The sequence below is a fragment of the Nocardioides sp. genome, from assembly GCF_036405735.1.
GTDB lineage: Bacteria > Actinomycetota > Actinomycetes > Propionibacteriales > Nocardioidaceae > Nocardioides.
Genome location: NZ_DASWXC010000057.1, coordinates 1 through 54,534, shown reverse-complemented (window position 1 = coordinate 54,534; position 54,534 = coordinate 1). Strand labels below are relative to the sequence as shown.

The 54,534-nt window shown below is 72.4% G+C and carries 60 protein-coding genes and 1 riboswitch (1 of these 61 only partly in view); of the genes, 46 read left to right on the top strand and 14 right to left on the bottom strand.

Translation table 11 applies throughout. The annotated features are described in order from the left end of the window. On the bottom strand, positions 1-991 hold the start of the coding sequence (locus VGE38_RS08875; protein ID WP_331142175.1) for a carbon starvation CstA family protein. Its footprint begins 1,193 nt before the window's first position; 991 of the gene's 2,184 nt are visible here — the first part of the coding sequence; its start codon is at positions 989-991; the stop codon falls past the left edge of the window. A gap of 456 nt (positions 992-1,447) precedes the next feature. Between VGE38_RS08875 and ileS the strand changes: the two genes are divergently transcribed. The 10 genes from ileS to VGE38_RS08825 all read left to right on the top strand — a co-directional run bounded on the left by ileS (position 1,448) and on the right by VGE38_RS08825 (position 11,009). Then, positions 1,448-4,690, top strand: a complete 3,243-nt coding sequence (ileS, locus tag VGE38_RS08870) for an isoleucine--tRNA ligase (protein ID WP_331142174.1) — start codon at positions 1,448-1,450, stop codon at positions 4,688-4,690. A 6-nt stretch (positions 4,691-4,696) separates the two neighbouring features. Then, positions 4,697-5,410, top strand: a complete 714-nt coding sequence (locus VGE38_RS08865) for an AzlC family ABC transporter permease (RefSeq protein ID WP_331142173.1) — start codon at positions 4,697-4,699, stop codon at positions 5,408-5,410. After that, positions 5,407-5,706: an AzlD domain-containing protein gene (locus VGE38_RS08860; RefSeq protein WP_331142172.1), complete on the top strand. Its 300-nt coding sequence runs from the start codon at positions 5,407-5,409 to the stop codon at positions 5,704-5,706. The genes VGE38_RS08865 and VGE38_RS08860 overlap by 4 nt, the downstream gene beginning before the upstream one ends. A 23-nt stretch (positions 5,707-5,729) precedes the next feature. Next, positions 5,730-6,827, top strand: coding sequence for a succinyl-diaminopimelate desuccinylase (gene dapE / locus VGE38_RS08855; RefSeq protein WP_331142171.1), 1,098 nt, complete (start codon positions 5,730-5,732; stop codon positions 6,825-6,827). Next, the gene (locus VGE38_RS08850; protein ID WP_331142170.1) at positions 6,824-7,549 is read left to right on the top strand and encodes an LOG family protein; all 726 of its coding nucleotides are present in this window, start codon (positions 6,824-6,826) and stop codon (positions 7,547-7,549) included. Before dapE ends, VGE38_RS08850 begins: the two co-directional genes overlap by 4 nt. 10 nt (positions 7,550-7,559) lie before the next feature. Further along, positions 7,560-7,901, top strand: coding sequence for a DivIVA domain-containing protein (locus tag VGE38_RS08845; protein ID WP_331142169.1), 342 nt, complete (start codon positions 7,560-7,562; stop codon positions 7,899-7,901). Positions 7,902-7,915: 14 nt separating this feature from the next. After that, on the top strand, positions 7,916-8,350 hold the full coding sequence (locus tag VGE38_RS08840; protein ID WP_331142168.1) for a hypothetical protein: 435 nt from the start codon (positions 7,916-7,918) through the stop codon (positions 8,348-8,350). Between the two features lie 2 nt (positions 8,351-8,352). Beyond that, complete coding sequence (locus VGE38_RS08835; protein ID WP_331142167.1) at positions 8,353-9,132, top strand: M14 family zinc carboxypeptidase; 780 nt, start codon at positions 8,353-8,355, stop codon at positions 9,130-9,132. Between the two features lie 127 nt (positions 9,133-9,259). Beyond that, positions 9,260-9,427 carry a DUF3117 domain-containing protein gene (locus tag VGE38_RS08830; protein ID WP_082574674.1) on the top strand — a complete coding sequence of 56 codons (168 nt, stop codon included), beginning with the start codon at positions 9,260-9,262 and terminating at the stop codon, positions 9,425-9,427. Then, the gene (locus tag VGE38_RS08825) at positions 9,420-11,009 is read left to right on the top strand and encodes a leucyl aminopeptidase family protein (protein ID WP_331142166.1); all 1,590 of its coding nucleotides are present in this window, start codon (positions 9,420-9,422) and stop codon (positions 11,007-11,009) included. The genes VGE38_RS08830 and VGE38_RS08825 overlap by 8 nt, the downstream gene beginning before the upstream one ends. On the opposite strand, the gene VGE38_RS08820 is transcribed toward VGE38_RS08825, so the two are convergent. Further along, entirely contained in the window at positions 11,006-11,659 is a 654-nt protein-coding gene (locus tag VGE38_RS08820) for an O-methyltransferase (RefSeq protein WP_331142165.1), read from the bottom strand. The two genes, VGE38_RS08825 and VGE38_RS08820, sit on opposite strands and share 4 nt — an antisense overlap. A 131-nt stretch (positions 11,660-11,790) precedes the next feature. Between VGE38_RS08820 and sigE the strand changes: the two genes are divergently transcribed. From sigE to VGE38_RS08805, 3 genes are all read left to right on the top strand, one after another. Beyond that, positions 11,791-12,396, top strand: a complete 606-nt coding sequence (sigE, locus tag VGE38_RS08815) for an RNA polymerase sigma factor SigE (RefSeq protein ID WP_414690914.1) — start codon at positions 11,791-11,793, stop codon at positions 12,394-12,396. Continuing rightward, positions 12,393-12,872 (top strand): hypothetical protein, encoded by a 480-nt coding sequence (locus tag VGE38_RS08810; protein WP_331142163.1) that lies wholly within the window; start codon positions 12,393-12,395, stop codon positions 12,870-12,872. Before sigE ends, VGE38_RS08810 begins: the two co-directional genes overlap by 4 nt. An 80-nt stretch (positions 12,873-12,952) precedes the next feature. Beyond that, positions 12,953-14,203 carry a S1C family serine protease gene (locus tag VGE38_RS08805; protein ID WP_331142162.1) on the top strand — a complete coding sequence of 417 codons (1,251 nt, stop codon included), beginning with the start codon at positions 12,953-12,955 and terminating at the stop codon, positions 14,201-14,203. Here VGE38_RS08805 and VGE38_RS08800 read toward each other — a convergent pair. Next, positions 14,191-14,445 (bottom strand): helix-turn-helix domain-containing protein, encoded by a 255-nt coding sequence (locus tag VGE38_RS08800; protein WP_331142161.1) that lies wholly within the window; start codon positions 14,443-14,445, stop codon positions 14,191-14,193. The genes VGE38_RS08805 and VGE38_RS08800 overlap by 13 nt on opposite strands. A gap of 100 nt (positions 14,446-14,545) precedes the next feature. Here VGE38_RS08800 and VGE38_RS08795 point away from each other — a divergent pair, with 100 nt between their 5' ends. Together VGE38_RS08795 and VGE38_RS08790 are read left to right on the top strand one after the other, a co-directional pair. Further along, positions 14,546-15,235: a hypothetical protein gene (locus tag VGE38_RS08795; RefSeq protein ID WP_331142160.1), complete on the top strand. Its 690-nt coding sequence runs from the start codon at positions 14,546-14,548 to the stop codon at positions 15,233-15,235. 7 nt (positions 15,236-15,242) lie between these two features. After that, complete coding sequence (locus tag VGE38_RS08790; protein ID WP_331142159.1) at positions 15,243-16,547, top strand: CpaE/TadZ family protein; 1,305 nt, start codon at positions 15,243-15,245, stop codon at positions 16,545-16,547. Here the strand turns inward: VGE38_RS08790 and VGE38_RS08785 are convergent. Together VGE38_RS08785 and VGE38_RS08780 are read right to left on the bottom strand one after the other, a co-directional pair. Beyond that, positions 16,510-17,853: a hypothetical protein gene (locus tag VGE38_RS08785; protein ID WP_331142158.1), complete on the bottom strand. Its 1,344-nt coding sequence runs from the start codon at positions 17,851-17,853 to the stop codon at positions 16,510-16,512. The genes VGE38_RS08790 and VGE38_RS08785 overlap by 38 nt on opposite strands. Positions 17,854-17,860: 7 nt before the next feature. Continuing rightward, positions 17,861-18,232, bottom strand: coding sequence for a hypothetical protein (locus tag VGE38_RS08780; RefSeq protein ID WP_331142157.1), 372 nt, complete (start codon positions 18,230-18,232; stop codon positions 17,861-17,863). Between the two features lie 133 nt (positions 18,233-18,365). On the opposite strand from VGE38_RS08780, the gene VGE38_RS08775 reads away from it, so the two are divergent. The 3 genes from VGE38_RS08775 to VGE38_RS08765 are packed head-to-tail and all read left to right on the top strand — an operon-like array spanning position 18,366 to position 20,448. Further along, positions 18,366-19,841: a WS/DGAT/MGAT family O-acyltransferase gene (locus VGE38_RS08775; RefSeq protein WP_331142156.1), complete on the top strand. Its 1,476-nt coding sequence runs from the start codon at positions 18,366-18,368 to the stop codon at positions 19,839-19,841. Continuing rightward, positions 19,838-20,194 (top strand): DUF6912 family protein, encoded by a 357-nt coding sequence (locus tag VGE38_RS08770; RefSeq protein WP_331142155.1) that lies wholly within the window; start codon positions 19,838-19,840, stop codon positions 20,192-20,194. Before VGE38_RS08775 ends, VGE38_RS08770 begins: the two co-directional genes overlap by 4 nt. A gap of 35 nt (positions 20,195-20,229) precedes the next feature. Then, positions 20,230-20,448: a hypothetical protein gene (locus tag VGE38_RS08765; protein WP_331142154.1), complete on the top strand. Its 219-nt coding sequence runs from the start codon at positions 20,230-20,232 to the stop codon at positions 20,446-20,448. On the opposite strand, the gene VGE38_RS08760 is transcribed toward VGE38_RS08765, so the two are convergent. Both VGE38_RS08760 and VGE38_RS08755 read right to left on the bottom strand, forming a co-directional pair. Next, positions 20,438-20,908, bottom strand: coding sequence for a DUF2505 domain-containing protein (locus VGE38_RS08760; protein WP_331142153.1), 471 nt, complete (start codon positions 20,906-20,908; stop codon positions 20,438-20,440). The two genes, VGE38_RS08765 and VGE38_RS08760, sit on opposite strands and share 11 nt — an antisense overlap. A 33-nt stretch (positions 20,909-20,941) precedes the next feature. Beyond that, on the bottom strand, positions 20,942-22,693 hold the full coding sequence (locus tag VGE38_RS08755; RefSeq protein WP_331142152.1) for an EAL domain-containing protein: 1,752 nt from the start codon (positions 22,691-22,693) through the stop codon (positions 20,942-20,944). Between the two features lie 123 nt (positions 22,694-22,816). Here VGE38_RS08755 and VGE38_RS08750 point away from each other — a divergent pair, with 123 nt between their 5' ends. After that, on the top strand, positions 22,817-27,637 hold the full coding sequence (locus VGE38_RS08750; protein WP_331142151.1) for an NAD-glutamate dehydrogenase: 4,821 nt from the start codon (positions 22,817-22,819) through the stop codon (positions 27,635-27,637). 31 nt (positions 27,638-27,668) lie between these two features. Further along, positions 27,669-28,520 carry an SDR family NAD(P)-dependent oxidoreductase gene (locus VGE38_RS08745; protein ID WP_331142150.1) on the top strand — a complete coding sequence of 284 codons (852 nt, stop codon included), beginning with the start codon at positions 27,669-27,671 and terminating at the stop codon, positions 28,518-28,520. Between the two features lies 1 nt (position 28,521). On the opposite strand, the gene kynA is transcribed toward VGE38_RS08745, so the two are convergent. The 3 genes from kynA to kynB are packed head-to-tail and all read right to left on the bottom strand — an operon-like array spanning position 28,522 to position 31,219. After that, positions 28,522-29,313: a tryptophan 2,3-dioxygenase gene (gene kynA / locus VGE38_RS08740; RefSeq protein ID WP_331142149.1), complete on the bottom strand. Its 792-nt coding sequence runs from the start codon at positions 29,311-29,313 to the stop codon at positions 28,522-28,524. After that, positions 29,313-30,584, bottom strand: coding sequence for a kynureninase (gene kynU / locus VGE38_RS08735; RefSeq protein WP_331142148.1), 1,272 nt, complete (start codon positions 30,582-30,584; stop codon positions 29,313-29,315). The genes kynA and kynU overlap by 1 nt, the downstream gene beginning before the upstream one ends. Continuing rightward, positions 30,581-31,219 (bottom strand): arylformamidase, encoded by a 639-nt coding sequence (kynB, locus tag VGE38_RS08730; protein WP_331142147.1) that lies wholly within the window; start codon positions 31,217-31,219, stop codon positions 30,581-30,583. The genes kynU and kynB overlap by 4 nt, the downstream gene beginning before the upstream one ends. 124 nt (positions 31,220-31,343) lie before the next feature. Here kynB and ku point away from each other — a divergent pair, with 124 nt between their 5' ends. The 9 genes from ku to VGE38_RS08685 all read left to right on the top strand — a co-directional run bounded on the left by ku (position 31,344) and on the right by VGE38_RS08685 (position 39,370). Next, positions 31,344-32,294 (top strand): non-homologous end joining protein Ku, encoded by a 951-nt coding sequence (gene ku, locus VGE38_RS08725; protein ID WP_331142146.1) that lies wholly within the window; start codon positions 31,344-31,346, stop codon positions 32,292-32,294. A 55-nt stretch (positions 32,295-32,349) separates the two neighbouring features. Further along, positions 32,350-33,276, top strand: a complete 927-nt coding sequence (gene ligD, locus VGE38_RS08720; protein WP_331142145.1) for a non-homologous end-joining DNA ligase — start codon at positions 32,350-32,352, stop codon at positions 33,274-33,276. Next, positions 33,276-33,977 (top strand): L,D-transpeptidase family protein, encoded by a 702-nt coding sequence (locus tag VGE38_RS08715; protein WP_331142144.1) that lies wholly within the window; start codon positions 33,276-33,278, stop codon positions 33,975-33,977. The genes ligD (VGE38_RS08720) and VGE38_RS08715 overlap by 1 nt, the downstream gene beginning before the upstream one ends. A 4-nt stretch (positions 33,978-33,981) precedes the next feature. Then, entirely contained in the window at positions 33,982-34,908 is a 927-nt protein-coding gene (gene ligD, locus VGE38_RS08710; RefSeq protein WP_331142143.1) for a non-homologous end-joining DNA ligase, read from the top strand. A gap of 101 nt (positions 34,909-35,009) precedes the next feature. Beyond that, on the top strand, positions 35,010-35,633 hold the full coding sequence (locus VGE38_RS08705; protein ID WP_331142142.1) for a S24/S26 family peptidase: 624 nt from the start codon (positions 35,010-35,012) through the stop codon (positions 35,631-35,633). Positions 35,634-35,692: 59 nt separating this feature from the next. Further along, positions 35,693-36,388 carry a response regulator transcription factor gene (locus tag VGE38_RS08700; RefSeq protein WP_331142141.1) on the top strand — a complete coding sequence of 232 codons (696 nt, stop codon included), beginning with the start codon at positions 35,693-35,695 and terminating at the stop codon, positions 36,386-36,388. Continuing rightward, positions 36,381-37,604, top strand: coding sequence for a HAMP domain-containing protein (locus VGE38_RS08695; protein ID WP_331142140.1), 1,224 nt, complete (start codon positions 36,381-36,383; stop codon positions 37,602-37,604). Before VGE38_RS08700 ends, VGE38_RS08695 begins: the two co-directional genes overlap by 8 nt. A gap of 43 nt (positions 37,605-37,647) precedes the next feature. Then, complete coding sequence (locus VGE38_RS08690) at positions 37,648-38,436, top strand: HAD-IIA family hydrolase (RefSeq protein WP_331142139.1); 789 nt, start codon at positions 37,648-37,650, stop codon at positions 38,434-38,436. Positions 38,437-38,610: 174 nt separating this feature from the next. Beyond that, a riboswitch (cyclic di-AMP (ydaO/yuaA leader) is annotated at positions 38,611-38,764 on the top strand. Positions 38,765-38,767: 3 nt separating this feature from the next. Then, positions 38,768-39,370, top strand: coding sequence for a C40 family peptidase (locus VGE38_RS08685; protein WP_331142138.1), 603 nt, complete (start codon positions 38,768-38,770; stop codon positions 39,368-39,370). A gap of 14 nt (positions 39,371-39,384) precedes the next feature. Here VGE38_RS08685 and VGE38_RS08680 read toward each other — a convergent pair whose 3' ends face one another. Beyond that, positions 39,385-40,038, bottom strand: a complete 654-nt coding sequence (locus VGE38_RS08680; RefSeq protein ID WP_331142137.1) for a PilZ domain-containing protein — start codon at positions 40,036-40,038, stop codon at positions 39,385-39,387. Positions 40,039-40,155: 117 nt separating this feature from the next. Continuing rightward, on the bottom strand, positions 40,156-40,368 hold the full coding sequence (locus VGE38_RS08675; RefSeq protein WP_331142136.1) for a hypothetical protein: 213 nt from the start codon (positions 40,366-40,368) through the stop codon (positions 40,156-40,158). Between the two features lie 140 nt (positions 40,369-40,508). Between VGE38_RS08675 and VGE38_RS08670 the strand changes: the two genes are divergently transcribed. Further along, positions 40,509-41,051 carry a hypothetical protein gene (locus VGE38_RS08670; protein WP_331142135.1) on the top strand — a complete coding sequence of 181 codons (543 nt, stop codon included), beginning with the start codon at positions 40,509-40,511 and terminating at the stop codon, positions 41,049-41,051. A 15-nt stretch (positions 41,052-41,066) separates the two neighbouring features. On the opposite strand, the gene VGE38_RS08665 is transcribed toward VGE38_RS08670, so the two are convergent. Next, a complete protein-coding gene (locus VGE38_RS08665; RefSeq protein WP_331142134.1) occupies positions 41,067-42,161 on the bottom strand; it encodes a tyrosine-type recombinase/integrase in 1,095 nt (364 codons plus the stop codon). Further along, positions 42,136-42,630, bottom strand: a complete 495-nt coding sequence (locus VGE38_RS08660) for a helix-turn-helix domain-containing protein (protein WP_331142133.1) — start codon at positions 42,628-42,630, stop codon at positions 42,136-42,138. The genes VGE38_RS08665 and VGE38_RS08660 overlap by 26 nt, the downstream gene beginning before the upstream one ends. 98 nt (positions 42,631-42,728) lie before the next feature. Here VGE38_RS08660 and VGE38_RS08655 point away from each other — a divergent pair, with 98 nt between their 5' ends. The 16 genes from VGE38_RS08655 (at position 42,729) to VGE38_RS08580 (ending at position 54,247) form a co-directional block, all read left to right on the top strand. Next, positions 42,729-42,926 carry a helix-turn-helix transcriptional regulator gene (locus VGE38_RS08655; protein WP_331142132.1) on the top strand — a complete coding sequence of 66 codons (198 nt, stop codon included), beginning with the start codon at positions 42,729-42,731 and terminating at the stop codon, positions 42,924-42,926. Next, a complete protein-coding gene (locus tag VGE38_RS08650; protein WP_331142131.1) occupies positions 42,923-43,216 on the top strand; it encodes a hypothetical protein in 294 nt (97 codons plus the stop codon). The genes VGE38_RS08655 and VGE38_RS08650 overlap by 4 nt, the downstream gene beginning before the upstream one ends. After that, positions 43,213-44,181 carry a hypothetical protein gene (locus VGE38_RS08645; protein WP_331142130.1) on the top strand — a complete coding sequence of 323 codons (969 nt, stop codon included), beginning with the start codon at positions 43,213-43,215 and terminating at the stop codon, positions 44,179-44,181. Before VGE38_RS08650 ends, VGE38_RS08645 begins: the two co-directional genes overlap by 4 nt. Then, positions 44,178-44,441, top strand: a complete 264-nt coding sequence (locus tag VGE38_RS08640) for a hypothetical protein (protein WP_331142129.1) — start codon at positions 44,178-44,180, stop codon at positions 44,439-44,441. Before VGE38_RS08645 ends, VGE38_RS08640 begins: the two co-directional genes overlap by 4 nt. Next, a complete protein-coding gene (locus VGE38_RS08635) occupies positions 44,438-46,309 on the top strand; it encodes an HNH endonuclease (protein ID WP_331142128.1) in 1,872 nt (623 codons plus the stop codon). Before VGE38_RS08640 ends, VGE38_RS08635 begins: the two co-directional genes overlap by 4 nt. Positions 46,310-46,346: 37 nt before the next feature. After that, positions 46,347-47,588, top strand: coding sequence for a phage portal protein (locus VGE38_RS08630; protein WP_331142127.1), 1,242 nt, complete (start codon positions 46,347-46,349; stop codon positions 47,586-47,588). Then, positions 47,581-49,212: an HK97 family phage prohead protease gene (locus tag VGE38_RS08625; RefSeq protein WP_331142126.1), complete on the top strand. Its 1,632-nt coding sequence runs from the start codon at positions 47,581-47,583 to the stop codon at positions 49,210-49,212. The genes VGE38_RS08630 and VGE38_RS08625 overlap by 8 nt, the downstream gene beginning before the upstream one ends. Next, positions 49,212-49,520 (top strand): hypothetical protein, encoded by a 309-nt coding sequence (locus VGE38_RS08620; RefSeq protein WP_331142125.1) that lies wholly within the window; start codon positions 49,212-49,214, stop codon positions 49,518-49,520. The genes VGE38_RS08625 and VGE38_RS08620 overlap by 1 nt, the downstream gene beginning before the upstream one ends. A gap of 3 nt (positions 49,521-49,523) precedes the next feature. After that, a complete protein-coding gene (locus tag VGE38_RS08615) occupies positions 49,524-49,883 on the top strand; it encodes a hypothetical protein (RefSeq protein WP_331142124.1) in 360 nt (119 codons plus the stop codon). Next, complete coding sequence (locus tag VGE38_RS08610) at positions 49,880-50,227, top strand: hypothetical protein (RefSeq protein ID WP_331142123.1); 348 nt, start codon at positions 49,880-49,882, stop codon at positions 50,225-50,227. Before VGE38_RS08615 ends, VGE38_RS08610 begins: the two co-directional genes overlap by 4 nt. A gap of 12 nt (positions 50,228-50,239) precedes the next feature. Further along, positions 50,240-50,659: a hypothetical protein gene (locus tag VGE38_RS08605; RefSeq protein ID WP_331142122.1), complete on the top strand. Its 420-nt coding sequence runs from the start codon at positions 50,240-50,242 to the stop codon at positions 50,657-50,659. 15 nt (positions 50,660-50,674) lie between these two features. Next, complete coding sequence (locus VGE38_RS08600) at positions 50,675-51,115, top strand: hypothetical protein (protein ID WP_331142121.1); 441 nt, start codon at positions 50,675-50,677, stop codon at positions 51,113-51,115. A 5-nt stretch (positions 51,116-51,120) separates the two neighbouring features. Then, the gene (locus tag VGE38_RS08595) at positions 51,121-51,492 is read left to right on the top strand and encodes a hypothetical protein (protein ID WP_331142120.1); all 372 of its coding nucleotides are present in this window, start codon (positions 51,121-51,123) and stop codon (positions 51,490-51,492) included. Next, positions 51,492-51,821 carry a hypothetical protein gene (locus VGE38_RS08590; protein WP_331142119.1) on the top strand — a complete coding sequence of 110 codons (330 nt, stop codon included), beginning with the start codon at positions 51,492-51,494 and terminating at the stop codon, positions 51,819-51,821. The genes VGE38_RS08595 and VGE38_RS08590 overlap by 1 nt, the downstream gene beginning before the upstream one ends. 99 nt (positions 51,822-51,920) lie before the next feature. After that, a complete protein-coding gene (locus tag VGE38_RS08585) occupies positions 51,921-53,564 on the top strand; it encodes a phage tail tape measure protein (RefSeq protein WP_331142118.1) in 1,644 nt (547 codons plus the stop codon). A gap of 44 nt (positions 53,565-53,608) precedes the next feature. After that, on the top strand, positions 53,609-54,247 hold the full coding sequence (locus VGE38_RS08580) for a hypothetical protein (protein ID WP_331142117.1): 639 nt from the start codon (positions 53,609-53,611) through the stop codon (positions 54,245-54,247). Positions 54,248-54,534: the final 287 nt, after the last annotated feature.

Genomic DNA, 54,534 nt, shown 5'->3' with positions numbered 1-54,534 from the left:
CGAACACCGGACCGTCGCCCGCCGTCGCGAAGCTGCTGACCGCCTCGTGCTGCAGCGCCGGTGCCGCGAGGACGAGGCCCACCGCCAGCAGCACGATCACGCCGATCTTCATGAAGGTCGAGAGGTAGTCGCGCGGCGTCAGCAGCATCCACACCGGCAGCACCGACGCGACGAAGCCGTAGACGACCAGGCAGATCGTCAGGGTCTCCTTCGACAGCGTCAGGCCGTCGGCCAGGCCCATCTCCTCGACGTAGCCGCCGCCGATGATCGCCAGCAGCAGCAGGGCCACGCCGATCCCGGTGACCTCGAGGACCTGGCCGGGCCGCAGGTAGCGCAGGTAGAAGCCCATGAAGAGCGCGATCGGGATCGTGAGCCCGATCGAGAACACGCCCCACGGCGACTCCGCGAGCGCGTTGACGACGACCAGGGCGAGCACCGCGAGGATGATGATCATGATCGCGAAGACGGCGATCAGGGCCGCGACACCGGCGACGGCGCCGATCTCCTCGCGCACCATCTGGCCCAGGCTTTTCCCGTCGCGCCGCATCGAGAAGAACAGCACCATCATGTCCTGCACGGCGCCGGCCAGGATGACGCCGACGATGATCCAGATCGTCCCGGGCAGGTAGCCCATCTGGGCGGCCAGCACCGGCCCGACCAGCGGCCCGGCCCCGGCGATGGCGGCGAAGTGGTGGCCGAACAGCACGCGCCGGTCGGTGAGGTCGAAGTCGCGGCCGTTCTGCAGTCGCTCGGCCGGTGTCGCTCGCGTGTCGTCGACCTCGAGCACCCGCCGCGCGATGAAGCGGGAGTAGAAGCGGTAGGCGATGGCGTACGACGCCAGCGCGGCGAAGAGGACCCACAGCGCCGAGACGTCCTCGCCGCGCGAGAGCGCGAGCACGGCCCAGCAGGTGGCTCCGACCAGGGCGACGATCGTCCAGACGGCGATGCCGCGGGCGGAGAGGGAAGGGCGTGAGGGTGTCGTGACTGACATGCGAGCTCCCGAGGCGCAGATGTTCAGCTGTGAGGTCACCGGCGGAGCCGGTATCTCGATGCTACTGCGAAGTGATCTAGACCACCCCCGTCGCCGTGCCGGCAAGTGGAGCCTTTCGCCACCGATCCGCCTGCGCCTGTGGCAGAAGGCTCCACTCTTCGTCACCGCATGCTGGTCTGTGCGCTGCGAACCGGATCTGGTTCGCGCGACTCACCTACGACGGCCTACGCTGTATGCCACAGGCGCTCGAGCCGTCATCAGCGGCGAGCCCCGGGAAGAACGGCCTGACTCTTAATCAGCGGGTTAAGGGTCCGGCCTACTAGAACCCGGCGGGTCCGGCCCGTCACAGCCGTCAACGAGTGGTCGGCCGCTCCCCGTGGGCGTCGGCAAGCCAGGTGGTACCGCGGCGCGAGTCGTCCTGGCGGCCCGATGAGACCGACCGCAGGAGATGCCTCGATGACCTACCCCAAGGTCACCACCGACCCGACCCACGCCGTCCCGGCCTCCCCGCGGTTCCCCGCGATCGAGGAGCGGGTGCTGGCCTACTGGGACGAGGACGGCACGTTCCAGGCCAGTGTCGAGCAGCGCGAGGCGGGGGAGAACGGCAGCAACGAGTTCGTCTTCTACGACGGTCCGCCGTTCGCCAACGGGCTGCCGCACTACGGCCACCTGCTCACCGGCTACGTCAAGGACATCGTCCCGCGCTACCAGACCATGCGCGGCAAGCGTGTCGAGCGCCGCTTCGGCTGGGACACCCACGGCCTGCCCGCCGAGCTCGAGGCGATGCGCCAGGGCGGCATCAAGACCACCGACGAGATCGTCGAGATGGGCATCGACAAGTTCAACGACGCCTGCCGTGCCTCGGTGCTGAAGTACACCGGCGAGTGGCGCGACTACGTCACCCGCCAGGCGCGCTGGGTGGACTTCGACAACGACTACAAGACCATGAACCCCGAGTTCATGGAGTCGGTCATGTGGGCCTTCAAGAGCCTGTTCGACAAGGGCCTGGTCTACGAGGGCTTCCGCGTCCTGCCCTACTGCTGGAACGACGAGACGCCGCTGTCCAACCACGAGCTGCGGATGGACGACGACGTCTACCAGATGCGGCAGGACCCGGCCGTCACCGTCGGCTTCGACGTCACGACCCCGGGCGAGCTGCACGGCGCGAAGCTGCTGATCTGGACCACGACGCCGTGGACGCTGCCGAGCAACCTGGCGGTCATGGTCGGCTCCGAGATCGACTACGTCGGCGTCGAGCGGGACGGCACCACGTTCCTGCTCGCCGAGGCCCGCGTGCCGGCGTACCAGAAGGAGCTCTTCCCGGACGCCGAGGCAGCGACGATCACCTGGCGCGGCACCGGCGCCGACCTGGTCGGGCTGACCTACGCGCCGCCGTTCCGCTACTTCGCCGACCACGCGAACGCGTTCCGCGTCGTGGCCGCCGACGAGGCGGTCACCACCACCGACGGCTCCGGCCTCGTCCACTCCGCCGGCGCCTTCGGCGAGGTCGACAAGGAGGTCACCGACCGCGAGAACATCGCCCCCGTCATGCCGGTGGGCAAGGACGGGCGCTTCACGCACCCCGTCGAGGAGTACGCCGGCATGCTGGTCTTCGATGCCAACAGCTTCATCATCGACGACCTCAAGGCCGCGACGAAGGGGGAGCCCGCGGGCTCGGTCACGCCGGGAACGGTCCTGCTGCGCCGCGAGTCCTACGACCACTCCTACCCGCACTGCTGGCGCTGCCGTGAGCCACTGATCTACAAGGGCGTGAGCTCCTGGTTCGTCGAGGTCACCAAGTTCAAGGACCGGATGCTGGAGCTCAACCAGCAGATCCGCTGGACCCCCGACCACATCCAGGACGGCCAGTTCGGCAAGTGGCTGGAGAACGCCCGCGACTGGTCGATCACCCGCAACCGGTTCTGGGGCAGCCCGGTGCCGGTGTGGAAGAGCGACGACCCGGCGTACCCGCGCATCGACGTCTACGGCTCCTTCGAGGAGATGGAGCGCGACTTCGGCCGGTTGCCGCGCAACGCCGCCGGGGAGCCGGACCTGCACCGGCCGTGGGTCGACGACCTGACCCGCCCGAACCCGGACGACCCGCGTCCTGAGGGGGTCAAGAGCACGATGCGCCGCGTCGCCGACGTGCTCGACGTGTGGTTCGACTCCGGCTCGATGTCGTTCGCCCAGAGCCACGTGCCGTTCGAGAACGAGGAGTGGTTCGAGCACCACTTCCCGGCCGACTTCATCGTCGAGTACATCGGCCAGACGCGAGGCTGGTTCTACACGCTGCACATCCTCGCCACGGCGCTCTTCGACCGTCCGGCGTTCCAGAGCTGCATCAGCCACGGCATCGTGCTCGGCAGCGACGGCAACAAGATGTCCAAGAGCCTGCGCAACTACCCCGACGTCTCCGAGGTCTTCGACCGCGACGGCGCCGACGCGATGCGCTGGTTCCTGATGTCCTCGCCGATCCTGCGCGGCGGCAACCTGGTCGTCACCGAGCAGGGCATCCGCGACTCGGTGCGGCAGGTGATGATCCCGCTGTGGAACAGCTGGTACTTCTTCCAGCTCTACGCCAACGCGGCCGGCATCGAGGCGCAGTGGTCGACGGCCAGCGAGGACCCGCTGGACCGCTACGTCCTCGCCAAGACGCGGGAGTACGTCGCCGCGATGACCGAGGCGATGGACAACTACTCCATCGCCGACGCCTGCGAGACCACGCAGCGGTTCCTGGAGGTCCTGACGAACTGGTACATCCGGCGCAGCCGGGACCGGTTCTGGAGCGACGACCGGGCCGCGTTCGACACCCTCTACACCGTCCTGGAGATCACCTGCCGGGTGGTGGCGCCGCTGCTCCCGCTGACGACCGAGGAGATCTGGCGCGGGCTGACCGGCGAGCGTTCGGTGCACCTGACCGACTGGCCGGCGGCGGAGTCGCTTCCCGAGGACCACGCGCTGGTGACCGCGATGGACAGCGTCCGCGACGTCTGCTCGGCCACCTCGGCGCTGCGCAAGGCGCGGCAGCTGCGCAACCGGCTCCCGCTGGCGACGCTGACGGTGGTGGGTGCGGACGCGCTCGCCGGGACGTTCGAGGAGATCGCGACCGCGATCGTCCGGAGCGAGGTCAACGTCAAGCAGGTCCGCGTGATCGCGGCCGAGAGCGACGAGGCGTCGCAGTACGGCGTGGCGCAGAGGCTGACCGTCAACGCGCGGGCCGCCGGGCCGCGGCTGGGCAAGGACGTCCAGCTGGCGATCAAGGGCTCCAAGAGCGGCGACTGGTCGGTACAGCCCGACGGCACGGTCGTGGCGGGCGGACTGGCGCTGGTCGAGGGGGAGTACACCCTCGAGACGGTCGCCGGGGCGGCGTCCGACGACGTCGCCGTCGGGATGCTGCCGGGCGGCGGCTTCGTCGTGCTCGACACGGTCGTGACCGACGAGCTCGCCGCGGAGGGCCTGGCCCGCGACGTCGTGCGCGCCGTGCAGCAGCACCGCAAGGACGCCGGTCTGGAGGTCACCGACCGGATCCGGCTCGTGCTCGGCGGCACCCCGGCGGTGGTCGCCGCGGTCCGCGCCCACGAGCGGCTGATCGCGGGGGAGACCCTCGCGACGTCGTACGAGGTCGTCGAGACGATGAACGGCACGGAGGTCGCGCTCGGCGGCGGTGAGATGGCCACCGTCTCACTGGCCAAGGCCTGAGGGCGGGTGGCGCGCAAGGTCGTCGCGGACTCCCTCGGCGTCGGGATCGCGACCGGTCTGTACGGCGTCTCGTTCGGCGCTGTCGCGACGGCGTCCGGGCTCGACGTCTGGCAGGCCTGTGCGCTCTCGGTGCTGGTCTTCACGGGCGCCTCGCAGTTCGCCTTCGTCGGGGTGGTGGCAGCCGGCGGCGCGCCGCTGGCCGGGTCGCTGACCGCGGTCCTGCTCGGCAGCCGGAACCTGTTCTACGGCGTGACGCTCGCCCCGCGGCTGCGGCTGCGGGGGTGGCGCCGGCTGGTCCACGCCCAGGTGGTGATCGACGAGTCGACCGCCATGTCGCTGGGCCAGGGCGACGAGGCCGACGCGCGGCTGGCCTTCCGGCTGACCGGGTGGTCGGTGTTCGTGCTGTGGAACCTGATGACGCTGGCCGGGGCGCTGGCCGGCAGCGCGATCGGGGACCCGCGCACCTTCGGCCTCGACGCCGCCGTCGGGGCCGCCTTCCTCGCCTTGCTGTGGCCGCGGCTGACCGCGGCGCCCCAACGGGTGGTGGCCGTGGTCGGGGCCGCGGTGGCGACCGGGCTGGTCCCGCTCACCGGTGCCGGCGTGCCGATCATCGCCGGCGGCGCCGTGGCGGTGCTGCTGGGGCTGGCACCTGACATCTTCAACCGCGACACGCGGGATCGCGGTAAGAGACGTCAGGTGCCCGGGGAGGAGTCGCCGTGATCTGGCTCGCGATCGCCGTGACGGCGGTGGGCTGCTACGCGCTGAAGCTCGGCGGCCTCTCGGTGCCCGAGCGGATCCTGCGTCACCCGGCCACGGACCGGATCGCGGCGCTGATCCCGCCCGCCCTGCTCGGCGCGCTGGTCGCCGTCCAGGTGCTCGCGGACGGCCGGGCGCTGGTCCTCGACGCCCGTGTGGCGGGGTTGGCCGCCGCCGTCGCGCTGCTCGTGCTGCGGGCGCCGTTCCTGGTCGTCGTGGGCGGCGCCGCGCTGGTCGCGGCTCTGGTCCGGCTGCTCTGAGCCGCGGATGGTTGACTAGCGCCATGCCTGCGCTGGACCTGACGACCGACGTGGTCACTCTGACCCGGCAGCTGGTCGACATCGAGTCGGTGAGCCGTGACGAGGGGCCGATCGCCGACGCGGTCGAGGCCGCGCTGCGGGCGCTGCCGCACCTGGTCGTCAGCCGCTACGGCCACACCATCGTCGCGCGCACCGAGCTGGGACGGCCAGAGCGGGTCGTCATCGCCGGACACCTCGACACGGTCCCGGTCAACGGCAACCTGCCGAGCCGGCTGGAGGACGGTGTCCTGCACGGCCTGGGCAGCTGCGACATGAAGGGCGGGGACGCGGTCATCCTCCGCCTGGCCGCCACGCTGGCGGCGCCGGTGCGCGACGTGACCTACGTGCTCTACGAGGCCGAGGAGATCGAGGCCGAGCACAACGGGCTCAACAAGCTCGGCCAGCATCACCCCGAGCTGCTCGCCGCCGACTTCGCGATCCTCATGGAGCCCTCCGACGGCGGCGTCGAGGCCGGCTGCCAGGGCACCCTGCGCGTCGAGGTCCGCACCGTGGGCGAGCGCGCCCACTCCGCGCGCAGCTGGCGCGGCGTCAACGCGATCCACCGCGCCGGTGAGGTGCTGCGGCGGCTGGAGGCCTACGAGCCGCGGCGGCCGGTCATCGACGGGCTGGAGTACCACGAGGGCCTCAACGCGGTGTTCGTCTCCGGCGGCGTCGCGGGCAACGTCATCCCCGATGAGTGCGTGGTCACGGTGAACTACCGCTTCGCCCCCGACCGGAGCGAGGCGGAGGCGCTCGCCTTCGTCCGCGACTTCTTCGAGGGGTACGACGTCCGGGTGACCGACTCCGCGCCGGGAGCGCTGCCCGGGCTGGACCGGCCGGCCGCCAAGGCGTTCGTGGCGGCGGTCCAGGCGATGGGCAGCGGGGAGGTGCGGCCGAAGTTCGGCTGGACCGACGTCGCCCGCTTCACGGTGCTCGGTGTGCCGGCGGTCAACTTCGGGCCCGGGGACCCGGCGTACGCCCACAAGCAGGACGAGCACGTGCCGGTCGCCCAGATCGAGCACTGCGAGCGGGCGTTGCGCGCCTGGCTCACCGACGAGCAGACCCAGGGGGAGCAGCGATGACGCGACGCACTGGACATGGCCCGAAGCCGACCGCCGGCCGGCCGGACGGCAGCACCAACGACCAGCGGCTGCTCGACACCCGCGGCCCGAGCGACTGGGTCCACACCGACCCGTGGCGGGTGATGAAGATCCAGGCCGAGTTCGTCGAGGGCTTCAACGACCTCGCCGAGATCGGCCCGGCCATCTCGGTCTTCGGCTCCGCCCGCACGCCGGCCGACCACCCGATGTACGCGTTGGGCACCAAGGTGGGCGCCGCACTCGCCGAGGCCGGCTTCGCGGTCATCACCGGCGGCGGTCCCGGCGCGATGGAGGCCGCCAACCTCGGGGCCCGGGAGGCCGGTGGCCAGAGCATCGGGCTCGGCATCGAGCTGCCCTGGGAGGCACGGCTCAACGACCACGTCACCTTCGGGCTCAACTTCCGCTACTTCTTCGTCCGCAAGACGATGTTCGTCAAGTACTCCCAGGGGTACGTCGTCATGCCCGGCGGTCTCGGCACCCTCGACGAGCTGTTCGAGGCGATGACGCTGGTGCAGACCCGGAAGATCACGCAGTTCCCGATCGTGCTGATGGGCGCGGAGCACTGGAGCGGGCTGATCGACTGGATGCGCGGCACGATGCTCTCCGACGCCCGCATCCGCGAGGACGACATCGACATGCTGACCGTCACCGACGACGTCGAGGAGATGGTCGAGCTCATGGTGAAGGCGCGCGACGCCCGGTGACGGCCCGATGATGACGTGGGTCTTCGCGGTCCTGCTGGTGCTCCTCCTCGGCGGCGTGGCGGTCGTCGCCGCCGGCCGGGGGGAGCCCCTCGCTCCGGCGTACGACGACCGGCCCGACGCCCTCGTCCCGGCCGGCCGTCCGCTGGGCGGTGAGGACCTGCGCCGGGTCCGCTTCTCCACGGCCTTCCGCGGCTACCGGGCGGCCGAGGTCGACGCGTTGCTGGACCGGCTCGCCCGCGAGCTCGACGAGGCTCGCGACGGGGCCCGCGACGGGGCTCACGACGGGGTTCACGACGGGGCCGCCGAGGACCCGGCTCCCGGACCCGGGTTTGTCGAGCGACCGGACGCATAGGAGCATTGCCGGCTGTGTCCAGTGCCACCGCCGACCCCGTTGTCGTGGTCGCCTACGTCCTGACGGGGCTGGCGGCCCTCGTCGTCGTCCTGACCCGGCTGCGGCTGGCGGCCAGCCACCCGGGGACGCTGCTCGCCTCCCACACCTGGCTGGGGATGCTCGGCGTCGTGATCTGGACCGTCTTCCTCGTCGCGCCCGGCGACACGACGGCGGGCGGGTCGCTGGTCGGAGTGGTCGCGCTCGGCTGCTGGTGGGTCGTCAGCCTGGCCGGCCTGGTCATCATGATGCGGTGGATGCCGAGCCGCAGCCGCGGCAAGCGGGCCGCCCGCACCGCCTCCCCTGCTGCGGACTCCTGGACGCGGGGCCCCGGGCTGTCGCTGCTCGCCCACGTGGGCATGTTCCTCGGCGTCTGCTTCTTCACCTGGGCCTACGTCACCGGGGCGGTCTGAGCGTGCGGGGCGTCCGGGTGCGGCTGGCCGCGGCGACGCTGCTCGGCGCCGGCCTGGCGGTGCCGGTCGCCGCGCCGCCGCCCGCGGTCGCCGACCCCGCGGGCTCCGCTGACACCGCCGTCGCTCCCGGCCGGGCGGTGATCGGGACCGAGGTGATCGGGCGTTCGGTCAGAGGCCGGGCGATCCCCGCCTTCCACCTCGGCCAGCCGGGGCCCGGCGTGCCGACCGTCGTGCTCGTCTCGACCATGCACGGCGACGAGCGGCGCACCCGCCACATCCTCACCAGCCTGCGCGACGGCGCGCCGGTGCGCGGCGTCGACCTGTGGGTGGTGCCGACGTACAACCCCGACGGCTTCGCCCGCGCCACCCGCCACAACGCCCGCGGCGTCGACCTCAACCGCAACTACCCCACCCGGTGGCGCCGGGCGGAGGGCCGGTACGACTCGGGCCGGGCGCCGGCCTCGGAGCCGGAGACCAGGGCGATGATGCGGTTCCTGAGGCGCGTCGACCCCGACTACGTCCTGAGCTTCCACCAACCGCTGCACGGCGTGGACACCTTGGCGAAGCGTCCGGCCTTCGCCCAGCGGGTCGCGCGCACGCTGCGACTCCCGCGCAAGACCTTCAGCTGCAACGGCGGCTGTCGCGGCACCATGACGATGTGGTTCAACGCCACCTTCCGCGGCGTGGCACTGACGGTGGAGTACGGCGCCCGGCCCGCCCTGCGCGAGCTGCGCGGCCCGGTCGCCCGGCGGGTGCTGCGGGTCTTCGGCGCCGGTCGTTAGCGGCGGTGGGACCGGCCGGCAGGACGGGCCGGGGTGACAGGCCGCCACCGCGATAGGGGATAATGGTCCCCCACCGCGTGGATCCGGGGGGTTTCACGATGACTGCCACCAAGGGAAGAGGTGCCGCATGGCGGCGATGAAGCCGCGGACAGGGGACGGTCCGCTGGAGGTCACGAAGGAAGGTCGCGGCATCGTCATGCGCGTCCCTCTCGAGGGCGGCGGTCGCCTCGTGGTCGAGCTCAACGCCGAGGAGGCCGGTGCGCTCGGTGACGCCCTGAAGGACGTCGTTGGCTGAGTCGGCCCTGCCGCCGACCCCCGTGCTCCCGCCGCAGGTGACCCCGCCAGTGGTCGTCCTCGACGACCGTGACCCGGCCGGCACCGGTGCCGAGATCGTGGCGCTGCCCGTGCTGCCCGCCGAGGAGACCGGGGCGCTGGTGCTCGGGCCGGGCGCCGCGACCCTCGCCGAGGAGCTCGACCTGCTCGGCGTGCTCGAGGCCGAGCACGCCACCGGCGCCGCCGGTGAGATCGTCAGCCACGTCGTGCCCGACGGCACCCCCGGTGCGCCGTCGCTGCGCCGGGTGCTGCTCGTCGGCGTCGGCGCCCAGCGCCACCAGGACTTCCGCCGCGCCGGGGCCGCCATGGCCCGGGCGGTGCGCGACCGCGAGAGCGTCGCCACGAGCATCCCGGCCGTCGACCCGGACGTCGCGCTCGAGGCGTTCGTCGCGGGCGCCGTGCTGGGCTCCTTCGGGTTCGCCTGGCGCGCCGCGGGGCCGGAGCACACACCGGTCGGCACCGTCGTGCTGGCGGGCCTCGGGCCGTCGTACGACGCGGCGCTGGCCCGCGCCGTCGCGATCGCCGGCGCGAGCTGGCGGGCCCGCTTCTGGGCCACCGTGCCGTCCAACCTGAAGAACCCGCCCTGGCTGGCCGACCAGGCGGTCGCCGTGGCCGCCGAGGCGGGTCTCGCCGTGAAGGTCTGGGACGAGGAGCAGTTGGCCGCCGAGGGCTTCGGCGGCATCCTCGGCGTGGGCCAGGGCTCCGCGACGCCGCCGCGGCTGGTGCGGCTCGACTACCAGCCCCGCAAGGCAGGGCGGAGGACCCCGACCGTCGTCCTGGTCGGCAAGGGCATCACCTTCGACACCGGCGGTCTCTCGATCAAGCCGGGCGAGGCGATGGCGACCATGAAGCGCGACATGACCGGAGGCGCCGTCGTCCTCGCCACGATGGCCGCCCTGGCCGCCGTCGACTGCCCGGTGCGGGTCGTGGGGCTCATCCCGGCCGCCGAGAACGCCATCTCCGGCACGTCCCTGCGACCCGGCGACGTGATCCGGCACTACCCCGGGGACCGTCCCGGTGGCCCCGATCGCCAGGGGCGCACCTCCGAGGTCACCAACACCGACGCCGAGGGTCGGCTGGTGCTGGCCGACGCCCTCGCGTACGCCGTCGCCGAGATCAAGCCCGCCGCGCTGGTCGACGTCGCGACCCTGACGGGCGCCATCAAGGTGGCTCTCGGCCAGCACATCGGCGGCTACTTCGCCGACGACGACGCCCTGGCCGCCGCGATCGAGGCGGCCGCCGAGGCCGCCGGCGAGCCGGTGTGGCGGATGCCGCTGACCGCCGCCTACGAGGACAAGCTCGCCTCCAAGGTCGCCGACGCCGACAACGCCGGCGGGGGACCGGGCGCGATCACGGCCGCGCTCTTCCTGCGGCACTTCACCGGGGACGTCCCGTGGGTGCACCTCGACCTGGCCTCGGTCGGCGACGCCCCCGAGGACCGCGACGAGTGGACGCCCGGCCCGACCGGGTACGGCGCCCGGGCACTGCTGACCTGGCTCGGCTCACCCGATCCGCTGGCCGGCGTCCCCGGACATCACGGCTAGGCCTCCGGGGTCCACTCCTTCTTGGCGAGCAGCAGACCGTCGCCGACCGGCAGCAGCAGCGGCACCAGGCTCTCGTGGGAGCTGACCGCGCGTCCCAGCGCCCGGATCGCGACGGTCTCCTCGTCGCGCTGGGCTGGGTCGGCGACCCGGTCGTGCCACAGCGCGTTGTCGAACGCGACGACGCCACCGGGACGCAGCAGCCGCAGCGCCTCGGTGAGGTAGTCGGCGTACTCACGCTTGTCGCCGTCGACGAAGACGATGTCGTAGTGGCGGTCCGTCAGGCGCGGCAGCACGTCCAGCGCGGCCCCGGAGATCGTGCGGGCCCGCTGGGGCGCGATGCCGGCGTCGGTGAACGTCTGGCGGGCCAGGCGCTGGTGCTCGGCCTCGATGTCGACGGTCGTGAGCACGCCGTCGGCGCGCATGCCGCGCAGCAGCCACAGCCCGGACACGCCGGTGCCGGTGCCGATCTCGACCACCGCGCGAGCGTCGAGGACCGAGGCGAGGAACCGCAGCGCGGCCCCGGCGCCGGAGCCGATCGGCGTCACGCCGACCTCCTCCGCGCGGGCGCGGGCGGCCGCCAGGACGTCGTCCTCGCCGACGAACTCGTCGGCGTAGGTCCAGCTCGCGGGGCTGATCGGCTCAGGTCTCACGGGAGAAACCTAACGCGGAACCCGCGCGGAGCCGGGGAACGAACCGGCCCGGTCTGTCGTTGGGCACACAGAAGGTTGGTTCCGAGATGGTTCACAGGGTTCCTTCAGGAAGGACGCCTAGCGTGGCGCACGTGACCGAGCAGACGAGTCTCAGCGGGCCGGGCTCATCCGGGGGCTCATCCGGGGTCCCGTCATGGGACGAGATCGTCGAGCTGCACTCCGACCGGGTCTACCGGCTGGCCTACCGGCTGACCGGCAACCGGCTCGACGCCGAGGACCTCACGCAGGAGGTCTTCGTGCGGGTCTTCCGCTCGCTGGACACCTACACGCCCGGCACGTTCGAGGGCTGGCTGCACCGGATCACCACCAACCTCTTCCTCGACCAGGCCCGTCGCAAGCAGCGGATCCGGTTCGACGCGCTGTCCGACGAGCGCGCCGACCGGCTCACCTCCAACGAGGCGGCCCCCGAGGCGGCGTACGCCGACCAGCGGTTCGACGACGACATCGAGCGTGCCCTCGCGACCCTGCCGCCGGACTTCCGGGCGGCGGTCGTCCTCTGCGACGTCGAGGGCCTCTCCTACGAGGAGATCGCGCAGATCCTCGGCGCCAAGCTCGGCACCGTGCGGTCCCGGATCCACCGTGGCCGCGCCATGCTCCGCGAGGCGCTCGCCCACCGGGCGCCGCGTGCCGGCCGGCTCCGGTACTCCGGCCCGAGCGTGCTGTGGGGCCGGTCGTGATCGGAGGGCTCGGCTCCTTCTCCGGCGGGCACTTCCCCGGCGGGCACCTGTCCGGGGCACGGGTCACCGCGCTGCTCGACGAGCAGCTCTCGGCCGAGGAGGCCGACCGCGCCTGGGCGCACGTCCACGGGTGCCACGCGTGCCGTGACCGCGTCGAGCGCGAGGGCTGGGTCAAGCGCCGGCTGGCCTGCCTGTCCTTCGACTCCGCCGGCGGCGCCCCCGAGGCCCTGAAGGGGTCGCTGCGAGGCGGGCTCCCCGTGACGCCGGGCGACGCGTTCCTGTTCTCCGACGCGCACCGCGGCCGCCGTACCGTCGGACTGGCCGCCATCGGCGGCGGCGCGGTGGGCGCGGCCGTGATGGGCGTGCTCGCCCTCGGTGCCGCACCCGCGTCGGCCCCGACCACCGACCGGCCGGTGCCGTCGACCTCGATCGCCTCGGTCGGCGGTACGCCCACGCTCGCCCCGCGCTCGCGCTGAGGTGGTGCCCCGGGTGGTTCCGGGGCCGCCCAGGACGGCCCGATGGGGCCGTGGCTTGGCGGGGTGGTGAGAATGTCGGGGTGAGCGAGCAGCAGCCGACCGGCGAGCCGACCGAGCCGCGGTCCTGGGACCGACCGATCCCCGCAACGCCGCCGCCACCGCCGCCGGGGTGGTCGCCCTATGACCGGACCGTGCCGCTCCAGCCGCCCCAGCCGCCGCCGCCGTCCCAGCCGGCCCGGGGCCGGGTCAGCGGCTGGGTGTGGCCGGCCGTCACCGTCCTCGCGCTGCTGGTCGGGGGCATCGGCGGCGTGGCCGGGGGTGCGCTGTGGGAGCGCTACGACGACGACCCGACGGTGTCGTACGTCGGCGGGACGGGCGCACCTGTCAGCCCGGCCCCCATCGAGGCGGAGGACGCCAGCGTCCCCGCCGTGGCCCAGGCGCTGCTGCCCTCCACCGTCCAGATCGTGGCGGAGTTCGAGGACGACGCCACTGGAGCGACCGGGTCCGGCTTCGTCTTCGACGACGCCGGTCACGTCGTCACCAACAACCACGTGGTGGCCGACGCGGCGGCCGACGACGGCGAGATCGTGGTGGTCGACCACGAGGGCAACCGGCTCGAGGCGAGCGTCGTCGGCCGCAGCCCGGTCTACGACCTCGCCGTGCTGGCGGTCCCGGAGGCGCGCGGGCTCAAGCCGGCCGCGCTCGGTGCCTCCGCCGCGCTGCGGGTGGGCGAGCAGGTCGTCGCGATCGGGTCGCCGCTGGGACTCAGCTCCACGGTGACCTCCGGCATCGTGAGCGCGCTGCACCGGCCGGTGACGACCGGCGACAGCGAGGACGACCTGTCCTACATCAACGCCGTGCAGACCGACGCGGCGATCAACCCGGGCAACTCCGGCGGGCCGCTGGTCAACCTCGTCGGCCAGGTCGTCGGCGTCAACTCCGCGATCGCGACGAACGGCACCACCCGGGCCGACGCGGGCAACATCGGTGTCGGCTTCGCCATCCCGATCGAGCAGGTGCGGGTCACGGCGGCGCAGATCCTGGCCTCCGGCGAGGCGCGCTACCCGGTGATCGGCGCCCGGGTGCAGACCGGGGAGGAGGGTGGCGACGGCGCCGAGATCGTCGACGTCGAGAGCGGAACCCCCGCCGCCGATGCCGGCCTGCGCAAGGGGGACCTTATCGTCGCGGTGGACCAGATGCGGGTCACCGACGGCATCGGGCTCATCGTCGCCATCCGGACCCACCAGCCCGGTGAGACGGTCACGTTCACCGTCCGACGGGGCGATGGTGAGCGCGAGGTCGAGCTGACGCTCGGCGGTCAGGTGGGCTGAGCGTCCTCCTCGGCCCGCTCCGCCTCCACGAACGGGTGGGCCGCCACGAACGCCTGGGTCTCCTCGTACATCCGGGCGATGTACTCCTCCAGCTTGCTCTGCTCGACCCGCCACTGCCCACGGCCGCCCAGCTTGATCGCGGGCAGCTCGCCGCGCCGCACCAGGGCATAGACCTGGGCGTTGGAGGTGTTGAGGACCTCCGCCACGTCGGCGAGGGTCAGGAAGCGCGGCGTCCCGGGCATGGCGCCATGATCCCACCCCCCTGTGGCGGCGGGCCGGTCCCACGCCGTTCCTGTGGACAGCCCCTGGCACGGTGGAGCGGCCCGGGCCATGATGTGGCCCGTGGCGAGGTATCCGAGGTATCTCAGTACGGCCACGCTGGCCGGTGCTCCTGTCGCGCAGCGGTCCTCGCGCCCCGGCTGGCGCGACCCTCGGCTGTGGGTGGGAGTGGCGCTGGTCGCTGGCTCCGTCGTGGCTGGCGCGCGCATCGTCGGCGCTGCCGACGACACCGTCGCGGTGTGGGCGGCCGAGGTCGACCTGGGCGCCGGGACGTCCTTGGCCGAGGTCGACCTGGTGCGTCGCCACGTGCGCTTCGCCGACGGCGACGGCCTGGCCGCCTACCTGCGCGCCGACCGGCCGCTGCCCGAGGGTCAGCTGCTGCGGGCCGTCGGCTCCGGTGAGCTGCTGCCCAGGGCCGCGGTGGGGTCGGCGGCGCGCAGCGGCACGGTGCAGCTGCCGGTCTCGGTGGAGCCCGAGCAGGTGCCGCCGTCGGTGGACGCGGGCGCGGTCGTGGACGTCTACGTCGTCGCGCCCGGCGGCTCGGCCGGTGCCGGTGCCGGCGCACGGACGGGCGAGGTCGAGCCGGCGCTGGCGGGCGCCAGCGTCGTGGCCGCCCCGGCGATCGAGGAGAGCTTCGGGACCACCGGGCGGCGACAGCTCGTGCTCGCCGTACCGGAGGCCGACGCCCAGCACTTCTTCGCCCTGCTCGGTGCCGCCGAGCAGGCGACGGTGACCGTGGTGCGGCGGGGCTGAGCGGACGATGGCGAGCGTTGCGCTGATCCTGGCTGCCGGCGCTCACTGGGAGCCGGCAGCGCTCGCCCGTCTGGAGCGCACGCCCGGTCTCGTCGTGCTCAAGCGCTGCGTCGACGTCGACGACCTGTTGGCCGCGGCAGCGGCCGGACAGTCCGACGTCGCGATGCTCGCCGTGGACGCCCCGGGCCTGGACGCCACGGTGGTGGCGCGCCTGCGCCACCACGGCGTGCATCCGGTCGCCGTCGTCCCTGCGACGGGCAGCGAGGCGGCGACCGCCCGGGCGGCCCGGGTCGGCATCGGCCGGGTGGTCGCCGACGACGACCTGGACCGGCTTCCCGCGGTGCTGTCCTCCGCCGCCGACCCCGGCGACCCCGACGAACCCGGTGATCTCCAGGGCGCGGTGGACCCGGGTCGGCCCGGAAGTGCCACCGACGTGCCTGCGGCCGGCGGCACCAGGGGCCGGGTGATCGCGGTGTGGGGCCCGGCCGGCGCGCCCGGGCGGACCACGGTGGCGACCGCGCTGGCCGCCGAGCTCGCGCGGCGCAGCGCCGACACCGTGCTGGTCGACGCCGATCCGTACGGCGGAGCCGTGGCCCAGACGCTCGGCGTGCTCGACGAGGTCTCGGGACTGCTCGGGGCGTCCCGGCTGACGCTCACCGGCCAGCTGGCCGGGCGCGACGGGCTGGCCAGCGTGCTGCGCGCCGTCGGACCGCACCTGGCGGTGGTCACCGGGCTGCCGCGGGCCGACCGGTGGGCCGAGGTGCGGCCCGGCGCCCTCGAGGAGCTGCTGACGGCGGCCCGCCGGGTGGGTCATGTCGTCGTCGACACCGGGTTCTGCCTGGAGGAGGACCCCGGCCTCGACCCGGGCGGCCGCCCGGGTCGCAACCACCTCACCCTGGAGGCGCTGGACGCGGCCGACGATCTGGTGGTGGTGGGCGCGGCCGACCCCGTGGGGCTGACCCGGCTCGCGCGCGGCCTCGCCGAGCTGCGCGAACGCGGCCTCGGAGCGCCGGTCCCGGTGCCGGTCCATGTCGTCGTCAACCGGGTCCGGCCGACCCTGGGCTGGCGGGACCGCGACATCGCCGACGTGGCGGCGACCGTGAGCCGGGTGGTCGAGCCGGCCGGCCTGCACCTGCTGCCCGAGGACCGGGTGGCCGTCGACCGGGCGGTCGCTTCCGGGCGGAGCCTGGCGGAGGCCGCGCCGGACGCACCGCTCAGCCGTGCCTGCGCCAGGCTCGCCGACGTGTTCGTGCGGGCGCCGGGGGCCCGTCGGCTCAGCTCGCGAACAGCAGGTACAGCCCGCCGGCGGTGAAGCCCACCATCGCGAACAGCAGCGGCAGCTGACCGGTGAGCTGATGGCGCCGCGGCAGCAGCTTGACCGCCCGGTCATGGGCGGCGATCACACCGAGCACGTGCCCGGTCACGACGGCGAGGACCTTGATGTTGGCCAGCATCGTGGGGTGGTAGGCGAAGTAGTAGCTCATCGACCAGTCCGCGGTGCCGAACCAGTTCGACCCGTTCGAGAACGGGTCCGAGGCCTTGATCAGCGTCGCCTGCGATCCCTCGATGAGGTACGACAGGTAGTGCGCGACGACGTAGCCCACGATGATCGGGATGATCGAGTGCGCGAACAGCGCGGGCAGGGCCGTGCGGTCGGTGCCGGGACCGACGCCGGTCGCCATCGTGCCGATCATGAAGATGGCGCCGACGAGCAGGCAGAAGCCGAGCAGCGTCAGGTTGCCGGCCAGCTGCTGGCCCCACGAGTGGTCGGCGATGAACTCGCTGTTCTGGACGAAGCCGATCCAGTGCTGGGAGTCGTGGAAGGAGTCGAACGCCGTCGACCCGAACAGCACGGCCATGACCGCCACCAGACCGCGACGGGGCACGACGCTGTCGAGGTTCGCCAGCGGGGAGCGGACGATGAGGGCGCCGTCACGACGGGCCCACACCGACAGCTTGGCGACCAGCGAGCTGTAGGCCTCGAACGGGTCGGCCCGCTCGTAGAAGTCGTTGCCGAACAGCGCGCCGCCGATGAGCATGACGGCGACGTACGCCGCGCACCAGAGCCGGACCGGGCCGAGCTCGGTGGAGTACGGGTAGACCAGCTCCATCCAGACGAACAGGTACAGACCGATCGCAGCCGGCCAGTAACCCAGCCGCTCGGGGTAGCGCAGGAGGCCGATCTCGGGGTCGCCCCCGGTCGCCTTCGCGAAGAGCCAGTTGATGGTCCGGACCGGGCTGATCGCCTTCCACACCGGTCCCAGGAACAGCGACAGCGGGACCAGGCCCACCCACCACCAGACGTAGAAGATCCCGAACAGCGGGTTCGTCAGCAGGTCCTTGCCGAAGACCGCGACCATCGCGGTGTAGCAGAACAGCAGGAACCCGACGACCCGCCAGCCGACCTTCCAGCCGGTGGAGTCGACGAGCGCGCCGAGCCATGCCGGCGCAGGCCGGCCGCTGGTCGCGGTGTCGTACCGCGGCGTGCGCCAGGCGACCGCGAGGACCGTGAAGGAGACGGTCAGCGCGGCCACCGCGCCGGCGATCGCCAGCTCGGGCGAGATCGGGAGGTCGCGAGCGCCGCCGATGCCGTGGGCAGAGAGTCCGCCAGGTGTCACCAGCGGCTCACTTCACCTCGAGCTGGACGACAGTGGCGTGCTGGTCGTGCGACTCGACCTCGACGATGCCCGCCTTGTCGAAGGGACCGATCTCGAGGATCGTCGTGCCCTTCTCGTAGGCGAGCTCCTGCTCGGGGTCGGAGTGGACGTGCAGCTCGCCCTCGGCGTCCGCCGTCACGACGAACTCGACCGGCTGGCCGATCTCGACCTCGATCCGCTCCCCGTTGGGCTCGATGGTGTCGCCCTCGATCGTCACCGCGATGGTCTGCGGCGCGGAGGTGCCCGCCGGCGTGGGCTCGCTGTCCTCGCCGCAGGCGGTCAGGGAGGCGACGGTGGCGAGGAGGACGGTGAGCGGGACGAGCACGCGGATGCGGCGCATGGGCACCTCTCTGGGAAGCGGCGGAACTGCTGGCATGCGAACGGACGGGGCCCGCTTGGGCGCCGTCCGGCCTCTGCCAGAATCGCACGGGAAACTGAGAGGGGGCCAAGAGGCCCCGGAAAGGGGTGCGGCCATGGGAGGCCTGGCGGAACGCCTCACCCCGCGCGATCTGGCGTTCCTCATCGAGGAGCAGCCCACGGCGCCCCGTCACAACGCGACCGTCGAGATCTTCGAGGCGCCCGACGGCGGCGCCTTCGACTACGACCAGCTGGTGGCCCTGATCGCCGACCGGATCGCCTTCGTGCCGCGCTACCGCCAGCGGGTGCAGTGGGTGCCCGGCCGACTGGCGAACCCGATGTGGGTCGACGACCCGGGGTTCGACCTGGAGTACCACGTCCGGCGCTCGGCACTGCCGCGTCCCGGCGACGCCGCCCAGCTGCGCGACCTCGTCGCCCGGATCGTGTCGCGGCCCCTGGACCGACAGCGACCGCTGTGGGAGATCTACCTGGTGGAGGGGCTGGAGGGAGGCCGCGTCGCGATCCTCACCAAGGCGCACAACGCCCTGGTCGACGGCGTCCACACCGTCGATCTCGGCCAGCTGCTGCTCGACGTCACGCCCGCCCAGAAGCCGGTCGACGACGACGACGTCTGGAACCCGCAGCGGCGGCCGACCGCCGCCGGGCTGGTGCTGGGCGCGGTCCGCGACTCGCTGAGCGATCCGGCCACCGTGGTGGCGACCGCCCGCGGCGTCGGCGCCACCGCCGGGCACCGCGCGCGCCGCACCAGCCGGAAGGTGCTCCGGTCCGCCGAGGCGGTGCTCGGCACCCAGGAGCGGCCCACGCCGGTCAGCGGCCGGCTGTCGCAGCAGCGCCGGTTCGCGACCGTGGACGCCACGCTCGCCGACCTGCGCACGATCCGGGCGGCGCACGGCGGCACGATCAACGACGTGGTCCTGGCCGTCGTCGCGGGCGGCCTCCGAGGGTGGCTGATGGCGCGCGCGGAGTCGCTCGCCGGTCTGCGCCGCATCCGCGCGGTGGTCCCCATCTCGGTGATCGACGAGAACGAGGAGGCCACGTCCCTGGGCTCCCAGATCGCGGCCCACTTCGTGGACCTGCCGGTCGGGGAGGCCAGTCCGGTGGTGCGGCTGCACCAGGTCTCCTACTCCTTCGAGACCCACCGGGCCACCGGGCGCGGCGTCGCGGCCAGCCGACTCACCGGCATCGCGGGCTTCGCCCCCACCACGTTCCACGCGGTGGGGTCGCGGGTGGCCGCGAGCCAGCCCCACCGCAGCTTCCAGATCAGCGTCACGAACGTGCCCGGGCCGCAGTCGCCCCGCTACGCCGCCGGCGCCAGGATGGTGGCCAGCTACCCGGTCCATCCGCTGCTGCCGGGTCATCCGCTGGCGATCGGCGTGACGTCGTACGACGGCCGGGTGTTCTTCGGCATCACGGCCGACCGCGACCTGGTGCCCGACGCCGACATCCTCGGCCAGTGCGTCGCCGAGGCGCTCGACGAGCTCGTGGACACCGCGACGGGAGCGCGTCCGCGGGCGCCGCGCGGCCGGCGCCGGGCCACCCCCGACATCACCGGCAAGGCGGACCGCGCATGAGGCTCTACGTCCCGGCGACCCTCGACCTGCTCGCCCAGTGGCGGGCCGGCGGCGCCGTGCCGCCGGGCGATCCCGGCGCCGCCGGCGGCTTCGTGGCTCCGGACGAGAGCGAGGACGGGGAGTACGCCGCCCTGATGGCCGCGGCCGACGCCGCCGTCGGGCTGCTGCCCGGTGGTGCGGGACGCCGCGTCGTGCTCGTCGTGGAGACCGCGACCCCGGACGGACCGGTGCCGGCCGTCGACTGGGCCGCTGTGCACGCCGACGCCGCCGACCGTCCGGCCGGAGCCGACCCCGATGAGGACCTCGGCTGGTTCGCGATCCAGGAGATCCCGGACCTGGTGGACCCGGCGTAGGGCGCAGCGGGCCGGGATGGGACCCTGGTGCCGCGATGACCGGACCGATCCCGCTGCACCTCGGGGGGCTGCATCCCTACGAGCAGGCGCTGACGCTGCTGCTCGCGTTCGGCCCGTTCCTGGCACTGGGCGTGCTGGTGGCGGTGCGGCGACGCCAGGACCAGGCAGCGGACCGGGCAGCGGACCGGGCAGCGGATCAGGTCGACGGGTCCGACCAGCCGCGCCCCGGCGACGACGGCCCGCTCAGCGGCTGAGCCACTCCCGGCCGACCTGGTTCTCCTTGGCGAGCGCCTTGCGGAGCAGGTCGGCGATGAGACCCTCGATCTTGCCGCCCACCAGCGGCATGCTCACCCGCACGTCCAGCCGCACCCGCTCGGTGGTCACGCCGCCGGCCTCGCTGAGCCGGACCGTGCCGGTGATCTCGCCGGGCTTGCCGGGGATCGCCATCGTGACGGTGGCCGCGTCGGGCGCCGACCAGATCTCCCGCTGCGAGATCGTGATCCGATCGCTGACGATCTTGCGTGCGAAGGACGGGACCCCCTGGGTCAGCTGCGTGTAGTCGATGCTGACCCGGCCGTCGGCCACGGTCACAGTCCGGGACACCGCGTGCTGTGCGTCGCACACCGCCTCGCGGAAGGCGGGGTCGGCGAGCATCGCGCTCACGGTCTCCAAGGGCGCGTCGTAGGTCAGCTCGTGCGTCAGCGGCGTGCTCATGGCGTCATCATGCCGGAGCGGTCGGGAGTCGGGTCAGGCCGACTGCCACACCTCGGCGGCGCAGGGCCGGCCGAAGAGCCAGCCCTGGGCGAAGTCGCAGCCGTAGCGCTCCAGCACGCGGGCCTGGGCCTCGGTCTCGACGCGCTCGGCGACCACCCGGGCACCCAGCGCGTGGCCCATCGCGATGATGGCCTCCAGCAGCGGGACCTCCGCGTCGGGGTCGCTGATGGGGTCGACGAAGGAGCCGTCGATCTTGAGCACGTCGACCGGGAGCTTGCTGAGCCGGCCGAGTGAGGAGTGGCCGACGCCGAAGTCGTCGATCGCGATCCGGGCGCCCAGCCGGCGGACCGCCACGATGTTCTCGGTCACCTGCGGGTGGTCGTCGATCGCCGCCTCGGTGATCTCCAGGGTGAGCCGGTCCGCGGGCACGCCGTGACGGGCGAGGAGCTCTCCGACGCGCTCCGCGTACCCGTGGTCGCGCAGCTCCCGCACCGAGACGTTGACGGAGACGCTGCAGCCCTCGAGCCACGGCGCGGTGCCGGCGGTGCGGATCGCCTCCGCGAGCGTCCAGGCGCCCAGGGCGCCCACGGCGCCGGTCCGCTCGGCCTGCGGGATGAAGGCGTCCGGCGGGACCAGCCCGCGCTGGGGGTGCTGCCAGCGCACCAGCGACTCGTAGCCGATGACGTGGCCGTGACGCAGGGAGGTGACGGGCTGGTAGTGCAGCACCATCTCACCGAGGGCGACCGCGGCCTCGATCTCGCCGGCGTCGCGGTGCGGGTCGCCGTACACCACGGTGCGGTCGCGGCCGTCGCGCTTGGCGTGGAAGAGGGCGACGTCGGCGCGGCCCAGCAGCATCGAGGCGGAGTCGCCCGGCTCCCAGGCGGCGACGCCGGCCGAGGCGGTGGTGCCCGGCGGCATCAGGAAGCGGAGCTCGTCGGCGACGTCGGCCGCCTGACCCAGCGACCAGCCGGGCAGCACGACGGCGAAGGTGTCCGCGCCGTACCTGCCCAGCGCCGCCGCGGGCGCCAGCGCCTCCCGCCAGGCGGTGGCGCTGGCGACCAGGGTGCGGTCTCCGGCCACGTGGCCCTCGGTGTCGTTGACGCGCTTGAAGTGGTCGAGGTCGAGGAGGATCAGCGTGAGCCGGCCCCGGTGACGGCCGATCCGGTCGATCGTCTCCTCCAGCCGGCGGGAGACGCCGCGACGGTTGAACATGCCGGTGAGCGGGTCCTGCTCGGCGTCGTCCGCAGCCCTGGCGAGCCAGGCCACCACCACGCCGACGACGACGCAGGCCAGCCCCTGCAGCAGCGCCACGCCGAGCGGGAGGCCGACCGCCATCATGGCCGTCGAGGAGGCGGCCAGCACCATCAGCACGTGCACGAGGGCACCCACCGGCGAGAAGAAGAACGCGGCGTCGATCACCACGAAGATGTAGAGGATCCCCAGCGCGATGCTGGCCTCGCCGCCCCCACCCGCCAGCACGTCGAGGCTGATGACGACGGTGCCGAGGGCCACCAGCGGGTGGTACGCCGCCCGGGGCACTCCGCGCGGTCCGAACCAGGCCGCGAGGACGCCGACCACGACGGCCAGCGCCGCCAGCGCGCGGACCACGGGGAGCTCGACGGGATCGTGCGGCGCGAAGAAGAAGCTGGCCACGAGCACCAGCAGCCCGCCCGCGCAGTAGAGCACTCCGGTGGTGAGCGCGAGGATGCGCTCGGTCGCGACCGCGGGCACGTCCAGCGTGCGCGGGTAGCCCGTGCGCGGGAGGTTGCGCCGATAGCTGTCCATCACCTGCTCCTCGTCGCGGTCGGGGGACCGCGGGGCCGATCATGCCCTGAGTAGGGCCCCGGTGTCGCGTGTTGCCTGTGGTGTGACTCACATCGCCCCCGGCGCTAGGGTCGGAGCGTGTCAATGACGACGCGTCTCCTCGAGCCCTATTTCCGCCACGTGCCGGCCGAGGAGCTGGCCGGTCGGGACCCCGACGACCTCGCCGGAGCGGTGGCCTCCCACGAGCGGCTGGCCGCCGTGCGTCCGGTCGGCACCGCTCGGGTCCGGGTCAGCACGCCCAGCCAGGCCGAGGCCGGGTGGTCCGCCGGCGGCCGTTCGGTGGTGGAGGTGGTCGTCGACGACATGCCCTACCTCGTCGACTCCGTCACCATGGAGCTCTCGCGCCAGCGTCGCGACGTGCACCTGGTCGTCCACCCCACCGTCGACGCACGGCGCGACCTCGAGGGTCGCCTGGAGGAGGTCCAGCCGGTCCGGGACGGCTCCCGGCCGGCCCCGGCGGGCATGGTCCGTGAGTCCTGGATGCACGTGGAGATCGGCCGGGTCGACCCGGCCGAGGAGGCAGAGCTCGTCGCTGCGCTGGAGGGTGTCCTCGACGACGTGCGTGGCGCCGTGGAGGACGCCGGCAAGATGCGGGAGCGCCTGGCCCGTGTCGCCGCGGACCTGCGTGAGCGGCCGCAGGCGGTGCCGCCGGGGCGCGACCCGGAGGACTGGGCGGCGGAGGTGGCCCGGTCGGCGGAGCTGCTCACCTGGCTCACCGAGGAGCACTTCCTCTTCCTGGGATGTCGTGAGTACGAGCTGCAGACCGGGGAGGACGAGGCCGACGATGGCCCGCCGGCGTACCTCCGTCCGGTGCCGGGCACCGGCTACGGCATCCTGCGGGCCGACCCGAGCCTCGCGCCCGGCGCCGGCCGGCTGCCCGAACGGGTCCGGGCGAAGGCGACCGAGCCGCACGTCCTCGTGCTGACCAAGGCGAACTCGCGGGCGACGGTGCACCGCCCGGCCTATCTCGACTACGTCGGCGTCAAGGCGTTCGACGCCGAGGGTCGGGTCGTGGGGGAGCGCCGCTTCCTGGGCCTGTTCACCAACGCGGCGTTCACGGAGTCGGTCACCCGGATCCCGGTGCTGCGCGAGAAGGCGGCGGCGGTGCTGGCCCGCAGCGGCTACGACCCGGCGAGCCACGCCGGCAAGGTGCTGCTGGAGACGCTGGAGATCATGCCCCGCGAGGAGCTGTTCAGCGTCCCGGTCGACGAGCTCGGCCCGCTCGTCGAGACCGCCATGGCGGCACGCGAGCGACGTACGCTCCGCGTCGTCGCCCGTCCCGACGCCTACGGCCGCTACGTCTCGGTGCTCGTGTCGCTGCCGCGCGACCGCTACAGCACGGCCGTGCGGGAGCGGTTCGCGCGGATCCTGCGCGAGCGGCTCGGAGGGGGCGAGGTGGACTTCACGGTCCGCATCACCGAGTCCACGACCGCCCGCGTCCACTTCGTCGTGCACGCCGGTGAGCAGGGCCTCGCGTCCGTCGACCCGGCGGCCGTCGCCGCTCTCGAGCAGCGACTGACCGAGGCCGCCCGCAGCTGGCGCGACGACCTCGTGGTCGCGGTCGAGCAGGCGTACGGCGAGCAGCGCGGCAGCGGACTGGCCCGCTACCTCGACGCCTTCCCCGCGGGCTACCAGGAGGACTTTCCCGCTCGGGTCGCCGCGGCCGACCTGGGGCGACTCGAGGCCGTCGCCGAGCAGGCCGGCGAGGCAGGGGAGGCCGTGGACCTCGCCCTCTACGCCGCGGACGGTGGCGATGCCGACTTCGGGGGCCCGCGGTTCAAGATCTACCGGGTCGGGGGCCCGCTGTCGCTGTCGCGGGTGCTGCCGATGCTGACCTCGATGGGGGCCGAGGTCGTCGACGAGCGGCCCTACGACCTGGAGGGACTGCCGCGCCCGACCTACGTCTACGACTTCGGGCTGCGCCTGCCGGCGGGGGCCGAGGACCTGGGCGAGGACCTGAGCGAGGACCTGCGCGAGCGGTTCGGCGCGACGGTGCGGGCGATGTGGGATGCCCGGGCCGAGATCGACGGGTTCAACGCACTCGTCGTGACCGCCGGACTGGAATGGCGTGAGGCCGCGCTGCTGCGCGCCTACGCCAGCTACCTCAGGCAGGCCGGTACGCCGTTCGCTCAGGCGACCATCGAGGCGGCGCTGCGCGAGAACGTCGTCATCGCGCGGTCGCTGGTCGAGCTCTTCCACGAGCGGTTCGACCCCGACCGGCCCGACGAGGGCCGCGCCGACCGGGAGGCCGCCGTCGTGGCTCGGGTGACCGAGGCGCTGGAGGCCGTGGCGAGCCTGGACCAGGACCGGATCCTGCGCTCCTACCTCCTGCTCCTACAGGCGACCCTGCGGACCAACTGGTTCGCCCAGGAGCGGGCGTCCATCGCCCTCAAGATCGACTCGGCGGCGGTCCCGGACCTGCCCGACCCGCGGCCCCGCTACGAGATCTTCGTGCACGCGCCGAGCGTCGAGGGGGTGCACCTGCGGTTCGGCTCCGTCGCCCGCGGTGGTCTGCGCTGGTCGGACCGGCGCGACGACTTCCGCACCGAGGTCCTCGGGCTGGTCAAGGCGCAGATGGTGAAGAACACCGTCATCGTGCCGGTCGGTGCGAAGGGCGGCTTCGTGCCGAAGCGGCTCCCGGACCCCGCGGTGGACCGGGACGGCTGGCTGGCGGCCGGCAAGGCGGCGTACCGCACCTTCATCTCCGGCCTGCTCGACCTCACCGACAACCGTGAGGCGGACGGCACCGTCGTCCCGCCGCCGCGGGTGGTGCGTCACGACGAGGACGACCCCTACCTGGTGGTCGCGGCCGACAAGGGCACGGCGACCTTCTCCGACCTGGCCAACTCGATCGCCCAGGAGTACGGCTTCTGGCTCGGCGACGCCTTCGCCAGCGGTGGCTCGGCCGGCTACGACCACAAGGCCATGGGCATCACGGCCCGGGGCGCGTGGGTCTCGACCGAGCGGCACTTCCGCGAGCGAGGCCAGGACTCGCAGACCCAGGACTTCACCTGCGTCGGCGTCGGCGACATGTCCGGGGACGTGTTCGGCAACGGCATGCTGCTCTCGCGGCACGTCCGGCTCGTGGCGGCCTTCGACCACCGCGACATCTTCCTCGACCCCACACCCGACGCCGCGACGTCGTACGCCGAGCGGGAGCGGCTCTTCGCGCTGCCCCGCTCCAGCTGGCAGGACTACGACCGCTCGCTGATCTCGCCCGGAGGAGGGGTCTGGTCGCGCCAGCAGAAGTCGATCCCGCTGTCGGCGGAGGCGCGCGACGCGCTCGGCCTCGCCGAGGACGTGGCGTCGCTGAGTCCGCACGAGCTGATCCGCGCCATCCTGCGCGCGCCGGCCGACCTGCTGTTCAACGGCGGGATCGGCACCTACGTCAAGGGCACCCACGAGACCCACGCCGCGGTCGGCGACAAGGCCAACGACGCGGTGCGGGTCAACGGTCGCGAGCTGCGTGCCGCGGCGGTGGTCGAGGGCGGCAACCTCGGCCTGACCCAGGCGGGACGGGTGGAGTACGCCCTCGGAGGCGGCCGGATCAACACCGACTTCATCGACAACTCCGCCGGCGTCGACACCTCCGACCGCGAGGTCAACCTCAAGATCCTGCTCGGCGGGGCGGTCGCGGCCGGGGAGCTGAGCGGTGCCGAGCGCGACGACCTGCTGGCCTCGATGACCGACGAGGTCGCCGCCCAGGTGCTGCACGACAACCGCGAGCAGAACCTCGCCCTGGCCAACGCGCTGTCGAACGCACCGTCGCTGCTCCACGTCCACGAGGACTGGATGAGCGAGCTGGAGCGCCGCGGCGTGCTCAGCCGGGCCGTCGAGGGGCTGCCCGATCCGGAGGAGGTACGCCGGCGGCTGGACGCAGGCGGTGCGCTGACCGCTCCGGAGCTGTCGGTGCTGATGGCCTGGACCAAGATCGAGCTCGCCAACGAGCTCGTCGAGGGCGACCTGCCCGACGACCCCTACCTCGAGCAGGATCTCCGGCTCTACTTCCCCTCGGCCGTGCGGGAGCGGTTCGCCGAGCGGATCGCCGCGCACCCCCTGCGGCGCGAGATCGTGGTGACGCAGGTGGTCAACGACCTGGTCAACGGCGCCGGGATGACGTTCTGGCCGCGACTGGCGCAGGAGACCGGCGCGACGGCCGAGGAGCTGGTGCGAGCCAACTTCGTGGCCCGCGAGATCTTCGGCTCGCAGCCGTTCCGCGAGGAGGTGCGCTCCCTGGACCACCGGGTCGACGCGGCCGTGCAGACCCGGATGCGGGTCGAGATGCGGACCCTGGTCGAGCGTGCCTCGCGCTGGCTGATCGCCAACCGCCGTGCCCTGGACGCGCAGGCGACCGTGGACGCCTTCGCCGGCCCGGTGCAGGCGGTGATGGCGGAGCTGCCCGCGCTGATGGTCGGTCGCGAGCAGGCCACCTACCTGGCCCGGCTCGAGCGGCTGCTCAAGGCGGGCGTCCCGGAGCCGCTGGCCGGGCGGGCAGCGGTGCTCTCGCCGGCGTACCTGCTGCTCGGCGTCGTGGACACCGCGCTGTCGGCCTCCCTGGACCCCGCGGAGGTCGCCCGGGTCCACGTCGCGCTGGGCGAGCGGCTCGGCCTGCCGGTGCTGCTCGACCGGATCGTGGCGCTGCCGCGCAACGACCGGTGGCAGTCGATGGCGCGCGCGGCCATCCGCGAGGAGCTGCACGGCGCTCACCACGCACTGACGGCCCAGGTGCTCGCCCGCACCGCGCCGTCGGACAGCGCGCCGGCACGGATCGCGGCCTGGGAGGAGGCCGACGCGGTCCTCGTGGCCCGCGCGACCGAGACGCTCGAGCAGATCTGCGCCGACGAGGACGCCGACCTGGCGCGGCTCTCCGTCGGGCTGCGCGTGGTGCGGGGACTGCTCGGCTGACCCGGGGTCGAGCGCGGTCTAGGGTCGGCCTGTGACGCCACTGCTCTCCGTACCGACCGCACGGGTCCGGCGTGCTCTGGGCCGGCCCAGCCCGCTGCGCGACCGGGTCGTGCTGGTGACCGGCGCGAGCTCGGGCATCGGCGAGGCGACCGCCCGGCAGGCTGCGGCGAAGGGCGCCCGCGTGCTGCTCGTCGCGCGCCGGGCCGAGGAGCTGGAGCGGGTCCGCGCCGACATCGAGCGGTCCGGCGGGCATGCGCGGGTCCACGTGTGCGACCTGACCGACCTCGACGCCGTCGACGCGCTGGCGCGCCAGGTCGTCGCCGAGTACGGCGCGGTCGACTACCTGGTCAACAACGCCGGCCGCTCCATCCGGCGCTCGCTGAGCCTGTCCTACGACCGCTTCCACGACGTCGAGCGGACGATGGCGGTCAACTACCTCGCCCCGGTGCGGCTGACGATGGGGCTGCTGCCGGCGATGCGGCGGCAGCGGTTCGGGCACGTGGTCAACATCGTGACCTGGGGGGTCACGCTCAAGGCGCCGAAGTTCTCCGCCTACATCGCCTCCAAGACGGCGCTGGACGCCTGGAGCCGGGTCGCCGCGCGCGAGACCTATCGCGACAACGTCACCTTCACGAACATGCGGTTCAGCCTGGTGCAGACCCCGATGACGGCTCCGACCGAGTCCTACCGGGGGCGCGGCGAGACGGCGGACCACGCTGCTGCCAAGGTGGTGCGTGCCCTGGAGGAGCGACCGCTCACCGTGTCGACACTGGCCGGGCGGCTCGGGGCGGCCGGTGAGCTCGTCGCCCCGCAGCTGCTGGAGCTCGGCTTCGCCCTGCTGGACCGGCTGACGCCGGACTCGGCGGCGGCACGGAGGCGTTGAGTCAGAGGTCGGTGCGTAGCCGCCACAGCTCGGGGAAGAGCACCACGTCGAGCATCGAGCGCAGGTAGGAGACCCCGCCGGTGCCGCCCGTGCCCGACTTGTTGCCGATGATGCGCTCGACCGTCGTGACGTGGCGGAACCGCCACAGCCGGAAGGCGTCCTCGAGGTCGGTGAGCTCCTCGCCCAGCTGGTAGAGGTCCCAGTGCTCGTCCGGCGCGCGGTAGACCTCCAACCACGCTTGCTCGACCTGCTCGCTGGCCTCGTAGGGCTGGGTCCAGTCCCGCTCGACCCGGTCGGCCGGCACCGGCAGCCCGCGGCGGGCGAGCAGTCGCAGCGCCTCGTCGTACAGCGACGGTGCCTGGAACGTGTCCTCCACCGGGGCGCGCCGGTCGGGCCGGTGGCCGTGCGGGCGCAGCATGGCGGCGTTCTTGTTCCCGAGGCGGAACTCGATGCAGCGGTACTGCCAGCTCTGGAAGCCGCTGCTCGAGCCGAGGAAGGGCCGGATCGCGCTGTACTCCGGCGGCGTCATCGTGGCCAGCACGTCCCAGGCGTGCACCAGCTGCTCCATGATCTTCGAGACCCGCGCGGTCATCTTGAACGCCGCGGGCAGCCGGTCGTCGGCGACCGCCGCCACCGCGGCCCCCAGCTCGTGGAGCATGAGCTTCATCCAAAGCTCGGAGGTCTGGTGCTGGACGATGAAGAGCAGCTCGTCGTGGTGCGGTGAGAGCGGGTGCTGCGCGCGGAGCAGCTCGTCGAGGTGGAGGTAGTCGCCGTAGTCCATGGATCCGGCCATCACGTCACCGCCTGCCGCTCGTGGAAGCGCTCCTCGCGCCACTCCTCCGACGCCATTACCTGGCGCAGCTGCTCCACGGCGTCCCAGACGTCGACGAACCGGGTGTAGAGCGGCGTCACGCCGAAGCGCAGGATGTCCGGGGCGCCGGCGTCACCGGCCCGGAAGTCGCCGACGACGCCGCGCGCGATGAGCGCCTGCACGATCGCGTAGGCGCCCTCGGGCCGCGAGAGGCACACCTGACTGCCGCGCAGCGCGTCCTCGCGCGGCGACTCGATCCCGAAGCCGCCCACCCGCTGCTCCACGAGATCGGCGAACAGCCGGGTGAGGGCGAGCGACTTCTCGCGCAGCACCGGCATGCCGCCGTACGCCTCGGCGGCGAGGACGGTGTCGACGCCGCACTCCAGCACGGCCGTCGCCAGCACCGACGGCGTGCCGGAGAGGTACCGGGCGATGCCGGGTGCCGGCCGGTAGTCGGTCGTGAACGCGAACGGCTCCGCGTGCCCCATCCAGCCCGACAGCGGCTGGGAGAACCGGTCGGCGTGCCGAGGGTGCACCCAGACGTACGCCGGCGCGCCGGGTCCGCCGTTGAGGAACTTGTAGCCGCAGCCGACGGCGAAGTCGGCCCCGGCGGCGGTGAGGTCGACGGGAACGGCCCCGGCGGAGTGGCACAGGTCCCACACCGTCAGCGCGCCCGCGGCGTGGGCCGCGTCCGTCAGCGCCGCCATGTCGAGGAGGCGGCCGGTGCGGTAGTTGACCTGGGTCAGCATCAGCACCGCGGTGCGCTCGTCGAGCTGCCTCGCCAGCTCGTCGGGGTCGGCGGGATCCTCGAGCAGCAGCAGCTCGCAGTCGTGCTCGCGGGCCACCGACTGCGCGATGTAGAGGTCGGTGGGGAAGTTGCTGCGCTCGCTGACGATGACCCGCCGCGTGCTCGTGCGCTGCAGCGCCACGGCGGCCGAGAGCACCTTGTAGAGGTTGACGCTGGTGGAGTCGGCGACCACGAGCTCACCCGGCCCGGCGCCGACCAGCCGGGCGATCTTGTCGCCGACCCGCCGGGGCAGGTCGATCCAGCCGGCGCTGTTCCAGCTCGAGATCAGGCCCCGGCCCCACTCCTCGGCGACGACCTGCTGGGCCCGGGCCGCGGCGGCGCGGGGCAGGGTGCCGAGCGAGTTGCCGTCGAGGTAGATCAGCCCCTCCGGCACCTCGAACAGGTCGCGCAGCGGCGCGAGCGGATCGGCCGCGTCCAGCGCGAGCGCATCCTCACGGGTGCTCATGCCAGGTCCCGCAGCACGGCGCGCACCGGCGCGGCGTCCGCGCCGGCCAGCTTCAGCGGCAGGGCGATCAGCTCGTAGTCGCCCTCGTCGACGTCGTCGAGGAGGAGGTTCTCCAGGATCCGCACGTCGCCACGGTGGGCGGCGTGGTGGGCGTCGAGGGTCGAGCTGTCGGCCGGGTCCAGGCTGGCGGTGTCCACGCCGACCAGCCTCACACCGAGACCGGCCAGGCGCGTCACCAGGTCGGGGTGCAGGCCGGGGAACCGGTCGTCCCACGTGCGCGGCTGCCGGTCGTAGGTCCGCACCAGCACGCGGGGCGGGATGTCCTCACCCAGCGCGCCGGCGACGTCGTCCCAGGTGACGAGCGCGCCGGAGTCGAGCGCGTGCACGACGCGGCACCGGCCGACGTACGGCGCCAGGTCGAGGTCGGCGGCCGACGCGCCGTCCGCGGTGAAGTGCAACGGCGCGTCGGCGTGCGCCCCGGTGTGGGGCGAGAGCGTCAGCCGCGCCACGTTGACCGGGCATCCGGGCCCGAGCTCGAAGGTCCACGTCGCGTGGAAGGACTGGTCGCCGGGGAAGACCGGCGCGTCGGCGGAGACGGTGGGGGAGATGTCACGGAGGCGGGGCTCGGCGGCCATGGTCGGATGCTAGGCCAGGCGGCGCAAGGGCCCTGGCAGGTGCGTGCCGGGCGGGGAGCGCGGATACTGGTGGGGTCCGGTCCCGGCCGGGCGGTGTCCGACTTCCCCTGCGAGAGGCCCCACGATGCGTGCGATCTGGAAGGGCGCGGTGTCCTTCGGACTGGTCAACGTGCCGGTGAAGCTGTACAGCGCCACCGAGTCCCACGACGTCGCCTTCCGGCAGGTCCACGCCAAGGACGGCGGCCGGATCCGCTACCAGCGGGTCTGCTCGATCGACGGCGAGGAGGTGCCGTACGCCGACATCGCCAAGGGCTTCGAGACCGAGGACGGCGAGATGGTGGTCCTCACCGACGACGACCTCGCCGAGCTGCCGTCGACGTCGAGCCGGGAGATCTCGGTCGAGAAGTTCGTCCCCAGCGACCAGATCGACCCGATGCTGTTCGAGAAGTCCTACTACCTCGAGCCGGAGGCGAGCGGCGCCAAGCCCTACGCCCTGCTGCGGCAGGCCCTGCTCGAGGCCGACCGGATGGCCGTCGTGACCGTCGCGCTGCGGCAGCGCACGACGGTCGCGGTGCTGCGGGTGCGTGACGACGTCATCGTGCTGCAGACGATGATGTGGCCCGACGAGATCCGCACCCCCGACTTCAAGGTCGAGACCGGCGAGGTCAAGGACGCCGAGGTCACGATGGCGCGGATGCTCGTCGAGACCCTCGCCGGCGACTTCGACCCCAGCGAGTTCGAGGACGACTACGCCGAGGCGGTGCAGGCGCTGGTCACGGCGAAGATCGAGGGTGGCGAGGTGGCCCGCACCCCCACGGCCACGAAGTCCGCCGGCGAGGTCGTCGACCTGCTCGCCGCGCTGCAGCGCTCCGTGGCCGCCGCGAAGACCGCGCGTGGCGAGGAGGTGCCCGACGAGGTCGAGGAGGCGCCCCGGAAGAAGACATCGGGGACGACCGCAGCCAAGAAGACCACGGCCAAGAAGCCGGCAGCCCAGAAGCCGGCGGCCAAGAAGACGACCGCGAAGAAGCCGGCCGCGAAGAGCACCAAGAAGACGGCGGCCAAGAAGGCCAGCTGATCGGCGGCCACCTGAGGCCTCTCGCCGCGCTGGCGTCGTACGTCAGGATGGGGCCATGCGACCGATGCTCGCGACGGCCGGTCCCACCGGCGTGGCCGGCGCCCGCAGCGTCCCGGACGGGACCGACTGGGTGCACGAGGTGAAGTGGGACGGCGTCCGTCTGCTCGCGGAGACCACGCCGGAGGGCGTGAGTCTCACGACCCGCAACGGCAACGTCGCCACGGCGGCCTGGCCCGACCTCGTCGACGTCGCCCCGCGACGGGACCTGGTGCTCGACGGCGAGGTCATCGCGCTCAACGAGCGCGGCCGCCCGGACTTCCGCACCCTGGCCGAGCGGATGCACGTGCGCAGCGCGCAGACCGCCCGGCGGCTGGCGGCCCGGGTCCCGGCGACCTACATGGTCTTCGACCTGCTGCGCCTGGACGGGCGCGACCTGACCCACCGTCCGCTCGCGGAGCGCCGCCAGCTGCTGGAGGGGCTCGACCTGGGTCCGTGGCAGGTGCCGGCGACGTACGACGACGGCCGGATGCTCTTCGACGCGACCCGCGACCAGGGACTGGAGGGCATCGTCAGCAAGCGGCTCGACTCGCCCTACCGGCCCGGTGAGCGCAGCCGCTGGTGGCTGAAGTTCGCCCACCGGTTCCGTGGCTCCTACGTCGTCGGAGGCTGGCGGCCGCAGACCGGCACCGCCGACCGGCTCGCTGCGGTGCTGGTCGGCGAGGTCACCCCCGACGGGCTCGCCTACCGGGGCCGGGTCGGCAGCGGGCTCACCGGCCGGACCGCGGTCCAGCTGGCGCAGCAGCTGACGCCGCGCGAGGCCAGTCCCTTCGTGGACCCGGTGCCGGCCGAGGACGCCCGCGGGACGTTCTGGGTGGAGCCGGAGGTCGTCGTCGACGTGGACACCCACGGGGTGGGGTACCAGCGGCTGCGCCAGCCCTCGTTCCAGGGCGTGCGCGCCGACCTGAGCCCGGAGGACCTGTGATGAGGCTGCTGACCGTGCCGGCCCTCGCGGTGCTGCTGCTCTCCGGACTCCTCGCCGCGCCGGCCGGGGCGGCCACGGTCCGGCTCGGTGGCGTGCCGGTGCGGCTCGAGGCCGGCACCACCCAGGTCGTCACCGTGCACCGGACCCGGGGCCACCACGCCCGGGTGTCGCTGTGGGTGCTGTCGCGCGGGCCCGAGCGCCGCTGGGTGCGGCGGGCGAGCACGGCCGACGGCCGGATCGGCTACGGCGGGCTGAGCCGCGAGGGGGAGCGACGCCAGGGCGACGGCACCACGCCGCTGGGCACCTACGACCTGCCCTCGGCGTTCGGGACCCACCCGCGCTCGGCGGCGTGGGACCTGCCGTACCACCGGATCCGGAAGGGCGACTACTGGGTCGGTGACAACGCCTCGCCGTACTACAACCAGCTGCGGCACCGCTCGCGCGGCGGCTTCCGCTGGTGGCTGCCCGCGAGCCACGAGGACGCCTCGGAGCGGCTGCTGGACTACCGCCGCCAGTACGAGTACGCGCTGGTCACCGGCTTCAACGCCGAGCAGGTACGCCGGCGCGGGTTCGCCATCTTCCTGCACGTCAACGGCCGGGGCGCGACCGCCGGCTGCGTGAGCGTGCCGCGCTCGTTCATGCGGATGCTGATGGCCAGGCTCGACCCCGAGCGCCGTCCCGTCATCGCGATCGGCCGCTGACGCGATGGCCGGCCAGGACAGCCTCGACGACCTCGCCGAGGTGCACGTCTCCGTCGGGGGCCGCACCCTGCGGCTGACCAACCTCGGCAAGGTGCTCTACCCCGCCACGGGCACCACCAAGGGCGAGGTGCTCGACTACTACGCCCGGGTCGCGCCGGTGCTGCTCCCGCACCTGCACGGCCGGGCGGTGACCCGGATCCGCTGGCCGCACGGCGTCGCGGGGGAGAGCTTCTTCGAGAAGAACGTGCCGGCCCGCACCCCCGGCTGGGTGCGGACCGCCACGGTGCCCACCACCGGCTCGCGCACCGGGTCCCGCCAGGAGGGGACGATCACCTTCCCCGTCGTCGAGGAGCTGGCGACGCTGACGTGGCTGGTCAACCTCGCGGCCCTGGAGCTGCACGTGCACCAGTGGGTGGTCGACGACGCCGGCGACCCGATCGGTGCCGACCGCCTGGTGATCGACCTCGACCCCGGGGAGCCGGCGGGACTGCACGAGTGCTGCGTCGTCGCGCTGCGGGTCCGGGACCGGCTCGCCGAGCACGGCCTGACGGCGTACCCCGTCACCAGCGGCAGCAAGGGGCTGCACCTGTACGCCACCCTGCCGGCGCCCGTGCCCAGCGAGGACTCCACGGCGCTGGCCAAGCAGGTCGCCGAGGAGCTCCAGCGCGAGCAGCCGGACCTGGTGACCGCGACGATGACGAAGTCCCGCCGGACGGGCAAGGTCTTCCTCGACTGGTCCCAGAACGCCGGCTCCAAGACGACGATCGCGCCGTACTCCCTGCGTGGCCGGGAGCGGCCCACGGTCGCGACGCCGCTGACCTGGGACGAGGTCGAGACCGGTGCGGAGGACCCGCTCGGCCTCGAGCAGTTCCGGTTCGAGGAGGTCCTGCAGCGGATCGCCGACCACGGTGACCTCTTCGGCGCGCCCTGACACTCGGTGTTACCCGCAGGAGAGGCTGATGTGGACCGCGCGTTGAGCCCGCCGGACTAGGGTCCTTCCGTCCTATCGCCCTGGGAGGAGGTCGTCCCCGCATGGAGCTCACGCCGGTGCCCCGCCGGACGTCCCGCCTCGGACGGGTACCACTCGTCGCCGCCGGTGCCATCGTCGTCGCGGTGATTCTGATGCAGGTGCTGCCGCTCGCGCTCGGCCTGCAGCGGTTCGTGGTGACCAGCGACGCCATGGGCGACAGCGTCCGGCGGGGGTCGCTCATCCTGACCCGCGACGTCCCCGGCAGTCAGCTGCAGCCCGGCGACATCATCACGTTCGTTCCTCCCGGCGCCGCCGGGAGCGAGCGGGTCACCCGTCGCGTGGTCAGCGTCCTCGGCAACCGGATCCACACCGCCGGCGACCGCACCGGCGCCGACCCCTGGACGCTGAGCGCCGACACCGAGCCCAGAGCCCGGATGATGGTGCAGGTCCCGTACGTCGGCTACCCGTTCGTCGGCGAGCTGGGCCGCTGGATCTGGCTGCTGGCCGCCGTGCCGCTGGCTGCCGTGCTGCTGGCCGTGCTGGCCGACCGCGAGCACGAGCGCGCGGTCGAGCAGGCCCGCCGCGACCGCGAGACCCGCGCGGTCCCCGGACCGCGCGACGACGCTCCCTGGGAGCACCCGTGGCAGCAACCCCAGCAGCAACCCCAGGAGCAGGCGACCCGTTGAGCGGCGTGGCGGCGCGCGTTGCGGCCTCCGCGGCGCGCGGGCTCACCTACGATGCGGCCATGGCTCACACGGTGCTCGTGGTTGAGGATGAGGAAGACATCGCCTTCCCCCTGGTGCGCACGCTGGAGCGGGAGGGCTACACCGTCCACTGGGTCGCCAGTGGCAAGGAGGCCCTGGAGGCGCTCGAGGCCAGCCCGACCGACGTGATGATCCTCGACCTCGGGCTGCCCGACATGGACGGCCTGGAGGTCTGCCGCACCGCCCGCGAGGGTGGCTTCGACGGCGCCATCATGATCGTGACCGCCCGTGCCGGCGAGCTCGACCGGGTCGTCGGGCTGGACTACGGCGCCGACGACTACCTCGCCAAGCCGTTCGGTCTCGCCGAGCTCCAGGCCCGGGTGCGGGCGCTGCTGCGGCGTACGGCGGGCCCGGGCTCGAACCCCCAGCTGCCCGACGGCGCGCTGCGGATCGACGCCGGCGCCCGGCGGGTCTACGCCGGCGAGGTCGAGGTGAACCTGACGGGCAAGGAGTTCGACGTCCTGAGCGTCCTGGTCGGACAGCGCGGCAAGGTCGTCTCCCGCGAGCGGCTGATGGCCGAGGCGTGGGACGAGAACTGGTACGGCTCCACCAAGACCCTGGACGTCACGATCGGCCGGCTGCGGCAGAAGCTGGAGGCCGCCGGCGTGACCGACAAGGTGGTCGCGGTGCGCGGCGTGGGCTTCCGGCTCGAGGGCGGCGGCCTGCCGCATGCGTGAACGCCTGACGCTGGCCTTCCTGTGCCTCGTCCTGGTCCTGTGCACCATCACCCTGCTCGCCCGCAGCTACACGCTGGAGCGTGTGATCCGCCAGGACGAGACCGAGGAGATCCACCACGCGGCCGAGGGGATCGGCGCGGCGCTGACGCTGCGCATCCGGGCCGGCGAGATGCGCCACGAGAAGGCGTTCCTGGAGGGCCTGGTCGGCGCCGACCGCCAGATCCGGGTGCACCGCTCCTCGCGCCCCGACGTCGTCGTCGCCGGGCCGAAGTTCACCGGCCACGACGACCCGAGCCGCTCGGGCGACATCTGGGCCAGCGTGGACGTGCCCGGTGGCGTGGTGACGGTCAGCCAGTCCGGTGACGTCCTGCGCAACCTGGTGTTCGCCGACCCCTGGGCACTCGTGCTCTCGTTCGTGCTCCTCGCCGGGGTCGCGGCGCTGGCCGGGTTCCTGCTGGCGCGGTATCTCTCGGCGCCGTTCCGCAAGCTGGCCGCCGCGGCGGCCGCGCTCGGCCGCGGCCGCTTCGACCTGGACCTGCCGGACACCAAGATGCCCGAGGCGAGAGCGCTGGCGAGCGCGCTGCGCACCAGCGCGGGACAGTTGCAGGAGCGCATCAAGCGCGAGCAGACCTTCGCCGAGCACGCCTCCCACGTGCTGCGGACCCCGCTCACCGCGCTGCGGCTCGAGCTGGACGACCTGGCACTGCAGGACGGCCTGGGCGAGGAGGCGACCGCGGCGGTGAACCGGTGCGTCGCGCGCATCGAGACCCTCGACAACGTCAGCGGCGAGCTGGTCGAGCTGGCGCGCCGCGGCTCCCTGGTCGCGGGCGCGGAGACGCCGCTGCGCGACCTGGCCACAGCGGCGGCGCAGCGCTGGGCCGACGAGCTGGGCCACCACCACCGCACACTGACGGCGGGCGTCGACGGCGACCTCGAGACGTCCTACACCCCTGGGCCGGTGGAGCACATCCTCGAGCTGCTGCTGGTCGACGTGCTGCACCGCAGCCGCGGCGGCGTACGGCTGGCGTTCGAGGCGACCGGCGAGGGGGCGCTGCGGATCCAGGTGGACGCCGCCGACTCGGTCCGCTCCCGGGGCCGCGCCAAGCAGCCGGGCAGTGCGTTCGTGCGCGCCCGCGCCGTCGCAATGGCGCTCGGCGGCCGGCTCGACGGCGAGCGGCCCGACGAGGGCCTCGAGGTCCTGCTGCCCCGCCGCTGACGGAACCGCTGGGCCGAACCGCTGCTGGCCGGCAGGGGACATGATGGGTGCCGTGAGGACCGATCACCCCGTGGAGACCTGGCTGACCGACATGGATGGCGTCCTCGTCCACGAGGAGGTCCCGATCCCCGGCGCCACCGAGTTCGTCGAGCGGCTCAAGGCGTCCGGCCGCCGGTTCCTCGTGCTCACCAACAACTCGATCTTCACGCCCCGCGACCTGCGCGCCCGGCTGCTGGGCAGCGGCATCGACGTGCCGGAGGAGTCCATCTGGACCTCGGCGCTGGCCACCGCGCAGTTCCTCGCCGACCAGCGGCCGGGCGGGAGCGCGTTCGTCGTCGGCGAGGCGGGGCTGACCACGGCGCTGCACGACGTTGGCTACGTCATGACCGACCGCGACCCGGACTACGTGGTGCTGGGGGAGACCCGGACCTACTCCTTCGAGGCGATCACCAAGGCGATCCGGCTCATCGCCGGGGGCGCCCGCTTCATCGCCACGAACCCCGACCCCTCGGGGCCCTCACAGCACGGGATGCTGCCGGCCACCGGCTCGGTGGCGGCCCTGATCAGCACGGCGACCGGGCGGGCGCCGTACTTCGTGGGCAAGCCGAACCCGCTCATGATGCGCTCCGCCCTCAACCGCATCGACGCCCACTCCGAGACCACCGTGATGGTCGGGGACCGGATGGACACCGACGTCATCAGCGGTCTGGAGGCGGGTCTGCGGACCTTCCTGGTGCTGACCGGCTCGACCGCTCGGAGCCAGGTCGACCTGTTCCCCTACCGCCCGACCCAGGTGTTCGAGTCGATCGCCGATGTCGTCGGCCTGATCTGAGACCGCGGTCACGCGCCACGGCAAAGCGCGTGTGAAGCCGGCCACGAGAACGCCGATTTCGGGCCGCCGACCTTGGGGATCGGGACTTTGGTCCCTACGGTCGAGGGGTCTGCGCCTGCGGACAACCGGCCCCGGAGCACGCCGAGTCCTGCCCCGCCGGGTGCCGGTTCCACCCGAGAACCACCGTTGGACCATGGGGCAGGAACGGGGGAACCACTTTCCGCCGCCGCCCTCGCGCAGCGGCTCGGGGTGAAGCCAGCAACGCTGGCCGGGCACCTTCCTCGCCCGAATCCGACAGCTCACCTCGTAGGCGTGGGAAGGAACCAGACCCATGCCCCAGCTTGCTTCGGCGCGCTCGCTCGCGCCGCGACTGCTCGCGGTCGGCGCCCTCGCGCTGACCCTGCTCTCCGTCAACCCGGCCATCGTCTCGACCGCGGGCCCCGGCCGCGCCGCCGCGGCGACCGCCACCGCCGCCACGCCGGCCTCCGCAACTGCCGGCGCCACCGCCACGCAGCCCGCCGAGCGCACCCGCGCGCAGCGGGTCGCCCACCGCCGTGCGGTGCTGAAGATCAAGACCTGGCGGGCCTTCAAGATCGCCCGCCAGCAGAAGGGCGACCCCTACCGGTACGGCGGCTCCGGCCCCGGCTCCTTCGACTGCTCCGGCCTGACGTCCTACGTCTACCACCGGGCGGGCCTGGACCTGCCGCGCACCTCGTCGGCCCAGGCCGGGCGGGTGCGACACATCAGCCGCAAGAACCTGCGCCTCGGTGACCTGGTGTTCTTCCAGAACGGCGGCCGCGTCTACCACGTCGGCCTGTACGCCGGCCGCAAGCACGGTCGCGAGTACGTCCTGCACGCGCCGTACTCCGGCACGCGGGTGCGCACCGAGGCGATCTGGACCGGCAGCTGGTTCGGCGGCACCCTGCGTCGCTGAGGCCCGTCGAGCCGTCAGCGGTCGGTGCGCAGCTGCCGCAGCCGGATCTGCTCGGCGAAGATCGCCTTGCGGACGTCGGTGGCCTGGCTCTCGTCGATGACGAAGGGCAGCACCAGCTCACGGCGCCCGGCCCCGATCTCGTCGTTGCGGTAGACCGCGGCGGGCAGCGAGAACGCGGTCCCCGCGAGTGAGAACGACACCGTCACCGGCTGTCCGACGGCCAGCGGGTCGGGCTGGTCCGCGTCCTCTCGAGCGGGGACCTGGGCCAGCTCGACCCGGCTACGCAGCGCCGCCTCGCTGACGTCGACGAGCAGGGCGGCGACGGTGACGTCGTCGCTGACGATCGTCATGGGGGAGCCGACGGGGACCCGGACGTGGGCGCGCCGCTGGATCTTGACCGCCGGCCCGACCGTCTCGATGTCCCAGAGCGGGACGCTGCCCTCGCGCTTGGAGTCCAGCACCCGCACCGGGCGCCGGAACGCCGCCAGGTCGGTGGCCCAGCCCAGCTCCACGACGGCGCCGACGACCATGGTGGTCTCGGGTGGCAGGCCGAACGGGCGTGCCACCGTCAAACGGCCGTCGTCGACGCCCTCGACGCGGCTGGGATACTCCTCACCGTCCTCACCGATGAGCTGGATCGGCTGGTTGAGGGAGGGGTGAACATCCACGCGCCCATCTTCCGGCATCGGGGACGCGCGGTGAAGGGGATTGGGACCAGCCGGGCCATTGGTCCCGGGGTGCCTCCCGGGACCCCTCGCGTCCTGGCCGGTCCCCGCCCACCCAGCTCAGGTGCCGAGCACCTCGGCCGCCGAGACGGCGCCGTGCCTGTCCTGGATGGCCTCGGCGAGCCGGGAGACGTCGTCGGCCGGGACGTCGACACCGGCCTCGGCGAAGCCGTCGCGCAACTCCTGCTCGACGGTGCCCTCGGTCGCCCCGTCCTGCCACGAGGTGACCCGGTCGACCACGGCCTGGATGGCTTCCAGCTTCTCGTCACTCATGCCCTTCCGCGTACCCGGTTGGCGGCCGACGTACGCCGGGCGGCTGTCCACAGGTCGGATCGTGCCCCTTCCCGTCGCGGCGCCGACAGGTCTACTTTCTGCACAGCAGGAGTCCGCACTCGGGAAAGTGGATCCGGCCCATGGGATCGTCGCGCACTGAAACGTCCGGGCAGCTCGTCGAGCTGCTCGATGCGCGTGTGCGTGAGCGGGTCCGCCGCGAGGGTGTCGACCCGCAGCGCGACAGTGGCGTGGTCCGCCGCATCGCGGAGGCGGTGGTCCGCGAGCACGACGAGCACAGCCTCACCGGCGCGGTGGCCGCACTCGGCGACCCCGCCGCGGTGGTGGTCGAGCTGGTCGCTCGGGTGGCGGGCTTCGGGCCGCTGCAACCGCTGCTCGACGACCCGGCGGTGGAGGAGGTCTGGATCAACGACCCGAGCCGCGTCTTCGTCGCCCGTCACGGCCGCCACGAGCTGACGAACCTCGTGCTGAGCGCGGAGCAGGTCGACGAGCTCGTGGAGCGGATGCTCAAGTCCAGCGGCCGCCGCATCGACATCTCCCAGCCGTTCGTCGATGCGATGCTCCCCGAGGGGCACCGGCTCCACGTCGTGCTCGACGGCATCAGCCGCGGGTTCACCGCGGTCAACATCCGCAAGTTTGCGGGCGGTGTCCTTTCTGCCGTCTGAACTGCGGAAACGCGTTCACAACGCTGCCTCGGTCCGCGCGGAGTCCGCAGCGGCTCCCAGGACCTCGTCGACCGCGGCCCTCGTGAGGTCCTCGGAGTCCGGCCAGAGGTGGCTGTAGGTGTCGAGCGTCTCCTTGGCCGACGCGTGCCCCAACCGGGCCTGCACGACCTTCACGCTCTCGCCGTGCCGGATCAGCAGCGAGGCGTAGTAGTGGCGGAGGGCGTGGAGCCTTGCCGTCGCGGGTGCGCCGGCCACGCGCGCAGCCGCCTTGAACGAGCGGGCGACGTCGTCACGGTTCACCGGGCCGCCGTGGCGGCCCGTGAAGATCAGGCCGTGCTCGCCTGGCGGGTACGCCGCGATGTGAGCTGCCAGCGCGTCGACCACCACCTGGGGGAGCGGCACCGACCGGACCGATGAACGCGTCTTCGGCGGGCCAAACGTGTGCGGCCGCGTCAGCAGTAACTGGCGGTCCACCCGAAGGATCCGCCGCAGGAAGTCCACTCGGTCGATGGTGAGGCCGGCGGCTTCGCCCGGCCTCAGCCCGGTGCCAGCCATCAGCGTCACGAGTGCAGCCCACCTCGCCGGCATCGCCGCCTGGATCGCCAGCACGACGGCGGTCGGCAGTGGCTCGACGTGCGGACGCTCGACTCGAGGCAGCGTGACCCGCTCGCACGGGGTCCGCGCGATCACCCGGTCCAGCTCGGCCGCGCGGAACACAGACCGCAGGTGCTGATACGTCACGCGCACCGTGGCCGGTGACAGCTTGCCGCTCAGATCCTGGACCCACTGCTGGATCTCGGAAGGCCGGATTGACGCGATCGGCCGGTCACCGAAACGGGGAAGCGCGTGCACCCGCAGCGCGGAGTCGACCGCAGCCTGGGTGTTCGTCCGATGCATCTGCCGGGCCTGCCACGCCGTCGCGTAGGCGCCGAACGTCACCTTGCCGGCGCGCGGGTCGACGTACTGCCCGGTCAGGATCGACGCCGTGACCTCGTCCAGCCACCGCTGCGCGTCGACCTTCCGTGCAAAGTGCTTCGCGTGCTCCTTGCCGGCGTCGTCGCGGTAACGCGCCCTCCACCGGCCGTCAGGTCTCTTCGCGATGCTCGCCATCACCCGCTCCTTCGCTCAGCGCCTGGAAACGCCCCGAGAGTTCAGCCTGTCGAAGCCAGAGCGTCTCGAGCCTCTGCCGAACCTCGTGCCGCTCGGCGACGGCCTCGTTGACGTGGTGGTCGAGTGCCGCGGCCCTCGCGCGGAGCTGCTTCTCCTTGGCGTTGAGCTCCTCGAGTTCGGACCGCAGCGTCACCAGCTCGCCGCCTGCAGTCGATCCGCCTTCACCCTCCGCGATCAGCATCGACAAGCTCACGCGAAGGATCTCGGCCAGTGCCTTCGCCTCGCCCAGGCGGGTCACCCGCTCGCCAGCCTCAAGCCGCTTCACCGTGGTCTGGTGGAACGGGAAGCCTCGGTCCGCCATCCGCCGGCCGACCTCGCTCTGCGACAGCCCTAGCTCCTCACGGCGCAAGCGAACCCGGATTGCGAAGAGCTGATCCACGGAATCCGCTGGTTGCTGTTGGTCGTTCATGAAGCGCACGCTAACACGTGATGTGGGGTTGACCGCAACGTCTTGTCGGATACATTCTGTGGGTCCACCACCAACACCTTGATGGGATGTGACAATCGATGAGCGACCCACTCGTCACGATCGAGGAGCTCGCAGAGCGAATCCGCACCCCGGAGGCCACCCTCCGGTTCTGGCGATACAAGGGGACCGGCCCCAAGTCCTTCAAGCTCGGCCGCCGCGTGATGTACCGGCAGTCCGACATCGACAGCTGGCTCGAGGACCAGTACGCGGCCAGCCAGAACGGCCCCGCGGCATGAGCCGAATCATCGGCCGCACCGAGGCCCGCGGCTCCGTCTCGACCATCGCACGCCTTGACCTCAACCAGCTCGAGCCCGCCCAACGCTGCCCCGCGCTCGCGAACCTCATCGACGAGCTGGACCTGGGCTCGACCGTCGAGATCGTCATCGCGGACTTGCCCGACGCCGGCAAGCCCGAAGACAGCGCCGCTAGATCCCTCAGCCAGCTCGTCGACGCCGGCGTGCACGTCCGGCTCGTCGGCCCGCCCGCCGACCTCCACCGCTGGCTCCTGGCGCTGGGGCAGCCGTGAGCGGACCGTCCGTCAAGATTGGGTCGGACTGGCTCGACTCCGACCACATCGAGGACCTCGACGCCGACGTCGTCCTCCTCATGCTCGCCGCGCTCGGGTACTCCGCCCGACAGACCACCAACGGCATCGTCCCGCGGCGCCGGCTCCGCAAGCTCATGCGCGACACCGTCGACCTGGACGACGCGGTCAGCCAGCTCGTCCAAGCAGGCGAGGCGGAGGAGCGCGGTGACGACCTGCTGTTCGTGCGCTGGCGCGACTTCATCCTGTCCCAGGACGAGGTCGACCAGGTGAAGGCCGGCAGCCGCGAGCGAGCCGAACGCAGCCGCCGCCACAAGAGGGGCGACCACTCGATGTGCCGCCCTGACTGGTGCCGTGCAGCGTCACGTGACCAGTCACGCACCATCACGCGTGACAGCGACGTGACGGTGCACGTGAGTCACGGACATCCGATCCGATCCGATCCGACCCGTACCGATCCGACCCGTACCGATCCGACCGCTAGGGAGGAGAGGGAAGGAGAAGGAGAAGGCAGCCCGGCAGCGCCCGGCGGCTCCGCTGAAGCTCCGCCGACGCCCGCCACCGACCTGCCCGAGATCGGCATCCTCGACGCCTACCCGATCACCCGCGACGACGGCTCGAACGCGGAGCACGTCGAGATCAAGATCGGCATCCTCGCCAAGGATCCGTTCGACTACGAGGCCGACTGGGACGCCGTGGTCGAGGTGCTCAAGCGACTTCGTCACGACCTCGTACCGAAGCTCGAGGACACACGGGACGCCTGCGGCTGCCTTCCCAACCTGGAAGACTCCTGCGAGCTCGCCGAGGTGTACCGCGATGACGAGATCGGAGTCGAGCTCAACGTCTGCGTGCCGGCTGCAGACTTCCTGAGGTGGAAGAAGACCATCACCACTGCGCTCAAGAACGCCGTCGCCCTCACCGCCTGGTCCCGGAGCGGCGCGGCGTGAGCATCCAGCACCAGGTCAGCAACCACCGCCTACCCGCCTGGACCCGCGTCGCCATCTACGCCCTCGACCACGACGGCCACCACCTCAAGCAAGGCGACCTCCGCCGAGCCATCGACCCCCACCAGACGATGCGACCCACCGACGTCTGGCGCGCCGTACGCCAGGCCATCGACCGCCGCCTCCTCGACCCCGCCTCCACCACCCGGCGCCTCGTGCTCGCACGACCAGCCACCCAGCAAGCCGAGCAGGAGACCGCGTGACCACCACCAGCACACGCCGCTCCAGCACCTGGTCCGGCGCCAACGTCCGCCACGCCCGAGCCACCATCGCACCCACCCTGCCCCGACCCTGCGGCCGCTGCCGCAAGACCGTCCACCCCACCGACCGCTGGGTCGTCGGCCACATCAAGTCCCGCCACGCATACCCCGAGCTCACCCTCGTCCCCTCGAACTGGCAGCCCGAGCACCGAGCCTGCTCCGACCGCTCAAGCGGCGAAGCCATCGCCGAGAAGGCGCTCCGCGACGCCGGCGTTCTTCCCGCGCCGAGCACCGTGGCAGCCCCCCTCCCTAGATCTCTCTCCGATGCCCATGCGGCGCCGTTCCTGATCCCGGACGACCTCTCGTGGGCCACGTTCGTGCAGGCGGCGCCAACCTGGCTCAAGCCGTACCTCGACCCGGACGAGAGCAGCTCCCCACCCCTGGCGGTGAGTCCGCTGCACCCGGATGCGGTGGGGTCGTACGCCGAGCAGTGCTTCGTGCGGGCGGTGTGCCCGGAGGGCGCGATCGCGTGGATCGAGGCGGTCGAGGGGAAGACGCTGCGCTGGTGGCAGAGGCTCGGGTTGGTGCTGAAGCTTCAGCACGACGCCGACGGGCGGCTGCTGAAGCGGGACGTCACGGAGACCGGGCCGCGGCGTGCGGGCAAGAGCGTGGGTCTGCGCGGTCTCGCGATGTGGCGGATGGAGCACGGTGCCGAGCTGTTCGGGGAGCGGCAGGAGATCATCCACACCGGGTCGGACCTGGCGGTGTGCCGGAAGGCGCAGAAGGAGGCGTGGCGCTGGGCCAAGCTGCACTGGGGTCCGCGGTCGGTCACGGCCGGCAACGGCAAGGAGTCGATCGAGACGCCGGGCGGCGACGTGTGGCTGGTTCGGGCGCAGCTGGCGACGTACGGCTGGGACACGACGCTCGCTCTGGTCGACGAGGGATGGGATGTCCAGCCTGCGACCGTGAGCGAGGGCCTGGAGCCTTCGCTGATGGGGCGGCACTCTCCGCAGATGGTCATGACGTCGACGTCCCATCGGCGAGCGACGAGCACGATGCGGACCGCGCTGGCGGTCGGGCTGTCGGAGAACGATCCGGCGGCGCTGGTGCTGTGGTGGGGTGCGCCGCCGGGAGCGGACCCTTCGGACCCGGAGGTGTGGCGGGCGGCGTCGCCGTACTGGGACGAGGAGCGGGCGGCGTTCGTCGCGTCGAAGTACGCCAAGGCCTTGGCCGGTGAGGACGACCCGGAGTTCGACGACCCGGATCCGGTGCGCGGCTTCGAGTGCCAGTTCCTGAACAGGTGGGATCTGCGGAGCCTGGCGCGGGCCGGCGAGAGCAAGCTGGTCGACGCCGAGGCGTGGGGTCGGTTGACCGCTGCTGTCCCGGCCGGGCCGCCGGCGGCTGTGGCCGTGGAGTCGTGGTTCGCCGACGGGGTGTCGGTCGCGTTCGCCTGGCGGCTCGGTGACCATGTGCTGGTCGCCGTGGTCGGGGTGCCGGACTTAGGTTCGGCGGCCGCGTCGGTGGCGGCGTCCGGGTTCCGGGGCACGGCCGACGTCGGGGCGAGCATCGCGACCGACCCGGCCTGGGCTGAGGCGAAGGTGAAGGTTCGGGCGGCGGCCGGCCACGTGGTCGGGGCTGTCCTCGAGCTCGACCGGCTGCTCGCGGCCGAGGTGCTGCGGCACGACGGGGGCGAGCAGCTGACGGAGCAGGTGCTGGCGGTGCGGACGGCGCCGGGTGCGAACGGGCCGCGGCTGCGGTCGCAGACCCGGGCGGACGGGGTGAAGGCGGCGGCGTGGGCGGCTGCGGCGGCGCGCTCGGCGGGGCCGGGGCGACCTCGGATCGTGCTGCCGGCAGGCGTGCGGCGCACCTAGTCACGCTGAGGTGCGCAGATCGTGCGCACCTCGGCTCATGGCTTTCGCGGAGGCGTTCCCGGACGATTTCTGGGTGGGCTTCTGGTCGCGTTTCGTCGCTGGCCGGCCGGTCGTGCCCGAGGTCAGGGACGAGCACCGGCCGGCCACGTTCGCGGTCGACGAGGCGTCGGTCCCGCCGTCGGTGTTCGGGCTGACGTCTTACGCCTCACCGGTCGCACCGTCCCCTCGGATCGACCGCCGGTCTGCGCTGCAGGTGCCCGCGGTGAAGCGGTCGCAGGAGCTCATCGCGACGACCCTGTCGACCCTGCCGATCGATCTGCTCGGCCCGGATCGACGGAAGGTGTCGCGGGCGCTGTTCGAGCAGCCGGAGAAGGACCGGCCCCGGTCGGTCACGATGGCGGAGACGTACGCCGACCTGCTGCACGACAAGCACGCCTGGTGGCTGATCGTCGAGTCGGAGTGGAACGGCTATCCGCGGCATGTGCGACGGCTTGACCCGCGCGCCATCACGGTGCAGCAGGACAACCGGGTGTTCGTCACCCGCGCGGGTCACCACGGCCAGTACACCGAGTGGGTTCCCGACGACCAGCTGATCCACTTCGAGTCGCCGAACGAGCCGCTCCTGGTCGCCGGCGCCCGCGCCATCCGGACCTGCCTGATGCTCGACGACGCGGCACGCCGGCACGCCGAAGGGGCGCCGCCGCTCGACTACTTCACGCCGGCCGACGGTGTCGACCCCGCGGACGACGACGAGATCGCAGAGATCCTCGAGGACTGGCAGACCAGCCGCCAGGCCCGCTCGACCGGTTACGTCCCGGCCGCGCTGAGGTACAACAGCGCGGGCTGGAACCCCGAGCAGCTGCAGATGGCCGAGGCGCGGCAGCACGCGGTGCTGGAGATCGCCCGTTGCGCCGGCGTCGACCCGGAGGACCTCGGTGTCTCGACGACGTCGCGAACCTACTTCAACGCCTTCGACCGCAAGCAGGCCCGGATCCAGGACACGTTGCGCGGCTACATGCTCGCGGTCGAGGAGCGGCTGTCGATGCCGGACGTGACGCCGCGCGGCTACGTCGCGAAGACGAATCTGTCGGACTTCCTGCGCTCCGACGACCTCACCCGCTTCCAGACCTACGAGGCAGGCCTGCGGGTCGGCGCGTACGCCGACAAGAACGAGATCCGCGACGCCGAGGGCAAGCCGCCGCTCGAGGAACCGACCACCCCGGCCGCGCCGCTCCGTGTGCTACCGGCCACCGAGAACGAGGACGCCGCCAGTGCCTGAGCAGCTCACCACCTTCGACAACCCGGTCGCAGCCCGCTTCGAGGTCGACGAGGCCAAGCGCACCATCAAGGGACTGGCGGTCCCGTACGGCACCACCGCGAAGGGCTTCCAGTTCAGCAAGGGCACGCTCAACTGGAGCGACCCGAGCCGCGTGAAGATCCTCATCGCCCACGACTTCGACCGAGCCGTCGGTGTCGTGACGGGTTTCGACGATACCGACGAGGGCCTGTGGGTCACCGCGCGGATCGCCAAGGGCGCCGCCGGTGACGAGGCCTTGTCGATGGCTGCCGAGGGTGTCTGGGACGGGCTGAGCATCGGGCTCGGCACTCCCGGCAGGTTCGCCGCGAAGGACGGCATCCAGCACGCCGTCGCGGTCCCGCTGCGAGAAGTGTCCATCACCCCGGTCCCGGCGTTCGAGGACGCCCGGATCCACAGCGTCGCGGCGTCGGCCGCGCAAACCCGGAAGGAGCCCACCATGGGCGACGAGACCACCCAGACCGTGGAGCCCGCCGCGGACTTCAGCCAGGTCACGACCGCTGTCAGGGACGGCATCACCGAGGCGTTCAGCACGTTGCAGTTCCCGCAGCGCGAGATCGTCCCCGCGGCCGCCGGCGGCGCGGCCGCAGTGACGGAGGAGTTGCCGTACCGCTTCGACGGCACGAAGGGCGAGCACTCCTTCAGTGCCGACATCCAGGCGGCGTACTTCTCCAACGACGGGGAGGCGCGGCAGCGGCTCGAGACGTTCATGGAGGAGGCGTTCGCCCGGTTCGCCGTGACCTCGACCAACACCGGTGCGCTGAACCCGACGCAGAACCGGCCCGAGCTCTACGTCCCTCAGCTCGCCTACACGCGGCCGCTGTGGGAGCTCGTCTCCACCGGCACGCTCGAGGACAAGACGCCGTTCACGGTGCCGAAGTTCTCGTCCGCCTCCGGGCTGGTCGGCAACCACACCGAGGGTGTCGAGCCGACGCCAGGCGCGTTCGCCGCCACCAGCCAGACCATCACCCCGGGCCCGGTCAGCGGCAAGATCGAGATCAACCGCGAGGTGTGGGACCAGGGCGGCTCGCCGCAGGCCGACCAGATCATCTGGAACGAGATGGTCAACGCCTACTTCGAGGCCATCGAGGCGAAGATCGCCACGGCCCTCGCCACGGTCGGCACGGCGGAGCTCAACCTGGCCGGCGCGACCGACGGCGCGCTGGTCGGCGCGCTGACCGGCTACTTCGCCGGGCTGCAGTTCGTCCGCGGCGGCAACCGGTTCACCGCGTTCGCGGCCGACGGCAACCTGTTCCCGGCGCTCGTCGCCGCGAAGGACGCCGCCGGCCGGCCGCTGCTGCCCGTGCTCGGCCCGACCAACGCCCAGGGCACCACCGATGGCGGCTTCGACCGCGTCCAGGTCGGCAACCAGACCGTTCGCGCCGCCTGGGCCCTCGGCACGGGCAACGACAAGACGTCGTACAACTTCGTGCCGTCGTCGGTCTGGGCGTGGGCGTCGGCGCCGAAGCAGTTCAAGTTCGAGTACCAGCTGAAGTCCATCGACATGGGCATCTGGGGGTACACCGCGACCGCGATCCTGCGGGACAGCGACGTGAAGCCCGTCGACTACACCACCGCGGACGCCTGATGAGCGACCAGGTGTTCATCCTCGGCGAGTCCGACCCGGGCAACTTCACCGTCCCGCAGGTGCTCGCGGCGCTCGACGGGGTCGACGACGCGGAGGTACAGCGCGTCGTCGCCCTGGAGACGGCTGGGAAGGCTCGCAAGGGCCTCCTGGCCGTCGACCAGGCTTCCGAGGTTCCCTCCGAGGAGGAGCGGAAGGGGAAGCGGGGCCACGATGACCACGGCAACGTCCGCCCTGCCGACGGCCGGTGGGAGCTTCACGACCCGAAGGACGAGTCGAAGGTCGTGCGCACCCCGAAGGCCGAAGGCTGAGCCGTGCCCATCATCCCCGGCACCGACGTCGACCTGTCCGCCTACCTCGCGGCCGCCTCGGGCGGCCCGTGGTACGGACCTGACGCCGCCGTCGTAGAGGACGCCCTCCGGGCGGAGATGGCCGATCAGCGGAGCCGCTGTCGGGTCCCGGTCGACGATGCGGGGCTGCCGAGGTACGCCGACGTGCCGGCGTTGGCCGAGGCACTGTGCCGGCGGGTCGCGCACAACCTCGCCGTCCGGGCGCTGCCGCTCGGCGTGCAGGCGACGGTGACGGACGCTGCTGCGCTGGCGACCCAGGTCGGCGGCACCGACGCCGAGGTTCGCCGACTCGAGGCGCCGCACAGGAAGCGGAAGGTCGGATGAGCGCCGCGACCCGTCAGGCCATCGCCGCCGCAGCCAACACGGTCACCGGCATCAGCTGCACGCCGTACCACCGACAGAGCCTCAAGCCCGGAGACGGCTGCGTCCGGCTCGCGAACCGCAAGCGGTCCGCCACCGGCTTCGGCTACGTCGACACATGGCAGGTCTGGGTCGCGCTGGCCCAGAACGTCGCGGACGCCGAGAAGTGGCTCGACGACCACACCACCGAGTTGGCCGACGCCCTCGAGGCCGAGATCAGCGTCCAGTCGATCACCCCCGCGCAGCTCCAGATCGGGGCCGGCGCCGCCGTCAACGGCGTGATCGTCGAAGGTGCCCGCGAGGGCTGAGAGGAACACACCATGCCCAGAGTCATCCCCCGCCTGATCTCGCTCGAGGTCGAGAGCATCGACCGCTCCGACGAGGTCTCCAAGGCCGTCATCACCAGCGGCGAGTCCGAGAGCGACTTCACCAGCTTCGCCTCCGCCCGCTCCGGCGGGTCCCGGGACTACGCCCTGGCGATGACGATCGCCCAGGACCACGCCTCGGGCACGCTGTGGGACCTCATCTGGACCGGCGCGGGCACCGAGGTCGACGGCGTCTACGCGCCCTACGGCAACGAGCTCCCCAGTGTCAGCCAGCCGCACTACGGCTTCACCGCAGTCGTCGCCGAGCCCGACGGGGACTTCCTCGGCGCCGAGGCCAACGCCTCGACCAGCGCCGTCGCCGTCATCGAGGTCGAGTGGGCGCTGACCGGCAAGCCGACCAAGATCACCGCCTGACCGGCCGCCGCTGTCATGCCCCGACTCGGCACCCGCCACCTGCTCCTCGCGATCGACGGCGTCGACTACAGCGCCTCGATCTCGCGGGCAGTCATGACGAGCGTCCGCACCGACGAGCGTCTCCTCGGCGAAGCCGACAACGTACGACTGTACGAGCTGGAGCTCACGCTCGCCCAGGACCTCGCTGCGGACTCGCTGTGGGGGCTGATGTGGGCGCGGACCGGCGGGACGGCTGCCTTCTATCTGGCGCCGTACGGCAACGAGAACGCCAGCGACAGCGAGCCGCACTACAGCGGCACGGTCACCGTCACCGAGCCCGACGGCGGCCTGGTCGGGGGCGACGCCAACCCGTCGCCACGGGCGGTCATGACCACCCAGGTCGTGTGGGCGATCCACGACCGCCCTGAGCGGCTGACCGACAGCAGCTACCCGGCGACCGTCCTCGAAGGAGCGTGACCCGGATGCCGGCAAGGATCGAGGGGCTGCGGGAGACCGTCCGCGAGCTCCAGGCGCTCGGCGTGGACGTCAACGAGCTGAAGGACGCGATGGCGCGTATCGCTGCCCGGGCCACGTCCGTGATGCAGGGGTTCATCCCGGCCCGCACCGGCCGGCTCCGCGCCTCCGCACGCGGCAACCGCGCCAAGGGCAAGGCCGTCGTCACCGTCGGCCGCGCCACGGTGCCGTACGCCGCGCCCATCAACTACGGCTGGCCGGAGCGGAACATCGCGCCGGCCAGCTTCACCGCCCAGACCGATGCCGTGATGGCGACCGAAGCGGCAGCCATGTTGGACGACGAGATCAGCGTGCTGATCAGGAAGAACGGACTGGACTGATGACGAGCGAGTACACCGCCAACGAGGTCTTCGAGAGCCTCAACGGCTTCGAGGAGGCCGGGATCCTGAAGATCTTCGGCGAGGACATCTCGACCCTGAGCGGGCGGCCGTTCACCTTCCTCCGGGCTCTGGTGTTCGTCACGCTGCGCCGTGCGGGCAGCAACGAGCGCGACGCCAGGGCCCGGGCGATGGAGCTCTCCATCAAGCAGCTCAACGAGTACTTCGTCGACGAGCCCAACGAGGTCGACCCGGACGACCCGGTGACGCCGGAGGGAAAAGACGAGTCGCTGCTCGAGTCGCAGCCCATGACCTCGCCGACTTCTGCCTGAGGACCGGCGTACAGCCGAGCGAGTACCTCAGGCTGACCCGGCTCCAGCGAGACCAGTTCATCCAGCTCGTCAACGAGGCCAACCAGAGGAGGTAGCCAGATGGCCGGCGCGATCCGCATCGCGATCCTGGGTGACACCCGCGACATCGACCGCTCCCTCGACCGCACCGCGGCCAAGGTGTCGAAGTCGGGCGCCACTCTGCAGAAGGCGGGCAACGTCGCGGGGAAGGCTCTGGCGGTCGGACTGGCCGGCGCGGCCGCCGCGGCCGTGTCGTTCGCGAAGGGCGCCGGCGAGGATGCCGCCGCTGCGGCGAAGATGGCGCAGACGCTCCGGCATGCGGCCGGCGCCACCGACGCACAGGTCGCCTCGGTTGAGAAGTGGATCACCGCCCAGGGCAAGGCCCTCGGCGTCGCCGACGACGAGCTCCGTCCAGCGATGGCACGTCTGACCGCAGTGACCAAGGACGTCGGCGAGGCGCAGAAGCTCGCTTCGCAGGCGATGGACATCTCCGCGGCCACCGGCAAGCCGCTCACCACCGTCACCGAGGCCCTCGCCAAGGCGCAGAACGGCTCCGTCGGCGGCCTGTCCCGGCTCGGCGTCGCCACCAAGGACGCCGCCGGCAAGACCAAGACCTTCGCCGAGATCCGCAAGGACCTGCAGGCCACCTACGGCGGCGCGGCAGCAAACGCCGCCGACACCGAGGCGGGCAAGGCCAAGATCCTCTCGGTCCAGTACGGCGAGCTGCAGGAGACCATCGGGCAGAAGCTGCTCCCGATCATGGCGAGCCTGACCGACGCCGGGCTGCGAGCCGTCGACTGGATCGACCGCAACCAGAAGCTCGTCGCTGTGCTCGTCGGTGCCTTCGGCGGGCTGCTGGCCGTCGTCTGGTCCATCTCCGCGGCCGTGAAGGCCTACACAGCCGTTCAGACGGCGCTGAACGTCGTGATGTCCGCCAACCCCATCGGGCTGATCATCATCGCTGTGGCCGCCCTGGTCGCCGGCATCGTCATCGCCTACAAGCGCAGCGAGACCTTCCGCGACGTTGTCAGCGGCGCCCTCGCCGTGGTCAAGAGCGCCGCGGTCGGGCTCTGGAACGGCGCGAAGGCCGCCTTGGAGAGCGTCAGGAGCGCCCTCGGCAAGATCGGCGACTTCGCCACCACCATGAAGCAGAAGATCACCGGCGGCTTCAGCGACGTCGTGACCTTCATCCGCGGCGTCCCCGGCAAGATCCTGGCCCTCGCCTCGAAGTTCCGCGACGCCGGCGCCTCCCTGATGGGCAAGATCATCGACGGGATCAAGAGCGCCGCCGGCTTCATCGGCAACATCGCCTCCAGCATCTGGAACGCGGTGAAGAAGCTCGTCAACTCCGGGATCGACAAAATCAACGCCGCGCTCGAGTTCAAGGTCAAGATCCCCGGCGCGCCCGACGTCCACATCAACCCGCCGAACATCCCGCACCTGGCCCAAGGCGGCATCACCACTGGCCCCACGCTGGCGATGATCGGCGACAACCCTGGCGGCCGCGAGGCGGTCATCCCGCTTGACCGCTACGACCTCTCAGGCGACTCCCTGCTCGGCACGCTGCAGGCAATTCTCAGCGAGCTGACCGCTGAGGGCGCGCGCAACGAACGGCGGCACGCTGATCTCCTCTTGGAGAGTCGCCGGAACGCTGTGCGCACGGGCGCCGAGTTCGGTAGTCAGATCAACAAGAAGGCCGGGCAGTCACGGCAGAAGAGGCGTTGATGAGCATCGTCTCGGACACTGCCGTCGTCGCGTGGGGATACACCATGGGCGACCTCAACCGCATGGCCCGGATGGCCGTCAGGCGTCACGGGCTCAGCCACAGCCTCGACTACGACGACCGACTCGCGACCGCATGGCATGGCATCGTGGACGAGCTCTTCGTCAGCCCGGAGTTTCCGGCGCAGTACCGGCTGGTGGTCGCAGGCCTCCGCGAGCTGGACAAGATGGTTTCCGAGCATCGCCACCACCACGGCCTGGCAGACGCCGGGCAGCCGGCACCGAAGTTCGATCGCTACTGGCGGCCGATCAGCAAGCAACGGACCGACGACGGGTTCAGCGACCACCTGCTCGAGATCCTCGCGCTGCCGCGCGTTCTGAGCGTTCTGACCCCCGATCAGTACGAGGCCATCGTGACCTTGGCGGCCTTCGACAACGTGGTTGCGGATGCGGCCGCGGCGCTCGGCATGAAGTACCACGGCTTCTACTACCGGGTGCTCTCCGCGCGTGCCAAGATCCGGGCAGTCTGGTTCGACGACGAGACGCCGCCGCAGGCCAAGAAGGCCGGCGAGACGTGCCGGTCTGGCCACAACCGTGCCGAGCACGGCGTGCAGAAGGCAGCGGGGGTGTGGGAGTGTCGACGGTGCAAGCGCAGCGCCGAGAGACGACGGCGTGCAGCCGCCTGACCGTCACCTCGAGGCACACCACGCCAGCACGAGCCCGGCGGCGGGGGACACGACGTTGACGCACGGGTGAGATGGATGGGGACATGATCCGACAGGTCTAGCCGCCGGAGCCACGGAGATGAAGGACGAGCCCTGTCTAGTCCACCTCGTCACCGGGTTGAGGTAAACCACAGCGCTGGCATTCCCGGTAGCACTACTATCCGTGTCATTCTGTCCGTGGGATGTGCTAGGGGGGCCGCCGGTCTTGGGTCGACCTAAGCATTCCCGGAAAGAGCTTGAGGCGCTGC

What these genes read in the sequence shown, in the direction of transcription:
- VGE38_RS08660 (WP_331142133.1), bottom strand. Translation starts at nt 42,630, where the DNA reads ATGAACGACCAACAGCAACCAGCGGATTCCGTGGATCAGCTCTTCGCA.
- kynB (WP_331142147.1), bottom strand. Translation starts at nt 31,219, where the DNA reads ATGGCCGCCGAGCCCCGCCTCCGTGACATCTCCCCCACCGTCTCCGCC.
- VGE38_RS08620 (WP_331142125.1), top strand. Translation starts at nt 49,212, where the DNA reads ATGAGCGACCAGGTGTTCATCCTCGGCGAGTCCGACCCGGGCAACTTC.
- VGE38_RS08700 (WP_331142141.1), top strand. Translation starts at nt 35,693, where the DNA reads ATGGCTCACACGGTGCTCGTGGTTGAGGATGAGGAAGACATCGCCTTC.
- VGE38_RS08765 (WP_331142154.1), top strand. Translation starts at nt 20,230, where the DNA reads ATGACCGGACCGATCCCGCTGCACCTCGGGGGGCTGCATCCCTACGAG.
- VGE38_RS08830 (WP_082574674.1), top strand. Translation starts at nt 9,260, where the DNA reads ATGGCGGCGATGAAGCCGCGGACAGGGGACGGTCCGCTGGAGGTCACG.
- VGE38_RS08665 (WP_331142134.1), bottom strand. Translation starts at nt 42,161, where the DNA reads ATGGCGAGCATCGCGAAGAGACCTGACGGCCGGTGGAGGGCGCGTTAC.
- VGE38_RS08655 (WP_331142132.1), top strand. Translation starts at nt 42,729, where the DNA reads ATGAGCGACCCACTCGTCACGATCGAGGAGCTCGCAGAGCGAATCCGC.
- VGE38_RS08790 (WP_331142159.1), top strand. Translation starts at nt 15,243, where the DNA reads ATGGCGAGCGTTGCGCTGATCCTGGCTGCCGGCGCTCACTGGGAGCCG.
- VGE38_RS08845 (WP_331142169.1), top strand. Translation starts at nt 7,560, where the DNA reads ATGACGTGGGTCTTCGCGGTCCTGCTGGTGCTCCTCCTCGGCGGCGTG.
- VGE38_RS08630 (WP_331142127.1), top strand. Translation starts at nt 46,347, where the DNA reads ATGGCTTTCGCGGAGGCGTTCCCGGACGATTTCTGGGTGGGCTTCTGG.
- kynA (WP_331142149.1), bottom strand. Translation starts at nt 29,313, where the DNA reads ATGGCCGGATCCATGGACTACGGCGACTACCTCCACCTCGACGAGCTG.
- kynU (WP_331142148.1), bottom strand. Translation starts at nt 30,584, where the DNA reads ATGAGCACCCGTGAGGATGCGCTCGCGCTGGACGCGGCCGATCCGCTC.
- ligD (WP_331142145.1), top strand. Translation starts at nt 32,350, where the DNA reads ATGCGACCGATGCTCGCGACGGCCGGTCCCACCGGCGTGGCCGGCGCC.
- VGE38_RS08850 (WP_331142170.1), top strand. Translation starts at nt 6,824, where the DNA reads ATGACGCGACGCACTGGACATGGCCCGAAGCCGACCGCCGGCCGGCCG.
- VGE38_RS08770 (WP_331142155.1), top strand. Translation starts at nt 19,838, where the DNA reads ATGAGGCTCTACGTCCCGGCGACCCTCGACCTGCTCGCCCAGTGGCGG.
- VGE38_RS08695 (WP_331142140.1), top strand. Translation starts at nt 36,381, where the DNA reads ATGCGTGAACGCCTGACGCTGGCCTTCCTGTGCCTCGTCCTGGTCCTG.
- ligD (WP_331142143.1), top strand. Translation starts at nt 33,982, where the DNA reads ATGGCCGGCCAGGACAGCCTCGACGACCTCGCCGAGGTGCACGTCTCC.
- ku (WP_331142146.1), top strand. Translation starts at nt 31,344, where the DNA reads ATGCGTGCGATCTGGAAGGGCGCGGTGTCCTTCGGACTGGTCAACGTG.
- VGE38_RS08755 (WP_331142152.1), bottom strand. Translation starts at nt 22,693, where the DNA reads ATGGACAGCTATCGGCGCAACCTCCCGCGCACGGGCTACCCGCGCACG.
- VGE38_RS08610 (WP_331142123.1), top strand. Translation starts at nt 49,880, where the DNA reads ATGAGCGCCGCGACCCGTCAGGCCATCGCCGCCGCAGCCAACACGGTC.
- VGE38_RS08605 (WP_331142122.1), top strand. Translation starts at nt 50,240, where the DNA reads ATGCCCAGAGTCATCCCCCGCCTGATCTCGCTCGAGGTCGAGAGCATC.
- VGE38_RS08800 (WP_331142161.1), bottom strand. Translation starts at nt 14,445, where the DNA reads ATGCCCGGGACGCCGCGCTTCCTGACCCTCGCCGACGTGGCGGAGGTC.
- VGE38_RS08715 (WP_331142144.1), top strand. Translation starts at nt 33,276, where the DNA reads ATGAGGCTGCTGACCGTGCCGGCCCTCGCGGTGCTGCTGCTCTCCGGA.
- VGE38_RS08670 (WP_331142135.1), top strand. Translation starts at nt 40,509, where the DNA reads ATGGGATCGTCGCGCACTGAAACGTCCGGGCAGCTCGTCGAGCTGCTC.
- VGE38_RS08590 (WP_331142119.1), top strand. Translation starts at nt 51,492, where the DNA reads ATGACGAGCGAGTACACCGCCAACGAGGTCTTCGAGAGCCTCAACGGC.
- VGE38_RS08580 (WP_331142117.1), top strand. Translation starts at nt 53,609, where the DNA reads ATGGGCGACCTCAACCGCATGGCCCGGATGGCCGTCAGGCGTCACGGG.
- VGE38_RS08595 (WP_331142120.1), top strand. Translation starts at nt 51,121, where the DNA reads ATGCCGGCAAGGATCGAGGGGCTGCGGGAGACCGTCCGCGAGCTCCAG.
- VGE38_RS08685 (WP_331142138.1), top strand. Translation starts at nt 38,768, where the DNA reads ATGCCCCAGCTTGCTTCGGCGCGCTCGCTCGCGCCGCGACTGCTCGCG.
- VGE38_RS08780 (WP_331142157.1), bottom strand. Translation starts at nt 18,232, where the DNA reads ATGCGCCGCATCCGCGTGCTCGTCCCGCTCACCGTCCTCCTCGCCACC.
- VGE38_RS08600 (WP_331142121.1), top strand. Translation starts at nt 50,675, where the DNA reads ATGCCCCGACTCGGCACCCGCCACCTGCTCCTCGCGATCGACGGCGTC.
- VGE38_RS08675 (WP_331142136.1), bottom strand. Translation starts at nt 40,368, where the DNA reads ATGAGTGACGAGAAGCTGGAAGCCATCCAGGCCGTGGTCGACCGGGTC.
- ileS (WP_331142174.1), top strand. Translation starts at nt 1,448, where the DNA reads ATGACCTACCCCAAGGTCACCACCGACCCGACCCACGCCGTCCCGGCC.
- VGE38_RS08690 (WP_331142139.1), top strand. Translation starts at nt 37,648, where the DNA reads ATGGGTGCCGTGAGGACCGATCACCCCGTGGAGACCTGGCTGACCGAC.
- VGE38_RS08750 (WP_331142151.1), top strand. Translation starts at nt 22,817, where the DNA reads ATGACGACGCGTCTCCTCGAGCCCTATTTCCGCCACGTGCCGGCCGAG.
- VGE38_RS08585 (WP_331142118.1), top strand. Translation starts at nt 51,921, where the DNA reads ATGGCCGGCGCGATCCGCATCGCGATCCTGGGTGACACCCGCGACATC.
- VGE38_RS08775 (WP_331142156.1), top strand. Translation starts at nt 18,366, where the DNA reads ATGGGAGGCCTGGCGGAACGCCTCACCCCGCGCGATCTGGCGTTCCTC.
- VGE38_RS08760 (WP_331142153.1), bottom strand. Translation starts at nt 20,908, where the DNA reads ATGAGCACGCCGCTGACGCACGAGCTGACCTACGACGCGCCCTTGGAG.
- VGE38_RS08705 (WP_331142142.1), top strand. Translation starts at nt 35,010, where the DNA reads ATGGAGCTCACGCCGGTGCCCCGCCGGACGTCCCGCCTCGGACGGGTA.
- dapE (WP_331142171.1), top strand. Translation starts at nt 5,730, where the DNA reads ATGCCTGCGCTGGACCTGACGACCGACGTGGTCACTCTGACCCGGCAG.
- VGE38_RS08650 (WP_331142131.1), top strand. Translation starts at nt 42,923, where the DNA reads ATGAGCCGAATCATCGGCCGCACCGAGGCCCGCGGCTCCGTCTCGACC.